This window comes from Ensifer sp. (genome assembly GCF_035999135.1).
Taxonomy (GTDB): Bacteria; Pseudomonadota; Alphaproteobacteria; order Rhizobiales; family Rhizobiaceae; genus Ensifer.
Genome location: NZ_DASYGZ010000070.1, coordinates 1 through 57,292 on the forward strand (window position 1 = coordinate 1; position 57,292 = coordinate 57,292).

Annotated in this window: 48 protein-coding genes and 1 riboswitch (1 of these 49 cut by a window edge); of the genes, 25 read left to right on the forward strand and 23 right to left on the reverse strand. The window is 63.3% G+C overall.

Features of this window, described 5'->3' with window-relative positions; translation table 11 throughout:
- Positions 1-7: 7 nt before the first annotated feature.
- Positions 8-137, reverse strand: a riboswitch (TPP riboswitch).
- Between the two features lie 354 nt (positions 138-491).
- Complete coding sequence (locus tag VGO12_RS07875) at positions 492-671, forward strand: hypothetical protein (RefSeq protein ID WP_327512170.1); 180 nt, start codon at positions 492-494, stop codon at positions 669-671.
- Positions 672-814: 143 nt separating this feature from the next.
- Here VGO12_RS07875 and VGO12_RS07880 read toward each other — a convergent pair whose 3' ends face one another.
- Both VGO12_RS07880 and VGO12_RS07885 read right to left on the reverse strand, forming a co-directional pair.
- Positions 815-2,179 (reverse strand): sigma-54 dependent transcriptional regulator, encoded by a 1,365-nt coding sequence (locus VGO12_RS07880; protein WP_327512171.1) that lies wholly within the window; start codon positions 2,177-2,179, stop codon positions 815-817.
- A 3-nt stretch (positions 2,180-2,182) separates the two neighbouring features.
- The gene (locus VGO12_RS07885; RefSeq protein WP_414650692.1) at positions 2,183-4,051 is read right to left on the reverse strand and encodes a sensor histidine kinase; all 1,869 of its coding nucleotides are present in this window, start codon (positions 4,049-4,051) and stop codon (positions 2,183-2,185) included.
- Positions 4,052-4,279: 228 nt separating this feature from the next.
- On the opposite strand from VGO12_RS07885, the gene VGO12_RS07890 reads away from it, so the two are divergent.
- Positions 4,280-5,605, forward strand: coding sequence for a dicarboxylate/amino acid:cation symporter (locus VGO12_RS07890; protein ID WP_327512172.1), 1,326 nt, complete (start codon positions 4,280-4,282; stop codon positions 5,603-5,605).
- Positions 5,606-5,706: 101 nt separating this feature from the next.
- On the opposite strand, the gene VGO12_RS07895 is transcribed toward VGO12_RS07890, so the two are convergent.
- Positions 5,707-6,426 (reverse strand): YafY family protein, encoded by a 720-nt coding sequence (locus VGO12_RS07895; RefSeq protein ID WP_327512173.1) that lies wholly within the window; start codon positions 6,424-6,426, stop codon positions 5,707-5,709.
- Between the two features lie 99 nt (positions 6,427-6,525).
- Here VGO12_RS07895 and VGO12_RS07900 point away from each other — a divergent pair, with 99 nt between their 5' ends.
- The gene (locus tag VGO12_RS07900) at positions 6,526-7,137 is read left to right on the forward strand and encodes a glutathione S-transferase family protein (RefSeq protein ID WP_327512174.1); all 612 of its coding nucleotides are present in this window, start codon (positions 6,526-6,528) and stop codon (positions 7,135-7,137) included.
- A gap of 81 nt (positions 7,138-7,218) precedes the next feature.
- Here the strand turns inward: VGO12_RS07900 and VGO12_RS07905 are convergent, their stop codons facing one another.
- Entirely contained in the window at positions 7,219-7,716 is a 498-nt protein-coding gene (locus tag VGO12_RS07905; RefSeq protein WP_327512175.1) for a hypothetical protein, read from the reverse strand.
- Between the two features lie 518 nt (positions 7,717-8,234).
- Here VGO12_RS07905 and VGO12_RS07910 point away from each other — a divergent pair.
- Together VGO12_RS07910 and VGO12_RS07915 are read left to right on the forward strand one after the other, a co-directional pair.
- A complete protein-coding gene (locus VGO12_RS07910) occupies positions 8,235-9,137 on the forward strand; it encodes a hypothetical protein (protein ID WP_327512176.1) in 903 nt (300 codons plus the stop codon).
- A 160-nt stretch (positions 9,138-9,297) separates the two neighbouring features.
- Entirely contained in the window at positions 9,298-9,702 is a 405-nt protein-coding gene (locus tag VGO12_RS07915; protein ID WP_327512177.1) for a hypothetical protein, read from the forward strand.
- Between the two features lie 234 nt (positions 9,703-9,936).
- Here the strand turns inward: VGO12_RS07915 and VGO12_RS07920 are convergent, their stop codons facing one another.
- From VGO12_RS07920 to VGO12_RS07945, 6 genes are all read right to left on the reverse strand, one after another.
- Positions 9,937-10,212 (reverse strand): curli assembly protein CsgF, encoded by a 276-nt coding sequence (locus VGO12_RS07920; RefSeq protein WP_327512178.1) that lies wholly within the window; start codon positions 10,210-10,212, stop codon positions 9,937-9,939.
- A 31-nt stretch (positions 10,213-10,243) separates the two neighbouring features.
- Entirely contained in the window at positions 10,244-10,852 is a 609-nt protein-coding gene (locus tag VGO12_RS07925) for a hypothetical protein (protein ID WP_327512179.1), read from the reverse strand.
- 30 nt (positions 10,853-10,882) lie between these two features.
- A complete protein-coding gene (gene csgH / locus VGO12_RS07930) occupies positions 10,883-11,287 on the reverse strand; it encodes a curli-like amyloid fiber formation chaperone CsgH (protein WP_327512180.1) in 405 nt (134 codons plus the stop codon).
- Between the two features lie 63 nt (positions 11,288-11,350).
- On the reverse strand, positions 11,351-15,121 hold the full coding sequence (locus VGO12_RS07935; protein ID WP_327512181.1) for a hypothetical protein: 3,771 nt from the start codon (positions 15,119-15,121) through the stop codon (positions 11,351-11,353).
- 288 nt (positions 15,122-15,409) lie between these two features.
- Positions 15,410-16,255, reverse strand: coding sequence for a CsgG/HfaB family protein (locus VGO12_RS07940; RefSeq protein WP_327512182.1), 846 nt, complete (start codon positions 16,253-16,255; stop codon positions 15,410-15,412).
- A gap of 341 nt (positions 16,256-16,596) precedes the next feature.
- Entirely contained in the window at positions 16,597-16,953 is a 357-nt protein-coding gene (locus VGO12_RS07945; RefSeq protein ID WP_327512183.1) for a hypothetical protein, read from the reverse strand.
- Positions 16,954-17,099: 146 nt separating this feature from the next.
- On the opposite strand from VGO12_RS07945, the gene VGO12_RS07950 reads away from it, so the two are divergent.
- Positions 17,100-17,804 (forward strand): invasion associated locus B family protein, encoded by a 705-nt coding sequence (locus VGO12_RS07950; RefSeq protein WP_327512184.1) that lies wholly within the window; start codon positions 17,100-17,102, stop codon positions 17,802-17,804.
- Positions 17,805-17,828: 24 nt separating this feature from the next.
- On the opposite strand, the gene VGO12_RS07955 is transcribed toward VGO12_RS07950, so the two are convergent.
- The 7 genes from VGO12_RS07955 to VGO12_RS07985 form a co-directional block, all read right to left on the reverse strand.
- Entirely contained in the window at positions 17,829-18,746 is a 918-nt protein-coding gene (locus VGO12_RS07955; protein WP_327512185.1) for a response regulator transcription factor, read from the reverse strand.
- The gene (locus VGO12_RS07960; RefSeq protein ID WP_327512186.1) at positions 18,739-22,119 is read right to left on the reverse strand and encodes a hybrid sensor histidine kinase/response regulator; all 3,381 of its coding nucleotides are present in this window, start codon (positions 22,117-22,119) and stop codon (positions 18,739-18,741) included. Before VGO12_RS07960 ends, VGO12_RS07955 begins: the two co-directional genes overlap by 8 nt.
- Before the next feature lie 192 nt (positions 22,120-22,311).
- Positions 22,312-23,715 (reverse strand): CehA/McbA family metallohydrolase, encoded by a 1,404-nt coding sequence (locus tag VGO12_RS07965; RefSeq protein ID WP_327512187.1) that lies wholly within the window; start codon positions 23,713-23,715, stop codon positions 22,312-22,314.
- A gap of 7 nt (positions 23,716-23,722) precedes the next feature.
- The gene (locus VGO12_RS07970) at positions 23,723-24,826 is read right to left on the reverse strand and encodes an ABC transporter ATP-binding protein (protein WP_327512188.1); all 1,104 of its coding nucleotides are present in this window, start codon (positions 24,824-24,826) and stop codon (positions 23,723-23,725) included.
- A 14-nt stretch (positions 24,827-24,840) separates the two neighbouring features.
- Complete coding sequence (locus VGO12_RS07975; protein WP_327512222.1) at positions 24,841-25,671, reverse strand: carbohydrate ABC transporter permease; 831 nt, start codon at positions 25,669-25,671, stop codon at positions 24,841-24,843.
- The gene (locus VGO12_RS07980; protein ID WP_327512189.1) at positions 25,671-26,579 is read right to left on the reverse strand and encodes a sugar ABC transporter permease; all 909 of its coding nucleotides are present in this window, start codon (positions 26,577-26,579) and stop codon (positions 25,671-25,673) included. The genes VGO12_RS07975 and VGO12_RS07980 overlap by 1 nt, the downstream gene beginning before the upstream one ends.
- A 119-nt stretch (positions 26,580-26,698) precedes the next feature.
- Positions 26,699-28,060, reverse strand: coding sequence for an extracellular solute-binding protein (locus VGO12_RS07985; RefSeq protein ID WP_327512190.1), 1,362 nt, complete (start codon positions 28,058-28,060; stop codon positions 26,699-26,701).
- A 227-nt stretch (positions 28,061-28,287) separates the two neighbouring features.
- Here VGO12_RS07985 and VGO12_RS07990 point away from each other — a divergent pair, with 227 nt between their 5' ends.
- Positions 28,288-29,328 (forward strand): LacI family DNA-binding transcriptional regulator, encoded by a 1,041-nt coding sequence (locus VGO12_RS07990; protein WP_327512191.1) that lies wholly within the window; start codon positions 28,288-28,290, stop codon positions 29,326-29,328.
- Positions 29,329-29,339: 11 nt separating this feature from the next.
- Positions 29,340-31,274 (forward strand): DUF5054 domain-containing protein, encoded by a 1,935-nt coding sequence (locus VGO12_RS07995; protein ID WP_327512192.1) that lies wholly within the window; start codon positions 29,340-29,342, stop codon positions 31,272-31,274.
- Between the two features lie 9 nt (positions 31,275-31,283).
- On the opposite strand, the gene VGO12_RS08000 is transcribed toward VGO12_RS07995, so the two are convergent.
- Both VGO12_RS08000 and VGO12_RS08005 read right to left on the reverse strand, forming a co-directional pair.
- Positions 31,284-32,585 (reverse strand): adenylate/guanylate cyclase domain-containing protein, encoded by a 1,302-nt coding sequence (locus VGO12_RS08000; RefSeq protein WP_327512193.1) that lies wholly within the window; start codon positions 32,583-32,585, stop codon positions 31,284-31,286.
- A 224-nt stretch (positions 32,586-32,809) separates the two neighbouring features.
- Entirely contained in the window at positions 32,810-34,075 is a 1,266-nt protein-coding gene (locus VGO12_RS08005) for an MFS transporter (RefSeq protein WP_327512194.1), read from the reverse strand.
- A gap of 102 nt (positions 34,076-34,177) precedes the next feature.
- On the opposite strand from VGO12_RS08005, the gene VGO12_RS08010 reads away from it, so the two are divergent.
- The 7 genes from VGO12_RS08010 to VGO12_RS08040 all read left to right on the forward strand — a co-directional run bounded on the left by VGO12_RS08010 (position 34,178) and on the right by VGO12_RS08040 (position 41,439).
- On the forward strand, positions 34,178-34,627 hold the full coding sequence (locus VGO12_RS08010; protein WP_327512195.1) for a helix-turn-helix domain-containing protein: 450 nt from the start codon (positions 34,178-34,180) through the stop codon (positions 34,625-34,627).
- 289 nt (positions 34,628-34,916) lie between these two features.
- Positions 34,917-36,209, forward strand: a complete 1,293-nt coding sequence (gene urtA / locus VGO12_RS08015; RefSeq protein ID WP_327512196.1) for an urea ABC transporter substrate-binding protein — start codon at positions 34,917-34,919, stop codon at positions 36,207-36,209.
- A gap of 171 nt (positions 36,210-36,380) precedes the next feature.
- A complete protein-coding gene (gene urtB / locus VGO12_RS08020) occupies positions 36,381-37,997 on the forward strand; it encodes an urea ABC transporter permease subunit UrtB (protein WP_327512197.1) in 1,617 nt (538 codons plus the stop codon).
- On the forward strand, positions 37,994-39,154 hold the full coding sequence (urtC, locus tag VGO12_RS08025) for an urea ABC transporter permease subunit UrtC (RefSeq protein WP_327512198.1): 1,161 nt from the start codon (positions 37,994-37,996) through the stop codon (positions 39,152-39,154). Before urtB ends, urtC begins: the two co-directional genes overlap by 4 nt.
- A gap of 4 nt (positions 39,155-39,158) precedes the next feature.
- Positions 39,159-39,923, forward strand: coding sequence for an urea ABC transporter ATP-binding protein UrtD (urtD, locus tag VGO12_RS08030; RefSeq protein ID WP_327512199.1), 765 nt, complete (start codon positions 39,159-39,161; stop codon positions 39,921-39,923).
- Between the two features lie 35 nt (positions 39,924-39,958).
- Positions 39,959-40,654: an urea ABC transporter ATP-binding subunit UrtE gene (gene urtE / locus VGO12_RS08035; protein WP_327512200.1), complete on the forward strand. Its 696-nt coding sequence runs from the start codon at positions 39,959-39,961 to the stop codon at positions 40,652-40,654.
- 326 nt (positions 40,655-40,980) lie between these two features.
- Positions 40,981-41,439, forward strand: coding sequence for an Rrf2 family transcriptional regulator (locus VGO12_RS08040; protein ID WP_327512201.1), 459 nt, complete (start codon positions 40,981-40,983; stop codon positions 41,437-41,439).
- A gap of 27 nt (positions 41,440-41,466) precedes the next feature.
- On the opposite strand, the gene VGO12_RS08045 is transcribed toward VGO12_RS08040, so the two are convergent.
- Positions 41,467-42,183 (reverse strand): SDR family NAD(P)-dependent oxidoreductase, encoded by a 717-nt coding sequence (locus tag VGO12_RS08045; protein ID WP_327512202.1) that lies wholly within the window; start codon positions 42,181-42,183, stop codon positions 41,467-41,469.
- Between the two features lie 50 nt (positions 42,184-42,233).
- On the opposite strand from VGO12_RS08045, the gene VGO12_RS08050 reads away from it, so the two are divergent.
- From VGO12_RS08050 to VGO12_RS08060, 3 genes are all read left to right on the forward strand, one after another.
- On the forward strand, positions 42,234-42,845 hold the full coding sequence (locus VGO12_RS08050; RefSeq protein ID WP_327512203.1) for a Crp/Fnr family transcriptional regulator: 612 nt from the start codon (positions 42,234-42,236) through the stop codon (positions 42,843-42,845).
- A 67-nt stretch (positions 42,846-42,912) separates the two neighbouring features.
- Entirely contained in the window at positions 42,913-43,515 is a 603-nt protein-coding gene (locus VGO12_RS08055; protein ID WP_327512204.1) for a class I SAM-dependent methyltransferase, read from the forward strand.
- Between the two features lie 132 nt (positions 43,516-43,647).
- Positions 43,648-44,874 (forward strand): acyl-CoA dehydrogenase family protein, encoded by a 1,227-nt coding sequence (locus VGO12_RS08060; RefSeq protein ID WP_327512205.1) that lies wholly within the window; start codon positions 43,648-43,650, stop codon positions 44,872-44,874.
- Positions 44,875-44,958: 84 nt separating this feature from the next.
- Here the strand turns inward: VGO12_RS08060 and VGO12_RS08065 are convergent, their stop codons facing one another.
- Both VGO12_RS08065 and VGO12_RS08070 read right to left on the reverse strand, forming a co-directional pair.
- On the reverse strand, positions 44,959-46,356 hold the full coding sequence (locus VGO12_RS08065) for an LLM class flavin-dependent oxidoreductase (RefSeq protein ID WP_327512207.1): 1,398 nt from the start codon (positions 46,354-46,356) through the stop codon (positions 44,959-44,961).
- Between the two features lie 79 nt (positions 46,357-46,435).
- Positions 46,436-47,653, reverse strand: a complete 1,218-nt coding sequence (locus VGO12_RS08070) for an SfnB family sulfur acquisition oxidoreductase (protein WP_327512208.1) — start codon at positions 47,651-47,653, stop codon at positions 46,436-46,438.
- A 394-nt stretch (positions 47,654-48,047) separates the two neighbouring features.
- Here VGO12_RS08070 and VGO12_RS08075 point away from each other — a divergent pair, with 394 nt between their 5' ends.
- The 3 genes from VGO12_RS08075 (at position 48,048) to VGO12_RS08085 (ending at position 50,297) form a co-directional block, all read left to right on the forward strand.
- Complete coding sequence (locus tag VGO12_RS08075) at positions 48,048-48,434, forward strand: hypothetical protein (protein WP_327512209.1); 387 nt, start codon at positions 48,048-48,050, stop codon at positions 48,432-48,434.
- A gap of 140 nt (positions 48,435-48,574) precedes the next feature.
- Entirely contained in the window at positions 48,575-49,309 is a 735-nt protein-coding gene (locus VGO12_RS08080; protein WP_327512210.1) for a hypothetical protein, read from the forward strand.
- An 85-nt stretch (positions 49,310-49,394) separates the two neighbouring features.
- A complete protein-coding gene (locus VGO12_RS08085; RefSeq protein ID WP_327512211.1) occupies positions 49,395-50,297 on the forward strand; it encodes a LysR family transcriptional regulator in 903 nt (300 codons plus the stop codon).
- A gap of 66 nt (positions 50,298-50,363) precedes the next feature.
- Here the strand turns inward: VGO12_RS08085 and VGO12_RS08090 are convergent, their stop codons facing one another.
- Positions 50,364-51,683, reverse strand: coding sequence for a cytochrome P450 (locus tag VGO12_RS08090; protein WP_327512212.1), 1,320 nt, complete (start codon positions 51,681-51,683; stop codon positions 50,364-50,366).
- A 215-nt stretch (positions 51,684-51,898) separates the two neighbouring features.
- On the opposite strand from VGO12_RS08090, the gene VGO12_RS08095 reads away from it, so the two are divergent.
- The 4 genes from VGO12_RS08095 to VGO12_RS08110 all read left to right on the forward strand — a co-directional run.
- The gene (locus tag VGO12_RS08095; protein WP_327512213.1) at positions 51,899-55,261 is read left to right on the forward strand and encodes an ATP-binding protein; all 3,363 of its coding nucleotides are present in this window, start codon (positions 51,899-51,901) and stop codon (positions 55,259-55,261) included.
- A gap of 179 nt (positions 55,262-55,440) precedes the next feature.
- Positions 55,441-56,385: an ABC transporter permease gene (locus VGO12_RS08100; protein WP_327512214.1), complete on the forward strand. Its 945-nt coding sequence runs from the start codon at positions 55,441-55,443 to the stop codon at positions 56,383-56,385.
- Positions 56,382-57,200, forward strand: coding sequence for an ABC transporter permease (locus tag VGO12_RS08105; RefSeq protein ID WP_327512215.1), 819 nt, complete (start codon positions 56,382-56,384; stop codon positions 57,198-57,200). Before VGO12_RS08100 ends, VGO12_RS08105 begins: the two co-directional genes overlap by 4 nt.
- A protein-coding gene (locus tag VGO12_RS08110) for an ABC transporter ATP-binding protein (protein WP_327512216.1) crosses the window boundary here: on the forward strand, positions 57,197-57,292 show its start. The gene runs 1,533 nt beyond the window's last position; 96 of the gene's 1,629 nt are visible here — the first part of the coding sequence; the start codon lies at positions 57,197-57,199; its stop codon lies off the right edge, out of view. The genes VGO12_RS08105 and VGO12_RS08110 overlap by 4 nt, the downstream gene beginning before the upstream one ends.

Consider the following 57,292-nt stretch of genomic DNA (forward strand, 5'->3'; position numbering starts at 1 on the left):
AGTCCTGGCTTCGATATCTGCACCGTCCCTACGCCAGTATGAACTGGATCAGGTTCAACGGGTCACTGCGCTACAGCCGGCAAGCCGACCATCCAGCAGTATCTCAGCCCCTTGACGGGACCCCCCTGGTGAATGCCTCAAGATAGCCATCGATAGGCCCGGGTCGTCAAGCGCCAATTCGTTCACCGATCAAGATGCAAGCCTAGCGTGCAATTTCCTGGAGGAGCGTCGACCGGGGCCAGTGGGCATTGGCGATCATCCATCGCCATGCGCGCGCCATCCTGGCCTGTCGGCGTCGTGAACGTGACAGCGCCTGGCGGCTTTGCCGATGTGCCGGACTTCATCGATGGCGCCGATGTATTTGAGCTGCGGCGCGGTCGGCCGGGAGGTATTGATGATAGACGATGGCTATCGATGCGATATGAACAATGAATTGGAGCTATCGCTCGGTCTCGTCCATTGTCACGGCAGCAAAAAGAAGGGCTTTGGCAATGGACCAGTTTCTGAAATCTCTGCGCAACCGTAAGGCGATTGTCGACGCGCGCATCGATGCGGAACAGGCGCGGCCAGAGCCGGATCGATTTCGTCTCCACGCGCTGAAGAAGCTCAGGCTGCAGTTTCTGGAGCAGATCGCCTTCGTCGAGCGCACGAACCGCCTGTCTGCGACCTGAACGTCATCAGCAGCAACGGTTTCCGCCGCTGCCAATCCAGGCTAGATCGGTTCATTGTTTCTTCGAAACAGTGAATCGATCTAACTCTTTGAAAGAACGCAATCCCGGACGCAAAACCGTTACACACTTTTCCTGGAACTGCTCTAGCGATCAGACTTGTCCTGGATTCCTCGTTCCGCGTAGTCAGCGCGATTGATGCCGTGACGCTGGAGCTTGTCGTAGAAGGTCTTGCGCGGAATGCCGAGCGCTTCGATCGTCGCCTTGACGTCGCCGCGCTGGGCGCGAAGAACGTCCTTCAGGATTTCCGCTTCGTAACGCTCAAGCCGTTCGGGGAGGGCTTCGGTCTCCTGGCTTGCCAGCATTCGGGGCGTCGCGAGCGATCCCTCCACGCCAAGCGCGACCCGTTCGGCGAAATGGGCAAGCTCGCGCACATTGCCTGGCCAGGCGTGCTCCATCAGATGCCGCTGCACGGCTGGCGAAATCGTCGGCGTGTCACGTCGGAACCGCTCGGCCGCCCGCGTCAGAAAGTGCGAAAAGAGCAGCGGCATATCGTCGCGACGCTCACGCAGCGGCGGGATGGAGAGGGTCACGACATTCAATCGGAAGTAGAGGTCTTCCCGGAAAGCGCCGCGCTCGGCCGGATTGCCGAGGTCGATCTTGGCGGCGGCGATGACGCGGATATCGACGGGACGCACCTGATTGGTGCCGAGCGGCGAGACTTCGCGCGCCTCAAGCACGCGCAGCATCTTGACCTGAGTCGCCGGCGGCATCGCCTCGATTTCGTCGAGGAACAGCGTGCCGCCGCTGGCGTGCTCGATGCGGCCGACGCGCTTCTTCAAGGCGCCGGTGAACGCGCCCGCCTCGTGGCCGAAGAGCTCGCTTTCGATCACCGTTTCTGGCAGCGCGCCGCAGTTCAGCGCGACGAAATTGCCGCTGCGACGGCGGCTCCAGTTGTGCAGAAGGGTCGCCACCACCTCTTTGCCGCTGCCGGTTTCGCCGGCCACCAGCACATCCACATCCGTGTCGGCGATGTGTCTGATCGTCTGACGTAGGCGCTCCATCACCGGCGTCTGCCCGATCAGCGGCAGGCTGTCGCCGGCCGTTTCGGCTGCCCGCTTGAGTGCGCGATTTTCCATGACGAGACGACGTTTTTCCAGCGCGCGGCGAACGCTTTGCACCAGCCGTTCGGCGGCAAAGGGTTTCGGGATGAAGTCGTAGACGCCGTCCTTCAGCGCCTGCACCGCCATCGGGATGTCGCCATGGCCGGTCACGAGGATCACCGGCAGGTCCGGATCGAAGGCGGCAATCCTGCGAAAGAGCGCCAGGCCATCCATGCCCGGCATCCGGATGTCGCTGACGACGATGCCTTCGAATGCCGGTTCCAGCGTTTCGAGCGCTTCGGCAGCACTTGCATGCGCAGTGACGCTCAGGCCCGCGAGCTCCAGCGTCTGCTTCATTGCCCGTCTGAGATCTGCGTCGTCATCGATGAGGGATACCAACGGCTGCATCGCTCAGGCCCTCTTCAGGCGAACCGTGAAGACGGTGCCCTTGTCGCTGGTTTCGACCGTGATCTCGCCGCCGTAATCGGCGACGATCTCCTTGGAGATCGCGAGACCAAGACCAAGCCCCTCGTCCTTGGAGGTGTTGAACGGCGTGAACAGATCCTCCTGGATATGCGCGGGAATGCCGGGGCCGTTGTCGGCGACCACGAGCAGGACGGCGCCGGGCGGACCGTCATGGCAACGCACCTGGATCTTCGCATCGGCGCGTTCGCCGAGCGCTTCAAGCGCGTTTTGCAACAGGTTTATCAGCACCTGCTCGAGCCGGATGCGGCTGCCGTAAGCGCTGAGGCCGTTTTCGGGAAGGTCGATCGCAATTGCATCCATGCGCCCGGCGAAACGGCTGCGCAGCAGCATTAGGGCGCCTTCGATGACCTCGCGCAGCGGCGTCGGTCCGGCGACGAAGCGGCCCTTGCGGGCAAACCTGCGCAATTCGTCGGTGATGGTGCCGACCCGGTCGGTCAGGGCGGCGATGCTTTCGAGGTTTTCCACGGCCGTTTCCGTCTGTCCGCGATCGAGAAAGGTGCGGGCATTGTCGGCATAGGCGCGGATGGTGGCGACCGGCTGGTTGATCTCGTGGGCGACGCCGGCAGCCACCTGGCCGAGGATCGCGAGGCGGTTCGCCTGAACCAGCTCCTGCTGCACCGCCTGCAGCTTCTCGCCGGTGCGCCTGTGGTCGGCGATCTCCGTTTCGAGATGATCGCGCGCAAGGCTCAAGTCCTGGGTGCGTTCCGCCACGCGGCGCTCCAGTTCGTCACGCGCGGCGCGATCCCGGGCGGAAGCGAGCGCCAGTGTCTGTCGCCGACGCAGGAGAAACGCGGCAAGCGCAAGCAGGGGAACGACAGCGGCCAGCGCCAGCAGCCTCGCGCTACGCGTTGCCGCCGAAATCGCCGCATCGAGCGGCGCCAGTTGCTCCAGCCGCCAACTCGTCGTCGGAACCATGGTCTCGACTCTCAGGAACCGCCGCTCGCTGTCGCCGGGTAGAAGCGCGCGCAGTTCGCTCGACCCGTCCGCGGTCGCCTCGATGTCGCGGAAGGGCAGCGGAAGCAGCGAGGCGTCGCCGAATTGCAGGCTGTCGCGGATGGCTGCCAGGCGATCGCGCGGGATCACCCGCGTCGTCATGAAGCGCCAGGACGGGAAACTGGTGATCAGCACGATGCCGCGACGGTCGGTGATGTAGACCGGCTTGCCGGATGCCAGCCACTCCGCCTCCACGTCGTCGAATTCGAGCTTGGCGACGACGACGCCGATCGCGCCATCTGGGCCCTGCACCCGCCGCGAAATGTAAAGGCCCGGCCGCTTGCTGACCGTGCCCATGGCGAAATGCTCGGCCTTGCCGTCGCGCATCGCCATGCGGAAATACTCGCGAAAGGCATAGTCGTTGCCGACGAAACTCGTCGGTTCGCGCCAGTTGCTGGCAGCGACCGCGACGCCGTCGGGGCCGATGACGTAGATGACCGCCGCATCCGTGTTGGCGGCAAGCGCCTGGAGTTTCTCGTTCAGCCGTTGCAGCGCCTCTGTGCCGCGGGTGACCAGTGCCGCCTTCACCTCGACATCGTCGGCGAGCACCAGCGGTGTCGCGCGCTGGCGCTCGAGCACCGCGCGCAGCAGCGAGGCCTTCAGGTTGGCGTCGATCCGGCTCTGGGCACCGACCGCTTCGAGTGCCTGGCTCCGGCCATAGGCGCCGGCAAGCAGCAGCGCCGCAACGATGAGCGCCACGGCGAGACCCGCGAACACCAGCCAGATGCGGCGCATGGATCGGTCGAGATCGGCCAGGTCGAGAGGGGCAGGCGGGGTCTTGAACATGGACTGATTGTGCATGTTTCCGCCCAATCTTCCAGATCATTTGTGCGGAAATCCGCTCAACTCTTCGTGGCGATCGCGCTGTGTGCGGAAAACATGCTTATCGATTCAATGGCTTGGGCATCGCCGCGGCGAACTGGCACGCCCGTTGCAGATGACGTCCTCATGACAGCCCGTGCTGTCGCGCTTCGGAAATTGACCCGGGAGGCCCGGCATGACGCCGGACTGGGTTTAGTGGAGGATATCATGATCATCGACCAATCCGCGGAACCGCGCGGCAAGACACCTTTCTATCGCCATCTCTACGTCCAGGTCTTGGTGGCGATCGCAGCCGGCATCCTGCTCGGCCATTTCTATCCCTCGCTCGGCACGGAACTGAAGCCGCTTGGTGACGCCTTCATCCGCCTCGTCAAGATGATCATCGCCCCGGTCATCTTCCTGACGGTCGCAACCGGCATTGCCGGCATGACGGATCTTGCCAAGGTCGGCCGGGTCGCCGGCAAGGCGATGCTCTATTTCCTGACCTTCTCGACGCTCGCGCTCGTCATCGGCCTGATCGTCGCCAACGTCGTGCAGCCGGGTGCCGGCATGCACATCGATCCCGCCTCGCTCGACGTCAAGGCGGTGACGACCTTTGCCGAAAAGGCGCACGAGCAGACGATCACCGGCTTCCTGATGGGCATCATCCCGACGACGCTGGTCGGCGCATTTGCCGACGGCGACATCCTGCAGGTGCTGTTCATCTCGGTGCTGTTCGGTCTGGCGCTCGCCATGGTCGGCAAGAAGGCCGAGCCGGTCGTCGACTTCCTGCATGCGTTGACGCTGCCGGTGTTCAAGCTCGTCGGCATCCTGATGAAGGCTGCCCCGATCGGCGCTTTCGGCGCCATGGCATTCACCATCGGCAAATACGGCGTCGGCTCGATCGCCAACCTCGCGATGCTGATCGGCACCTTCTACATCACGTCCTTCCTGTTCGTGTTCGTTGTTCTTGGTGCGGTCGCCCGCTACAACGGCTTCTCGATCGTGGCCCTCATCCGCTATATCAAGGAAGAACTGCTGCTGGTTCTCGGCACATCCTCGTCGGAGGCAGCTCTTCCGGGTCTGATGAGCAAGATGGAAAAAGCCGGCTGCAAGCGCTCGGTCGTCGGCCTCGTCATCCCGACCGGCTATTCCTTCAACCTCGACGGCACCAATATCTACATGACGCTCGCCGCTCTCTTCATCGCCCAGGCGATGGACATTCCGCTGTCGCTCGGTGATCAGGTGCTGCTGCTGCTCGTCGCGATGCTGAGCTCGAAGGGCGCTGCCGGCATCACCGGCGCCGGCTTCATCACGCTGGCCGCAACGCTTTCGGTCGTGCCCGCCGTGCCGGTCGCCGGCATGGCGCTGATCCTTGGCATCGACCGGTTCATGTCGGAATGCCGCGCACTCACCAACTTCGTCGGCAATGCGGTCGCGACTATCGTCGTGGCCAAGTGGGAAGGCGAACTGGACGAAGCGCAGATGGCAGCCGTCCTTGGTGGTCGCGCGCCGGAAGCGCTGCCCCAGCCGGCCTTGCAGCCGGCCGAATAAAGTTGCCTCCCAAGGCCTGACTGCACGGGAGCATCCTGAAGGGCGCTCTACCGCAGTCCGGACGCGGCTCGTGGCAACACGGGCCGCGTCGTCGTTTGGGGCTATCGACCGCTCAGCGTCATTTTCGATGTGTCAGTTGCGCCGGCGTTCAGATAGGCGATGAATTCCCTCAGCATCGGCACGCGGCGCGGACGGAAGCTTTCCTCGGTCATGCTGATCTCGGCAATACGGTCGACGCGGAACTTGCGGTAGCCTTCCCGCAGGCAGCACCAGGCCAGAAGCACCAGCATCCGTTCCAGGTACACGATGGCCAGCGGCAACACCTGTCGATCGGTCCGCTGGCCATTGGCATCCACATAACCGATGATCACCGCCCGTTCCCGCCAGGAGGCTTCGCGCAGCAGGGAGACATCGACCGGTGGAGGCTCCCTCCTGTCAAAGCGATAGACCTGCGAGACCGCATGAAGCGCCTGGCGTTGCAACCGATCGGGCAGTGTCGCCGTTATCTTGGAAAGGACGGCGCGGGCCGCCGCTGCAAGATCCGGCTCGCCCATGTGCTGCACTTCCGCAAGGCCGAGGACCAGCGCCTCGATCTCCAGTTGGGAAAAGCTCTGTGGTGGCAGCGCGATGTCTTCGGTCAGCCGGTAGCCGAAGCCGCGCGCGCCATCGATCACCGCGCCGGCGGCGCGCAGGCTGTCGATGTCGCGGTAGAGCGAACGCAGGGAGACGCCCGTCTCTTCGGCAAGGCGCGCGGCCGTGACCGGAGAGGGTAGAGTGCGGAGCGCCTGGAGCAGGCGAAAGAGACGAGCGCTACGAGCCATGATGGTAGATTAGCTGAAGCCTACTGACGAAAACTGGCAGTTGGCCAACTGTATAAGACCCACATTCGCAAACGCAACTGCAACCGAGGACTTCAGACCATGCTGACACTCTTTCACGCTCCGCGCTCGCGCTCGTCGCGCATCATCACACTGCTTCGCGAACTCGACGCGCTCGACAAGGTGGAGATCGAGATCGTCGGCATCACGCGCGGCGACGGCAGCGGCAGCAAGGATCCGAGAAACCCGCATCCGGAAGGCAAGGTGCCGCTGCTCGTGCATGACGGGGTCGTGCTCTGGGAGAGCATCGCGATCATCCAATATCTGACGGATCTTTTCCCGGAAAAGAAGCTTGGGCCGCTTGGCGGAGATCCGCAGCGTGGTCGCTATCTCAGCTGGCTTGCCTGGTATGCAGGAGTGGTCGAGCCGGTGCTGATCGCGCAAGCCGCGGGTCTTTCGCACCCCTATCTCGAGGCCACCTTCCGCGGTCCGACGGAAATGGCCGAGCGTCTGGAAAATGCGTTGAAGGAGAGTCCTTATCTGATGGGCGAGCGCTATACGGCCGCCGACCTGCTCCTGCATTCGCCCTTTGCCTGGTACCCTGCTGCCACCCCCGACAGCGCCGTCATCAAGGCCTGGGTCGAGCGCTGCGGCGCGCGGCCGTCGCTGCAATGGACCGCAGATTTCGACGCCCGCACGGTGACGATCGCCTGATCCTGCTGCCTGATCCTGCTTGAGAAAAGAGGTCGCGCATGGCCAGTCCTGCGCGGCTTCTTCTCGTTCGAGTGTGCGCTGTTACTTGCGCTTGAGATTAATCTCGCTGGTGACGATCCGCTTGCCCGAGGACGGATCGAGGTCGATGGTCCGCAACTGCATCCTGTTGGCGCCGACCTTGCGCAAGATCAGGTCGGCGCTGCGATCGCCGTTCACGTCCTTGGCCCAGCGAATGGTGAGGTTGATCGCATCGCCGCGCCGGCTGCCGTTCAGGCCCGCGCGGCCACCGCGGGGCCCGAGGTAGGAGCCGCTATAGCTTGAGCCGGAGTAGCGCAGTTTGGCGTCTATGGAGCGCGAGATCAGCAGCATGCCGCGGCAGACGCCTTCCATCGACAAGGCAAGGCCGCTCGCCTGGGAGCTGAAATTGCAGGAGATGTTGACCGGCGACATGTAGGTGCGGATCCGCACCGTCCCGGTGCCCGCCCAGTTGCCGCCGAGCGTCTTCAGAAATGCGCCTTCGTCAGCCCAACTGCTCGCGGGCGTCAAAGCGAACGCAATGATCAGCGCCCATCGCCACATGTCCCACACCTCCCGTCTGTGAGTGGATGCTACAACAACCCGTCGTCGCACACGAGCGTCAACGCGGCACTCGGCCGCCCGGTTCCTCGACGGCTGCAGGGTTGCGGCCGTCGTTGCAGTTGATTCGCTCGCCGTCGGTGGCGATCAGGATGGCTTCGTCAATTAAAGGTAGAGCCGTCCATCCTCTTCGGTCAGATTGCGTGTAGTCTCGAGATCAATTTGTCACGTCCTGTTAACTGTGACCCCCAAAATGGTGGCGATTGCCATGGTGATTGCCTGTAGATGCCGGTAAACACTTCGTTAATTGGAAAGTATAGATCTCGATTTTCATGGCCTGTTCGCGGTAGATATTGTCCCTAGGGGTGTGAGGGAATTTTGTTTATGTTTGATGTGAAAATTTTGTTTCTTTTTTTCGATGATCCATGCCGGCAGGTTCGTTCCGTCGCCATTGACAGGCCTGGCGCCGCCGCCGATCTCACCAAGTCATCTCAGGGGGCTGCAGGGTTGGGAGGGCGGCAATGACCGCTCGACTGGAAATTGTCCAACCCGTGGCCGACGAAGCGCCGCCGACTCCTCAACGCTTTGTCTCGGACCCGCTTTTTGCCGAGGCGCTGCGCCAGGCGGCCGTACATCTGGTTGCCATGCACGAGGCCACCCCGCGTATCGTCCGCTACACCGCGAGCTTGAGAAAGTGGCTGCTGACGCAGGCCATACTGACGCTGCATTTCGAGCGCCTGACCGACTCCTCACGCTCCGAGCTGACGGCGGCCAAGCTGGTCGACTTCATCGTTGCGAGCAATGTTGCCAGCAAGAACACGGCGGTCGCGCACCTCGCCGAGATGCGAAATTATCGCCTGCTCGTTGACGCAAAACAGGAGGGCGACAGGCGCAGCCGGCCCCTGGTTGTCGCCGATGTCGCTGAAGATCTGATCCGGCAATGGTTCGACGGTCACCTCGCCTCGCTCGACACGCTAGATCGGGGAACGCGCCTGGCCCAATCGCGGAGCAATCCGGCGCTGATGCACCATGCCTTGCCGCGTGCGACGCGGCGGCTGATCGCCGATCCCGCGTGGTGCGATCCACCCGAGAGCATTGCTACGATCGTCTGGGCGGAGTCTGGCAGCAACATCCTGCATGATCTCGTGGCTCGGCTGCCGAAAGGCGTGCCGACCGAGGAGCGGATCCCGGTCGGACCGCTGAAGCTCAGCGATATCACCAAGCGCTACATCATCTCGCGTAGCCACGCGCAGCGCGTCTTTGCGCGGGCGCGGGACCTTGGGGTTCTCGGTTGGGAGGGGCCCGGCAACCGCGGCCCTCTGTGGATAGCGCGGCGTCTGATCGATGACTATCGCCACTGGCAGGCGGTGAAATTTGCCGCACTCGACGAGGCTTTCGACTGGGCGACGGATAAGGCGGGCTAGGACGACCGGTGCCCGTCGCCGTAAAGTATAGTTTACGGCAACCTAACGACAAGCGTCGATTTTTACTGGGATACTTGCTGGAATATTTCCCAAGTCTATGCGGTCATTGATTAATTCGCCGCGCTTATAACTTGTCTCATCAAGAACGGGGAGACAAGAAATGAAGAACATCGCAATCGTATCCGCAGTATTGTTCAGTTCGCTGGTGTCCGCCTCGGCGGCGATGGCGGGCATGGAATTTTCATCGCCAGCCTTCGTGCAGCAGGCAAGCGGCGGCGCAGGCTTTGCGACGCTTGACACGGCCGCGATTATGAAGCCGGTCATGGATCTGGTCGTCGCAACCCCTCGGGTCGACACCTCCACGCTCGCGGGCAACCTGTCTTTCGTCTATCAGAGCGGCGACTTCAACACCGCCTCGATCCAGCAGAGCGGCACCCGCAATGTCGGCCTGATCCAGCAGATCGGTTTCATGAACTCGGCGGCGATCACGCAGACGGGCGTCGGCCACCAGGCCTTCATTTCCCAGCAGGGCCGCAACAACGTCGCGATCATCAGCCAGCGCTAGAGCAACTCCAGGAAAAGTGTGGAACGGTTTTTCGTCAGGAATTGCGTGGTATCAAAGAGTTAGATCACTGTTTCGATGAAACAATGAACTGTTCTAAAGGGATTTCGGCGCGCCCGGGACAGGCGCGTTCGTCATTCTCGAAACAAAGGAGCCTGCGCTTGCGGGCTCCTTTTTCGTTCCGGGATCATTGCTGCATTTGTCGGAAGTCCGCTCCGCGGATTTCCTGCCGTCGTCTCAAGGCTGATTGTCGTCGACCTCGGGCAGTTCGACCGGGTTCGGATTGGGCTGCGGCACGCCGCCGAAATCCGGAAAGTCGATGCTGAAGCCGGGGCCGCTTGAACTTGCGCCTTCGCCCTGGGCCGTTGCCTGGGACAGGAGCCAGTTGCCGTTCAGCGGATCGCCGCCGAGCGACGGATTGATCGGGCGATAGACCAGCTCCGACGCAAAGCTCGAGCCTGTGGCTGCAAGGGTGAACGTTGCTGCGAGAAGCGCGGAATGAAGCAACTTCATGGGTAGTCTCCTTCTTGGATTTCTTGGCAGGTCAACGTTTCGGCAAAACGTACATCCGGCCGGGAACGACGACAACGGTCTTGTTTTCCAGGCCCCGCAGCCCGGTCGGCATCATGTACCGCCCGCTTTGCGCCGTCTGGATCGCAAGCACCGTCGAATTCTTGGAATCGCGCACATCCAGCACGCCGGCGAGGCTGTTGCCGTCCTGGATATAGGCGATCTGGTTGTTCTCGCCGGATACGCCGACGAGCTGGAAGTTGTTGTCGCCGCGGCTTGCCTGCAGGACCGAGTTGTTGGAGCCACCCTGTGCCAGAAGCAGGGCCGAGCTGTTGCCCTCGATGGCCTGGACGGCACGGTTGTTGGTGCCGGCCTGATGGATCAGCGCGAGGCTGCCTGTTCCTGAAATGCCGGCATTGGCGTTGTTGCCCTGACCGAGCTGGATGATGGCGGTGTTGGAGCCGCTTTCCCCGCCGAGATAGGGCTGGATCGGGGCCATCAGCGCGTTCACCGCGGCCGGGTTGGTGTCGTAGTCCTGGATCAGCAGGTCTTCCGCGGTGGCCGGTGCGGCTGCCAACGCCAATCCGGCGGCGACGACGGCGCCGCGAAGGAGGCTGCGGAGAGGGCGTCTGGCTCTGTTCATCTGGTATCCACCCGTCTTTTGTTTCTGTGTTCAGATGCGTGTCGAAGGCGCTGCAAGCTCGACCGTCGAGCTAAGCCCGCACAGGACCTTGCCCTGGTCGTCCGTGACGGTCAGTTCGAGACGAAGCTGGCCCGGGCGATCGACGATAATCTCGGTCTTGCCGAGCGATCCGGCGGAAAAGCGGTTCCTCTGGCTCGTCATGCTGCTGCCGGAAGCAGACAGTTTGGCGATCCTGAGGGAAAAGCTGCCTTCCAGATCGTCCGCAGCTTCGATGAAGGGCTTCAGCGCTGCCACATCGGCGCCGTCGATCCTGATCCCGCAGCTCTTGACGCGCGGATCGTTGATCTTGCCGTAGAGGGTCTCGCCGTTCATCGAAGTCGCGCTCGCATCGTTGCTGGTTACGAAGGCTGCAATCAGGAGAAGTCGAGCAGCCATCCGCATGGTTCGATTTCCCGCAAGGTGTGGAGCGCGCCCCGAAAGCGCGCCCCGCATTGTCGGTTAGTTCTGGCTGACGAAGGCGACGTTCGAACGTCCGGCCTGCACGACCACAGAGTTCTGGCCGTTGCCGCCCTGGCTGACGATCGCGTAGTTGCGGTCGGCGTCGCTGCTGCCGCTGCCGTACTGCAGCACCACCGAGTTCGAGGCAGAGCCCGACTGGCTGATCCAGGCGTTGGAGTAGGCGCCTGCCTGGACGACCGTGGACGACTGGCCGGAACCGCTCTGGGTGATGCCGGCGATCGAATAGTCGGCGTTCTGGATCAGCAGCGACGAGCTGCCGAGGCCAGTCTGTGCCGTTGCGGCCTGGTTGCCCTTGCCGTTTTGCACCGTCAGTGCCTGCAAGCCGCCGCCGAGCGTCTGGCTCGTCGCCGCCACGTTGCTGCTGCCGTTCTGGACGGTGGCCGCGGCTGCGCCGATGACGCCGGTCTGAACCGTTGCGGCCTTGTTGAGGTCGCCGATCTGCACCGTTGCCGAAAGCGCGCCGACGGAAGCGATCTGCACCGTCGAGGCCGTGTTGTCATTGCCGAACTGGGCAATGCCGGCGACCGAAGCCGCAACCGGACCAGGCAGGTTGACATCGACAAGCACGCCGTCCGAGACCGGAACGGGTCCGCCCTGGATGTTGGTCGCGCTGTTGCGGTTGCCCGACTGGACGATTGCCGCTGCCGAGAGGGTGGCCGGCGAGTTCTGCTTGACGTCGAGGGCCGTGCCCGGGAGGTCGAGTGTCGTCGTCAGCGCGCCCTGGACGTTGGCTGCCGAGTTGTCATCGCCGGTCTGGGCGATGGCGGCGGCGACGCCGGTGCTGCCGTACTGCTGGACGTTGGACGCCGCGTTGCCGTTGCCGCCCTGGAGGATCGTCGCCAGCGCGTCGCTGACGCCGTCCTGATCGTTCAGTGCGACGTTCTCGTTGCCGGCCTGCACCGTCAGGGCCGTTGCCGCATCGGTGCCCGTCTGGAGGTTGCCCGCGACGTTGCCATTGCCGACCGAGACGATTGCCGCCTGCGACCCGGACGTGCCATCCTGGCTGTTCGAGCCGATGTTGCCGTTGCCGAGCTGGGTGACGAGGGCGTCGGAGCCGACGGCAGCCGTCTGGCCGTTTGCCGCGATGTTGCCGTTGCCACCCTGGACGATTGCGGCGTTGGCGCCGATCGTTGCAGTCTGGGTGTTGGCCGCCTTGTTGCCGTCGCCGATCTGCAAGTTGGCGGCGTTCGAGCCCGAAGCGAGCGTCTGCAGGTTGACCGCCTGGTTGCCATCGCCGATCTGGACCGATGCGGCATTGGCGCCCGAGGTCGCGACCTGGGTGTTGCTTGCAAAGTTGCCGTTGCCGAACTGGCCGATTGCGGCATTGGAGTCGATCGTCGGCTTCACGGTGCCGGGACCGTTGTCCTTGGAGGCGACGTCTTCGACCTTCACCCAGTCGTAGTCGTCACGATAGGTTGGGAAACCGAAGATCGAACCGGTCTGGACGCGACCAATCTTCTTCCATTCATACTTCGTGTAGCCCTGGCTTGCTCCGGTACCCGGCGTATACGCGCCGAGCTGCGAGTTGCCGGCGACGTTGCCGTTGCCGATCTGCGCGATGACAGCCTGCGAGTTCACTGCGGGAACCTTGGCGATGCCGCCAGCGAAGCTGTCTGCCTTGTAGACCGTCTTGTAACGGTCGGCAGAGAAGTCGCTCAGCAGCGAATCCCAGACGGGGCCGCCACTGTAGCCGGTGCTGGCCGAAAAGCTGACGCCGTTATAGGCAACGGAATTGCCCTGCGTGTTCGTCGCATTGTTGCCGTTGCCAACCTGGACAATGGCTGCGGCGACGTCGCTGCTCTTGGCCTGCTGGGTGTTGAGTGCCTTGTTGCCGGCGCCGAACTGGCCGACGAAGGCCGATGCGTCGATCACGCCGTTCTGGACGTTGAAGGCGGTGTTGGTGGCGCCGCCGACGCTGCCCTGAAGAATGATCGCCGAGCCGTTGGTGACATCCGTCTGGATGTTGCCGGCCTGGTTGGCGTCGGTGGACGCGCCGAACTGAACGATCGTCGCGTCGGAATCGATGACGTTGTTCTGGTCGTTCCAGCCGAAGTTGCCGGTACCGCCCTGGATCACCAGAGCCGAGGTCGGGTCGACGCCGGCCTGGGTGTTCAGCGCGGTATTGCCGCTGCCGATCTGCAGGATGCCGGCGGTCGCATCGGTGGAAGCGTACTGGCTGTTGGTGCCGACGTTGTCGCTGCCGACCTGCACGATATCCGCTGCGCCGTTTGCCGAGCCGACCACCTGAGCGTTCGAGCCGACGTTGCCGGAGCCGATCTGCAGGATGTTGGCCTCGTTGTTCGTGCTCGCGCCGCCTTGAAGGTTGCCGCCCTCGTTGCCGGTGCCGAACTGCGCAATGTTCGCGGTGTTGTCGGAGCCGGTCGTCTGGACGTTTCCGGCGCGGTTTTCCGTGCCGGCCTGGAGGATGTTGGCGCTGTTGCGGGTGAACGCCTCCGAGCCGATGAGGTCATGCTGCGAATTGCTGGCAACGTTCTTGTCGCCGACCTGCAGGATGGTGGCGTCGTTGCCATCCGTCAGGTTGCCGCCGCGGCTGCGCTCGTTGACGGCGACGTTGTCTGCGCCGAACTGGCCGATGGTCGCGCTGTGGCCTGTGCCGCCCTTGGAGAGGTTGGAGGCCGTGTTGCGCTCGCCGACCTGCAGGATCGTGGAAGACGAATTGCGGCCGTCGTCCTGGCTGCTGATCGCCAGGTTGTCCGCGCCAACTTGGCCGATCGACGTCTCGTTGTCGTTGTTGTAGCCGTTGTTGTGATAGTCGCCGATCTGGCTGCTGAAGGCGCGGTTGCTCTTGCCGATCTGCACCGTGCGGGTAACGTTGTCCTTGCCACCGCCGGCACCGCCTGCTTGCGTATTTGCCGCGACGTTGCCTTCGCCGACCTGCAGGATCGAAGCGTCGAGCCCGCTCGCGGGACCGGCCTGCGTGCCGGGCTTTTGAACGTTGGACGCGAGGTTGTTCTCTCCGCCCTGAACGATCGTCGCCGTGGATGCGCCGACCTTCTCCTGCGTGTTGGCGGCGGCGTTGCCGGTGCCAGCCTGAAGGATGCCGGCCCGGTTGGACTTGCCGAGCGTCTGGCTGTTGACCGCAGCATTGTCGGTGCCGCCCTGGGCGATGACCGCGTTGGACGAGGCTTCGTTCGTCTGGTTATTGACGGCGGCATTGGCCGAGCCGTTCTGCAGGATGCCGGAGAAGTTGCCGCCGCCGGACGCGCCGAGCTGGTTGCTTTCCGCATAGTTGCCGACGTCGTCGCTGTCGTTCAGCTGAATGATGCCGGTATCGTTGCTGCTGGCACCCTTGGCCTGGGTGTTGCGGGCAAGGTTGGCGTTGCCGCCCTGGAAGATCGTGCCGCGGTTGGCGCCGGTCTGGCGGAACGTGTCGACCACGTTGTTCGTGCCGAACTGGGCAACGCCGCCGACGTTCTGGCCGTCCTGGAGGAAGTTGCCGCCAACGACGTTGTCGCTGCCGAGCTGCATGACGCCGAGGCTGTTATGGCCGGTCTGGGCGTCACCCGGTGCGTTGCCCGAAAGTGGCAGGAAGACGTTCCTCTGGCCGTGCTGGTAGATGAAGCCCTGGTTGGCGCCTTCCTGGGACAGGTAGGCGAAATTGCTATCGTCGCGCTGGCCGATATAGCCGGTGTTGCCGTTGGCGCTGGCTTCCTGCGCATGGGCGCCGGCCGTCATCGCCACGAAGGCGACGCCGGTCAGCAGCAAAGTTTTTCGTGCTGAGAATTTCATGGACTTCTCCCTTTTGTTCGGCGCCGGCGTCTTGGTCGCTCCGAAGCGCCGCACTCAATTAGAGCGTTAACAATTCGTTTAATACCATCGCGTCTTGTGTCGGTACAAGGCGCCAATACGGATTGATTAAGTAATAGTTAATCAACAAAATAGAAACAACCAAAATTGGGTCGATTAATTCGTGGGATCTCTCAAATAAAAAATGCGCGACAGTGAATCGTTTCTGATTCATTGCCGCGCATTCTGGAAATAGACTCTATTTAAATCTTACTTGTACTGGTGATTCTGTCATGAAGACGGAAGCGAGATGTTTCCGTACTTCTCGTCGTAATCGCGAATGAACTCCGGCTCGCGTGCAGGATCCTTCAGGTGCCACAGCCCCTGGCGAACGCCATCGACGGTCAAGGAGTAGACGGCCAGTTCGATGCCTTCGCGCACGGCGAGCGAGCCGGGATCGTTGCGCGACTGCCCAAGTTCGATCTCAAGCAGCTCGTCCGCCGTCGCGAACTTGTAGGCGCCCGCCCTGACCTGGACGGAGTAGATCTGTTTGGTCGTCGTCGTGGATGCCAGCACTTCGCCGGTCTGCACGCTGACGGCGCGCAGGTTTACCGTGACGACGTCGGATCGGTACTGCACGTCGCCGCCGATGCCGAGGTAGCGCGCACCGGCGCCGCCCGTCAGTTCATTGGAATCGTAGCCGACGATGCCACCTTCAAGCAGCAGGCCGGCGAAGCGGACGGGAGGCAGGCCGCTGGCGCGGCCGTAGGCGCGCTGGGTGTTTTCAATCAGCGTGCGCTCCTGCACCAGGTTCTTCAGGCCCGAGCGCTCGACGACGCGGAACCACTGGCCGCCGCCGGTCTTCTTCAGGACATCCACCAGGATCGCGGAGCCGCCCTGGGTGACCGCGCGGCTATACTCGGCGAAGCTTTCGTTCGGCTTGGCCTGGCCGGTCAGATCCGGGAAATCGTAGACGGCGACGTCGACGGGGATGGCAGGAAGGGGGATTGCCCGAACCTTTGGCGTTGTCTTCGTCGGCGCCGTCAGGGTCGCCGCCGGTGTGTCGAGTTGTTGTCCGCTTTGACATCCGGCAAGGAGCCCACCCGCGATACAAAGAGCTGCCAGTTTGACCTTCATCGTTCCCCCGTTTGGTCGCGGCCACGTCGTGGCGCAAGCCATAGGTCGTCGTCTTCCGACCGAGGATCGATCGGAAATATAAACGCGCAACCAGCCCCTCTCGGAAACTATAGTTTCCAAGGTAAGGCACTATTGTACTGTCTAAATATCCTCAGAGATCCGCCTGGCCCGACCGTAGCCCCAGCTAGCCCACGCGAATTATTGCACTGCTTCCCTACCACTGAAGTTTTATGGGTTAGCAGTCCCATTTTTGGGTGAATTGGGGAATTTGCCCCAAAAAGATGCGGTTTACGACAAACTGGTTAACGTGATGGTAACCATGCAACAGCGCATGTTGTGGATTATCGGTTGACGGTTCCGCGACCAACGGTCGGCCATTCCAGTTCGCCGGCGCTGAGCGTGACAACGGCCGAGGAGCCGGTGCCCACAGTCGGCACGATGTCCGCGCCTGCCGCCTGCGCGGCGCTCGCTTTTCCCGGCTTTGCGGACCTCGATGATTGGCTGTAAGGTTTTGTTTTATTTGGTGAAGTCTGCTTCTGTGTCGCAGGTTTCGCGCCCGCCGGCATCTGCTCGACATAGGCGCCATTGCCGACGCCGCGGTTGACCTGATCGACATAGGCCTGGGCGGCGGCGCCCGTGTGGACCAGCAACGACAGGCTCAGGAGGGCAGCAATCCGTACGCAGGACGTTGAGGTCATTTTCATCTTTTCCACCAAGGATGAGACTGTCGATTAAACATGATCCATAGGCATTTCTTCATAAAACCACAATGAGGACGCGCAGTTTGACTCGGGTAATGTTCCATGAAAGACAATTCCCGAGAAGATATATTGGAGGCATGCGGATGACGTCGAGGAATGCGAAGCCAGTTCTGTTCGGGCTGACGGCTGTGGCCCTGCTCTCGCTTGCTGCGCCGCTTGCGGCTCAGAACTCGACCGCGCCCCTGTTTTCGACGCCGGCCGAGCGCTCGACGACCGGCGCGCCGATCCTTATCGATCCGACCGCAGACGGCAATGGCGCGATCATCGGTGCGCCGGCCGGACGCGCCAATACGCGCCCGGCAGCCGAGCAGAAGGCCAAGCCCGCCGAGCCGCAGAAGGCCGCGGCCAACCGGTTCAAGCAGTGGGAGCTGCAATGTGTCGAGCTCGACAAGCAGCCGGTGCGTTGCCAGATCTCGTCCAGCACGCTGTCGCCCGACGGCAAGCAGGCCATTCTTGTCCTGAGCCTGGCCTATCGGCCCGACGGCAAGTCGGTCGCGATGCAGATGGCCGTTCCTCTCGGCATTGCGCTCAAGGACGGCGTCAAACTGAAGGTCAAGGACGGTTATGGCGCGACGATGGCGGTCAGCCGCTGCACGCCTCAGGGCTGCCTGATCGAGGGACCGGCCGAACAGGCGCTGATCGATTCGATGGCGGCCAAGGCGGAAGCGACGGTCACCGTTATGACGCCCGAAGGCAAGGCGATCCCGATCGCGCTGTCGCTTTCCGGTTTTGCCGATGCGCAGGCGGCGCTGAGCGCGCGGTTGCCCGCGCCCAAACCGGCAAACTGATCCTTTTTGCAAGCGTGCCGTGGGTCAAAGGCCGTGTAGAACCTGCGTCGCCTTGACGGCGGCCGAGGCGCGGTTCTCGACGCCGAGCTTCACGTAGATCTGCTCCAGGTGTTTCGTCACGGTTCGGGCGCTCAGGCCGAGGATTTCGCCGATATCCCGGTTCGCCTTGCCCTTGGCGATCCAGAGCAGCACTTCGGATTCGCGCTGGGTGAGGGCGAAATGCTGGCGCAGCATCTCGTCATCGGTCAGGCGGTTTTCGGCCGTCAGCCGGAAGAGATATTCGTTCGGGCCGATGGCGCCGAGATAGGATATCTGCAGGCCCGATCCGCCCGGTTGGTCGAGCGCGAAGCTGACGTCGCGCGCCGTCGTCTCGCGTTTGTCCATCCAGCCGGCAATGCGCCGCGTCACCGTCGCCAGACCGTCGTCGCGTCCGGTTGCGGCATTGACCAGCCGGGTCGCCTGCGGCGTCGACCAGCACACGCCGCCATCGGCCCGCACCGCCAGAAGGTGGCGGCCGGCGGCATCGAGCGCGACGCGCGCGCTCTGGGCCGACCGGGCGTTCGAAAGGTGGACGCGGATGCGCGCCCTGAGTTCATCGATGTTGATCGGCTTGGTCAGATAGTCGACGCCGCCAGCCTCGAGCGCCCGCACCACGTGCTCGGTCTCGGTCAGCCCGGTCATGAAGAGCACGGGCGTCTGGCCGACGGCGGCGTTGGCCTTGAGGCGCCGGCAGGTTTCGAAGCCGTCCAGACCCGGCATGACCGCATCCAGAAGAATGACATCCGGCGTGATGCGTTCTGCGATCGAGAGAGCTGCATTGCCGGACGTTGCAATCAGCACGGAGTAGCCGGATTTCTCCAGAGCCTCGGTCAGGAAGCCGAGCGCCTCGGGCGAATCGTCGACGAGCAGGACGATGTCGCGGCGATCGTAGGTCTCAGCCACGGGCGTCTCCTCCCATGTCGTTCCTCAGAAATGCGTCGTAGCCGGCGAGGTCGAAGGCCTGCACGTAGGCGCGCGCCGCCGCGACGAAGGGTTGATGCTCGGATTCGAGGTCGATTTCCGTCAGTTTGGCCTCGATGCCCCTGACATATCCGATCTCGCCGAGGCGGATGAGTTCCTCGAGGTGATGGTCGTCGGGGCGCGTCATCGGTTTGGCCGCCGGCATGACGGGCGCTTGTTTTTCCTCGCCTTCGTGAACCCAGGTCAGGCCCAGATGCAGCGAAAGCTTGTCGGCGAGCTGGCCGATGGCGAAAGGCTTGGCGAGCGTGTCGTCGTGGCGGTGGAAGGCGGCCGTCGCCGAGCCGTCGCCGATATTGGCCGACAGCATGATGATCGGCGCCGTCTGCGCCTTCTCGCGCAGCCGGTCCACAAGTTCCCAGCCGCTCATGCCGGGCATCGAGATGTCGATGAAGAAAAGATCGGGCGCAAGGTCGTCGGTGAGCGTGAGACAGTCGGCGGCGGACGGCACGGCGAGAACGCTGAAATCCATGGGCACGAGAATCTCGCGCATCAGGTCGCGGTGGTCGGCATTGTCGTCGACGACGACAAGCGTGCGCCGCGGGCCAAGATAGGACGTGATGCGTCGGACAGGGGCGGCCGGCGCGGGGCGGTCGACCGCCGACAGCATCAGCCGGACGCGGAAGCTCGTGCCTTCGCCAAGCGTGCTCGTGACAGCGATTTCGCCGCCGAGTGTCTGGGTCAGGAGCCGGGTGATCGTCAGGCCGAGACCGAGGCCGGGCATGCTGCCGAGATGTTCCGCCTCGCCGCGCTGGAAGGGATCGAAGATGCGCGGCAGGTCTTTTTCGCCGATGCCGCGGCCGCTGTCTGAAACCGTGAAGGTCGCGACCTGGCTGCGATAGGCGACGCCGAAACGGATGCCGCCGCGCTCGGTGAACTTCAGCGCGTTGGAGAGCAGGTTGACGAGGATCTGGCGCAGTCGCTTCTCGTCAGTCCGCACATAGCGCGGCAGGCTCGCGGCGCGCTCATGGTCGAAGGAAATGCCCTTGGCCTGTGCTTGCGGCTGGAACATGTCGACGATCTGGTCGAGGAAGTCGTGGATGTTGATCTCGTTGGAATAGACCTGCAACTTGCCGGCCTCGATCTTGGAAATGTCCAGCAGGCCGTCGATCAGGCCGGAGAGGTGGTCGGCGCTGCGCTTGATCACCTTGATGGCACCCTGGCGCGCCGGCGGAATGGTTTCGTCGCGCTCCAGCACCTGGGCGTAGCCGAGCACGGCATTGAGCGGCGTCCTCAGCTCATGGCTGAGGCCGACGACGTAGCGGCTTTTGGCGCGGTTGGCGGCCTCCGCCGTTTCCTTTGCCTGCTGCAGCGCGGCGTCGGTCTTCTTGTGGGCGGCGATTTCCTTCAGCAGCAGCGTGTTCTGGCGCGAGGATTCCTCCTCGGCGACCACGCGGCTGTCGTGGGCGAGCACATAAAACCACGAGACGATGCCGGCGAGTACGGCGAAGACGAAGAAGACCACGGCAATTGTGCGCTCGATGACGCTGGCGGTCTCCGGAGAACTCCCTGAAGTCTGATGCGCGATCATCGCCAGGATCAGGCCGATGCCGGCGATCGAGAGCACAGCCGAGATCGCATAGCGGCCGAGGCGGGTTGCCAGCTTCTCCGTGATCGTGCGCGGCAGCAGGGTGTTGGCGACGCTCGCGACCTGGGCGTTGAAGCGCGCCTTTGGCTTGCACATATCGTGGCAGCGGCTGTCGAGCGAACAGCAGAGCGAACAGATCGGTGCGGCATAGGCCGGGCACCAGGCCATGTCCTCCGGCTCGAACGGGTGCTCGCAGATCGAGCAGGTGATCTCGGTCTGGTTGGCCCAGCTCCTGCGCGGCTTCCGTGCGAGGTAGAATTTGCCGTCGGTCAGCCAGGCGATCGACGGCGAAGCGACGAATGCGACGACGAGGGCGATATAGGGCGCGAGCGAGGCGGCGATTTCGCCGAAGGCGCCGAAATGCGCCGTCAGCGCTACCGTCGCCGAGATCGCCATGGCGCCAAGCCCGACCGGGTTGATGTCGTACAGATGCGCCCGCTTGAACTCGATGCCGGGGGGCGACAGGCCGAGCGGCTTGTTGACGAAGAGGTCGGCCGAGATCGTGCAGAGCCAGGCCATGGCGATGATCGAGAAGACGCCGAGGGTTTCTTCGAGCAGCCGGTAGATCCCGAGCTCCATCAGAAGCAGCGCGATCGCGACGTTGAACACCAGCCAGACGACGCGGCCTGGATGGCTGTGGGTGAGGCGCGAGAAGAAGTTCGACCAGGCAAGCGACCCGGCATACGCGTTCATCACGTTGATCTTCAGCTGCGACACGACCACGAAGGCGACCATCAGCAGCAGCGCTGCCGTCTCCGACGGGATCATGTAGCCGAAGGCGGTGCAATACATCTGCGCCGGATCGGCGGCCCTGGTCGAGGGTACCCCGGCCGAAAGCGCGAGCACCACGAGGAAGGAGCCGGCCAGCAGTTTCGGCGCGCCGACGATCACCCAGCCGGAGCCGGCGAGGAAGACGGCAATGCGATGATGCAATTTGCGCTGCCCGTCCGGAGGCAAAAAACGCAGGAAGTCGACCTGCTCGCCGATCTGCGCCATCAAGGCGAAGATCACGGCCGACGCCGCACCGAATTCGACGAGGTCGAACTGTGCGATCGTGCCCGGCGGCCCGGACGCGTGGTGAATGCCCGAATAGGCAAGCCAGGTGCCGACCTTCTCCCAATCCGCAAAGGCGATGAAGACGAAGGGCAGGATGTTGAGCACGATCCAGAAGGGCTGGGTCACCAGCTGGAATTTGCTGATCAGCCGGACGCCGTGGGTGACGAGCGGAATGACCATGACGGCGCTGATGATATAGCCGATCCACAAGGGGATGCCGAGCGCCAGTTCGAGCGCGCCGGACATGATCGACGCTTCGATCGCAAAGAGGATGAAGGTGAAGCTCGCATAGATCAACGAGGTCAGCGTCGAGCCGATATAGCCGAAGCTGGCGCCGCGGGTCAGCAGGTCGATGTCGACGCCGTGGCGAATGGCATAACGGCTGATCGGCAGACCGACTGCAAGGATCATCAGGCTGGCGACCAGGATCGCGACAATCGCGTTGGTGGTGCCATAGGACATGGTGATGGCGCCGCCGATGGCTTCGAGCGCCAGAAAGGAAATCGCGCCAATGGCTGTCTGGGAGATCCGCTCGGAGGAGAAGCGCCGGGCGCTCTTGGCGGTGAAGCGCAGCGCATAGTCTTCCAGCGTCTGGTTGGCGACCCAGCGATTGTATTCACGCCTGACGGGAATGATGCGCTGGCGTGCCGCCATGGGGTTCCTAACGTGCCTTCAAGGGAGCCTCTGCCTTTTTTCTTAGCACGGAAGTTTTCTGCTTAAAATTGCTGCAATCGATAAAACGTGCATTGCAGCAAAGAAATGTGAGACATCCGGTTTCGGCTATTGCTGCGGGCCAAACCAGCGCGCTCAGTCGGAGGTATCGGACGCTCTTGATCGATGCGGCTCTCAGGTGGGGCGGCAATAGATCGGATTGCTGATCGCGCGCCGGATGATCCGGCTGGTGAGGTCATCTTCGGAAAGCTGCCACGGCAGGTTCTTGCCCGCATGCGCGTCACGGAACGCATCGACGATTGCGTTGCGGCTCTCCACCGCCACGATCTCCGTGCGCAGGAAACGCTCGGGCGCGCCCGAATAGCGGCCGGTCCAGTCGTCTGTCTCGATCGTCTGTTCACTGACAACGCCGGAGGCGTCGAGCCACAGGAGCCTGTCGCCCCTGGCGCCACGAACCAAGGTTTCCCCCGTCACCGGGCCGGTGATCGTCGATCCCATGGGGTGGCCGTTTGCGGTCAGTTCCAGATGCGGCCCGGTCGGGCTTTCCGTCACGTAGCCGCGGCCGGATTTCATCGCGGCGAGCACGGCGTCCTCTGAGAGTTCATCGAGCCACAGCACCGTCGTCGGACGTGCAAGCACCAGCGGTCCCTCGGGCATCAGTCGCGCCGGCTGGTGAAAGTCGCTGCCGCCGATCGCCGAGATCTCGAGGCCGGAAGCCAGCCGCTGCTGGTAGCGCTCCAGCGACACCCAGTTCCACGCCAGCCAGTGGGACTGCCAGACTTCCATGCAGTCGATCTTCGGCAGGTCGTAATCCCAGGGGATGGTCGGCTTGTCGTGGTTGATCGACAGCAGTCCGCCGCGCGCGTGCACAAGGCGTTCGAGCATGTGGGCGTGCTCGGGTTTCGTCATGCGGAAATCGATCCAGTCGTCGACGCCGAAGACGTTGGCGTGCCCGACGGCCGTGGTGATTTCCATCGCGCGGACGAAGACCAGATCGGCGGATGAATGCGGATGGAAATAGCGCCGCTGGGTGACGGTGTTGTGGTCGGCAACCGCGAGGAAGTCGAGCCCTGCCTGCCGCGCGGCGGCGTGCAACAGCTCAGGCGAGCCGGCCGCATCCGAGTGGAACGTGTGGCAGTGCAGGTCGCCTCGGTACCAGCCGGCGCCCTTGCGCACCGGAAACTGGCGAACCGGCTGCGGCGTGATCACGCGCGGGCCGCGGTCGAACGCGACGGTCACCAGCACGTCGGCGCCGTCCGCGGGGATCTTGTAGAGGCCGAGCATGATGCGCCATCGTCCGGATGCAATCTCGCCATGGATATAGCCGGGCGTGGCGTCGTCGGTGGCGATGAAGAACCGGTCACGGGCGCCGCCGCTCCAGCCGCGAAAGCCCTGTTCGGTCGGGTAGTCGGTGGCGCGCGGGTCGAGCGCACCGAGGTCGATGATTGCCTGCTCGGATTTTGGATAGCGGAGCGTCACGTCGATCCGCGTGACCCCCTCGGGCACATCGAATGGCACGTAGAAATAGGGATCGGCGGCCTGATGCGCGCGGGTGATCCGCAGGGCGATTTCCAGCATGTCGGTCTCAGCGCTCGTCGGCGGCTGGAATGCGCGCGCCGCTGTCGTCGAAGAGGGTGATGTGTCTGGCGTCGAAGGCAAGCTGTACGGTGGTCCCGACCTTGATCTCGTCGTCGGTGAAGATGCGCGCCGTGACCCGGCCATTGTCGGCGCGCTCGAGCGTGACGAGGCTTTCCGGCCCCATGTTCTCGTTGGCGAAGAGTTCGCCGGAAAGGACGTTCTCGTCGCCCTGGCCTGCGATGCGCAGGTGCTCCGGGCGCACACCAAGCGTCATCCTGCCTGACTTCGCCGCCCTGGCGATCGCGTCGGTGGGCGCGATCGGCGCCAGCTGCAGGCCGTCGGCCCGCAGATGCAGCGCTCCCTCTCCAATCGCGGCTTCAACGGGGACAAGGTTCATCGGCGGATTGCCGACGAAGTTGGCGACGAAGGTGGTCGCCGGCCGGCGGTAAATTTCGATCGGCGGGGCGAACTGCACGATCCGGCCCTTGTCCATCACGGCGATGCGGGTCGCAAGCGCCATGGCTTCGGCCTGGTCGTGGGTGACGTATACGGCGGTCATGCCCATGTCGCGCTGCAGATGGTTGAGGAAGCCGCGGGCTTCGAGGCGCAGCTTGGCGTCGAGGTTCGAAAGCGGTTCGTCGAACAGGTAGACCTCGCTCGGATAGACCAGCGCGCGCGCCAGCGACGTGCGCTGCTGCTGGCCGCCGGAAATCTGGCTCGGCAACCGCTTCAGGAGATCGCCGATCTTCAGGACATCCGCCACTTCCTTGGCGCGGGCGTGACGTTTGGTCTCCTGTTCGCCGCGCACTTTCAAGGGATAGGCGATGTTGTCGGCGATGTTCATGTGCGGGTAGAGCGCATAGTCCTGGAAGACCATCGAAATCCCGCGATCCTTCGGATGCAGGTAGGTGACGTCGCGGCCGCCGATCATCACCCGGCCGGAGCTTGGCGTTTCAAGGCCGGCAATCATGCGCAGACTGGTTGTCTTGCCGCAGCCCGACGGCCCGAGCAGGCAGATGAACTCGCCATCGGCGATCTGAAAGCTGATGTCGGGCACCGCGACGAAGGCGCCGAAGCTCTTGGAGATGTTCTGGAATTCGACAGAGGCCATGACAGGATTTCCGATTACGACTTGATGCCACCGAAGAACCGGAAACCGAATTTCCAATTCACGAAGAGATAAAGGGCGATGACGGGCAGCGAATAGATCAGCGAATAGGCAGCCAGCAGCGTGACGATCGGCGTGCCCGCTTCCGAGTAGAAGGAGTAGATCGCGACGGATGCCGGCATCAGCTTGTCGCTGCGCAACAGGATGAAGGGGATGAGGAAGCTGCCCCAGATGTTGACGAAGGCCCAGACGACGACCACGACGATGCCTGGCCTGATGACCGGCAGCGCGACATCGAAGAAGGCTTGAAGCGGCGAGGCGCCGGCGACCATGGCGCTTTCCTCGTAGGACCGTGGAATGGCGTCGATGAAATCCCTGAGAATGAACATCGCGGTCGGCAGCAGCCCGCCGGCAAAGACGAGGATGACGGCGAGATGCGTGTCGATCAGGCCTGCCGCCGAGATGATCAGGAAGATCGGCACCATGGCCGCCGAGCCCGAAACGACGGATGAGAACAGCAGCAGGATGTAGGTGACGGCGCCCTTGCCTGGAATGGGCGAGCGCGAGAGCGCATAGGCCGCAAGCGTTGCCGCTCCGCCGACCAGCACCACGCCGCCGGCCGCCTGGATCAGACTGTTGAGCAAGGCCTGCATGGCGAAGGTGTTCTGGAAGACGGTCGCGAAGTTGGACAATGTGAAGGGCGAGGGGATCGCAAGCCCGAGCTCGGCGCGGGCGTTGAAGGGTGCGAAAACGAACCAGACGAGCGGCAGCGCAAAGACCGTGCCGAGGAAGGTGGCGGCGGCCGAGAAGATCGTGCGCCGAACGAAGATGTTGGGAGCCTTTCGCATCATTCCGCCTCCACCGGCTTCTTGTGGGCAAGGCGGAGATAGACGAGCGCGAATGCCAGGTTGATCAGCATGATGACGACGCCGACGGCGGCACCCTTTCCGAACTCGAAGTCCTTGAAAGCGACCCGGTAGGTGTAGATCGACAGGATCTCGGTGCGATAGGACGGCCCGCCATGGGTGAGCAGGAACGGCGTGAAGACGTTGAAGGTCCACATGGTGATGAGAATGAGATCGGTCACCACATGGCCGCGGATCAAGGGCAGCGCGATGTCGCGCAGTTTCTGCCAGGAGGTGGCGCCGGCAACGTCGGCCGCCTGGAAATAGCTCGGCGGGATCGACTGGAAGGCCGAGTTGAACAGCATCATCGAGAAGGCCGCACCCCGCCAGGTGTTGAAGAACACGATCACCCAGAAGGGCTGCTGCAAAAGCCAGTCGCCGGGTGGCAGGCCGAGGCCGCGCAGGATCATGTTGAGCGTGCCGTTGTCGTAATCGAGGAAGGCGAACCAGGCAAAGCCGATCACCACTTCCGGCAGGATCCAGGCGGCGATGACGGCCGTCTGCAGGAAGGATTTGAGCGTCGGCGTCACCGACTGGCTGAGCCAGGCAAGCAGCAGTCCCAAAAGCGCCTGACCGATCAAGGCCGAGAGCAGCACGAACTGGATCGTCAGTATCAGCGAGAAGCCGAACTGGCCGCGGGTGAAGAAGGTCGCCGGATTGAAGAGCGCGACGTAGTTCTGCAGCCCGACAAAGTCCGGATCGACGGCCGTCCGCCCGAGCAGCGTCCGGTTGGTGAAGGAAACGAAGATCACCCAGAAGAAAGGGATGATGACGAACACCCCGACGAGGGCCGAGGCCGGTGCCAGGAAGAGCGCGCCGGCGCGCGTCGAAAGCAGAGAGAATGTCTTCATGCTGATGTCATGGCCCTTATCCTGGATCGGGCACCCGGCAGGCAAACCTGCCGGGTGATCTGGTCGCGGGGTCGGCTGCAGGATGGCGGCGCTTTCGCGGCCGCATCCCGCCGCTTTCCTTAGAGCGTGCTGACGGTGTTTTCCTCGCCGACGATGGCGATGACGGCTGCCTTGTACTGGGCCATCGCATCCTCGGGCGAGAGTTCGCCGGAGACGACGCTTTCGGTCATGCGCTGGATCTCGGTCGAGACCTTGTTGTAGTTGGCGTCGTTCGGACGCGCCGTGGTGATCGGCAGCAGCGTCGTCGCCGTTTCCGTCAGGAACGGCGAGTTCGGGATCGCCACGTCGTCGCGGATGCGGATCGCCGGCTGGATTTCCTGGAACGCGTCGAGCTGTTCCTTGCTGTTCATGAACGAGAGCAGCGCCCAGGATTCGGCAGGCGCGTCCGTATGCGGATTGATGACGAAGCCGGTGCCGCCGGACATCGTGACGAAGTCCTGGCCGCGCAGGCCCTTGCCCGGTGCCGTGGCGGGCATCTTCTTCCAGGTCATGGTGTTGTCGCGATCGGCGACGGCGAATTCGGCGCCCGGTGCGGTCACAGAGCGGTAGAACCAGTCGCCTTCCACCAGCATCGCGGTCTTGCCGTCGCGGAAGTTGGCGAAGGTGCGGTTGCGGCCGTCGGCCAGAAGCTGGGCGCGCTGGTCGCCGAGTTTGTCGTCGACATAGATGGTCTTGTAGAGCTTCAGCGTGTCGAGGATGCCCTGGCTCGAGACGATATATTTGCCGCTGTCGTCGGTGACCTGCTCGCCGGTTCCGAGCAGCGCCATCCAGTAGCCCTGCATGGTCGTCGCCTCGCCCATGGAGACGCCGGCGTTCAGCTGCAGCGGGAAACTGTCAGGTGCTGCCGCCTTGATCTTGCGGGCGGCATCGAGCAGTTCCTCCCAGGATTTCGGCTGCCAGTTGTCGGCATCGAGCCCGGCCGCCTTGAACAGGTCCTTGCGCACGAAGATCATCCGGGCATCCGTGCCGAGCGCAATGCCGTAAGGCTTGCCCTGGTAGCTCATCAGCGCCTTGGTGCCGTCGGAAATATGCTGCCAGCCATCCCACTTGGCAGCGTCGGGGCCGGCTACCTCCTCGAGCGACTTCAGGAGATTGCCCTGCACGAAGCTCGGGATCAGGAAGCCGTCAAAGCCCGAGACGTCCGGGCCGGCGCCGGTCGAAAAGTCGAGCGCGAGTTGCTGCGTCAGTTGCTCGTCCTCGCCGCCGAACTGGGTGAGCTTGACGGTGACGTCCTTGCCTTCGGCCTTCATTTTCTCGGTGAAGGCCGGAATGACCTTGTTCTCGATCCATTCGGCCATGCCGCTGTTCACGCCGCCGATGACGCAGCGGCAGGTGATGTTGAGTTCGGTGGCGCTCACGGGTGCTGCAATGGCAATGGCCGCTGCGGCGCCGAGCAATAGGGAATGAAACCTGGTGCGCATGTTTTCTCCTCCCGGTGGTCCTTTTGAAGACCCGATGTCTGGTGCGACGGTCCGGCCCTCCTCCAGGTCCGGCGTCTCGACGGATCAAGAATGAACACGCTTTCATTTTTGTCAACACGATCCAAGCGTTCTTTTTGCAATATTTGCTGGAACGCTTATTCCGCTTGACGAAATCCCCGCATTGCCCTCATCTGTGAATGAACACGTTTTCATTTTGTGACGGATAGATGAACGATCGCGCCGACAAGAAGACTGCAAGAGCCACCGCGGACCAGGTGGCGCGCGAGGCCAATGTCTCCCGCGTGGCGGTGTCCCGCGCCTTCAATCCGAACGCGTCGTTGAAGCCGGAAAAGCGGGATCGCATTCTCCAGGTGGCGCGCGCGCTGAACTATACGCCCGACATGGCCGCGCGCTCGCTGGTGACAGGCCGCTCGCATCTCGTCGGCATGATCGTGCCAGATGTCTGCAGCCCCTGGGAGAGCCAGGAGATCGATGCGCTGACCACGGCGTTGCAGGCGGAAGGCTTCGCGACGCTGCTTTTCAAGGCCAAGGCCGATTTCAGCATGGACCCACGGCTGCTCACCTACATGCGCGGCTTCAACCCGGATTCGGTGATCGCCTTTACCGAGAACATCCTGCCGGATGTGCTGTGCAGCTTTCTCGATCGCGCCGTGCCGATCTACGTCATCTACGACGACGTCAAGCAGTTCGCAGGTGCTGCCTCCGGCACGCTTTACGACCGGCTGCTCGTCCGGCAGAAGAACGGCATCGAGCAGGCGGTGGCGCTGCTGCAGGGCTATGGCGCGCGCCGGATCGCCTATCTCGGCGGCAAGGCGCAATCGCTTGCCAATGCCGAGCGCGAACGCACGCTCAGGGAGACGCTTAATGAGCGCGGCATGGACCCGCCGGTCGTGCTTGCCGGCGACTACACCTATGACACCGCCTACCAGGCGACGCTCGATCTCTTCCGGATCGGCGAAGGGGCCGACGCGATCTTTGCGGCCAACGACGTCGGCGCCTTTGGCGCGATCGATGCGCTGCGCCACGAACTTGGCCTGTCCGTGCCTGACGACGTCAAGGTCGTCGGCTTTGACGACATCCCGCAGGCGCACTGGAAGAGCTACAACCTCACCACCGTGCGCATCGACCTCGAGGAGCGCGTGCGCGCGCTCGTGCGCCTGATCCTGATGCGGCTTCGCGCACCCGATGCCGCGCCGCTTACCGAAACACTCAATACCCGCTTGATCGTGCGGGGCACCGTCGGCTGAAGGTAGTGACCATGACCGAAAAGCGCATCCACGTCGTCTTCAAGACCCATCTCGATATCGGCTTCACCGATCACGCCGAGAAGATACGGCAGCAATATCACGAGCGCTTCATTCCGCAGGCGATCGACACCGGTGCGCACTTCTACAACGAGAACCCGGAAGAACCGCTGTTCGTCTGGACGACTGGCGCTTGGTTGATCTGGGACCACCTGAATTCACGCTCGAAGGAAGAGGTTGCCCGGCTCGAGCAGGCGATCGAGCGGGGCCTGATCCGCTGGCATGCGCTGCCATTCACCACCCATACGGAACTGATGTCGCCCGACCTCTTCAAGGCGGGGCTTTCCTATGCGCAGGAACTCGATCGCCGCTTCGGCCTGAAGACGATGGCCGCCAAGATGACCGACGTGCCCGGCCATACGCTCGGCATGGTGCCCTTGCTTGCCGAAGCCGGCATTCGCTTCCTGCACATCGGCGTCAACTCGGCCTCGCCGCCGCCGGAAATCCCTGACGTTTTCCGTTGGCGGGCGCCCGGCGGCGAAGAAATCGTCGTCATGTATCAGCGCTCCTACGGCGAGACCTACTTTCCGGAGGGCCTGTCGGACGGGCTGAGCTTCGCCCATACCAGCGACAATATCGGCCCGCAGAGCGTGTCGCAGACGGCGGAAGCCTATCGCGAGATCCTGAAGCATGAGCCGGGCGCGACCGTCCGTGCCGCGACGCTCGAGGATTACGGCGCGCTGATGTGGCACGCGCGCGAACGTTTCCCCGTCGTGGAGAAGGAACTCGGCGACAGCTGGATCCACGGCAGCGGCAGCGACCCGGAAAAGATCGCCCGCTATCTCGCACTGCAGCGGCTTTACGACGGCTTCGCCGAAGAGCGGTTGACGGCAAGCCGGCAGGCGTTCGGACGCAAGCTGGCGCTGGTGGCCGAACACACCTGCGGCGTCGACATCAAATCGTTCCTGCGCGACGAAAGGGCCTGGGCGCGGCCCGCTTTCAAGACCGCGCGCGAAACGGACCAGCGCTTCCAGTACACCGAGGCCTCTTGGGCCGAGCAGCGCGCCTATCTCGACCAGGCCCTGTCCGAGCTCGACGGTGAGGATGCCGTGCGCGCGGCAACGGCGCTGGTCGAGCTTGCCGCGCCGCCGCGTCCCGAGCCCGTGAATTCTGCCGGTCGGCTGCAGGTGGGCGGCTGGATCATCGACCTTGATCCGGCAACAGGCGATGTGATCGCCTTGACCGCGCCGGACGGCCGGACCGTGCGAGGTGCCAACGGCTCGCTGATCGCCTACCGCTACGAAAGCTATGATGCCGGCGACGTGCGGCGTCACATGGACACCTACCTGACGCAATGGATGGACTGGGCTGTGCTTGATCACGACAAGCCCGGTCTTGCCAATGTCGCCGAGGCCCGCTCCCAGACCTATGCTCCGAGGCTTCTCGGAACGACGGCGACATCCATCGTCGCAGAAATGCCGACCGAGGCTGTGGAGCAATTGGGTGCACCGGCCGAAATCGCCATCGACTTTTCCGCCGGCAAGGAAGGCCTCGACATCCGGCTGACGCTCTACGGTAAAAACGCCAACCGCATGCCGGAAGCAAGCTTCCTGTCATTCACGCCGGAGGGTCGGTCCGAGTGGAGCGTGCGCAAGATGGGACTTTGGCACCAGACAGACAATTTCGTTGCCGCCGGCGGCGCCCAGCTCCAGGCGGTCACCGCCGTGCGCGGGCAAACGGAGGATGGCGCAGAACTGACGGTCGCAAACCTCGACACGCCGCTCGTTGCACCGCAGTCATGGCCGTTCATGGCGTTCTGCAAGGATCTGCCCGACTATTCGCAAGGGGTCCGCTTCAACATCCACAACAACAAATGGGGCACGAACTTCCCGATGTGGTGGGGCGGCGACTTCAGCACGCGCTTCAGGCTCGGTCTCGGCGGCCGATGACCAGGGCTCTCAAGCCCCGGAACTGAACGCTATGTCCGGCGCGGCGGCAGACCCGCCTTGTTTCGCTTCCGCTTCGCGGGGCAGATACCAGACATCGACGGGCAGCCTGCGACCGGGCAGCGAGACGTCGTTCTGTGCCTGCCAGTTGGCGGATGGAACGGAAGCGCCGAGGCGCGCCATCAGCGCGGCCGACACCACCAGCGGCGCGTCCAGTGTCTTGGACAGGCTTTCCAGCCGCTGGGCGACGTTGACGGCATCGCCGATGACGGTGAACTCGCTGTGGCAACCGCTGTCGAGCACACCGCCGACCACCTTGCCGTAATGCAGGCCGATGCCGGCGTCGAGCGCCGGATGGCCATTCCGCGCATTGTGGTTCTTCCAGTCGTTGAGGGCATCGACGAGGTCAAGGGCGCAGGCCATCGCCCGGTCGGCGTCGTCGTCCATCGGACGTGGCTGGCCGAACACAGCCATCACGCCGTCGCCGATAAACTTGTCGACCGTGCCGCCGTGCTCGAAGATCGTCTGCGAGACCAGCTGACGATACTCGGCCAGAACGAAGGCGAGTTCGGGGGCGGGCGCGGTCTCGGAAAACCGGGTGAAATCCCGCAGGTCCACGAACATGATCGCCGCATCGCGACGTTCAAGGCCGAGCACGTCGCCCTTTTCCTGCAGGGCCGAGACCACCAGCGGTGAAAAGAACCGGGAGAGGTTCTGGCGTCGTTGATCGGCCTTCAGCGCCTCCTTGCGGGTGCGATCGTGATCGCGCGCAAGAAGATAGATGGCAAAGGCGGTGAAACCGAAGCTGACGGTGAGCCCGAGGTCCTGGTTGAAGAACGACCCGATCAGCGACCACGTTCCGGCAGCCTGGTGCCGCGCGGCGGTTGTCGCGAGCATGGCGACCCAGGCGGTCAGCACAATGCCTGAGAAGATCAGCACCAGCCGCCGCTCGAGTTTCAGTCCGACATGGACGAGCAGGATGAAGGCGACGACGAGGCTTGTGGTCGTCAGATTGTGGTTTTCGGTGACCGGCCCGGCGAGAATGTGCGCCGAAAGCAAAAGCGCGACCAGGAGTGCGTCGAGTACGACGAAGAAGGTCTTCAGCCAGGATCGCCCGGGAAGAAAGCGCGCCGTCGCCACCGAGGCGACACTGATGGCGAGATAGCTGGCGACGACGATCCAGTGCATCTGCTCGGCGCCTTCGTTGCCGCCAAGCAGGAGGTTTGCAAGCAGGATCGAAAAGGCGACGAAACGCAGTACGATCGACCGCATCTCGCGGGCGAAATCCCATTGGGGGTGCAGTGAAGACGTCATGCGTGTCGGCCCTGAGATCTGAAACATCCTGACCCTGACCACCATGACCTTGCTATCGACTGTCTGCGTTGTTGACAGTCGATTCGCGTCTATTCTGTGGCGCTTACGCTTGCGTCTCGCGCGTTGGGCACTCCGGGTTCTAGGGGTTACAACGCTGGTAAGGTCAAGGGGTACGCGTGCCGCCGGCCTCTGCGCGGCAAGGGCGAGGGCGGTACGGTCAGGCGTTATGCGTTGAGTTCGGCGCCTTCCACTGCGCGCGTCGAATCTTCACGCCGTGTCGCCAGCCAGAAGATCAGCGCAACGAGGCTGATCGATGCGCCCATCATACAGACGCCATTCCAGCCCGCATGGGCGTAGGCAATTGTCGAAAACGAGGATCCGGCGGCACTGCCGATCGAGTAGAACAGCATATAGGCGGCGGTCAGCCGGTTCTGCGCCTCGGGGCGGACACGGTAGATTATCGCCTGGTTGGCGACGTGCACGGCCTGAAGCCCGAAGTCGAGGATCAGCACGCCGACGACAAGCCACAGGATCGAGTGCTGCAAGGCGGCAATGGGCAACCATGCGAGCAGCATGAGCACGAGCGCAACGCCCGTCGTCGCCTGGCCAAAGCCGCGGTCGGTCCATTGGCCAGCGCGCGACGCGGCCAGCGCCCCGGCGACGCCGGCAAGGCCGAAGAGGCCGACCTGGCTGTGCGAAAGGGAGAACGGCGGCGCGCTGAGCGGCAGGACGAGCGGCGTCAGCAGCGTCGTGATATCGGCAAAGATCAGCAAGGCGAGCACGCCGCGGACGCGCAGCACCGGCACGTCGAGGATCAGCTTGAACGTGGAAGCGACGAGACGGACATATCCGAGCCTTTCCGTTGTCCTGGCCTGCCGGGGCAGAAGCCTGAAAAGCAGGGCGGCGATCAGGAGCGTGAGCAGGCTCGAAAGGAGATAGACCGATCGCCACCCCCAGAGATCGGTGAGGAAGCCGGCGACGGCCCGCGCGGACAGGATGCCGATGACGATGCCGCTGGTGACGAAGCCGACCACCCGCCCGCGCTCGTTCGGGTGCGACAGGCTGGCCGCATAGGCAACGAAGGCCTGCGTCAGGACGGCGAGCAGTCCGACGGCGGCGATCGAAGCCATCAGGACAGCCGCACTGTTTGAGAACGACACCAAGCCAAGTGCGGCCGCGGAAAGCAGCGACTGGACGAGAATGACGCGACGGCGGTCGAAGAGGTCGCCGAGCGGCACGAGGAGGATCAGGCCGAGCGCATAGCCGATCTGCGTCGCCCCGACGATCAGGCCGGCGCCGGTCCGCGAGAGGCCGAGGTCATCTGCCATGACGTCGAGCAGGGGGTGGGCGAAATAGGCATTGGCGACGGCAAGGCCGGCGGCAAGGGCAAACAGCGTCAGCATCGGGCGCGTCAGCGCGTGGCCGGTGACCTCAGGACGCACGTCATCGTTTGCGGGGCCGCCCGGCGCCGCAGAACCTCTTCCATCCATGGACTTCTTCCTTAGTTTGGTTTTATAATGAAACTAATTTGAAGATTGCCGATTTGGTTTCGTTATGCAACCAAAATTTCGGCTATGAAAAGGAACGCCTGCATGGTGGCGCGCACACGGCTGAAAGGCGACTATTGCCCGAGTGCCCGGTCTCTGGACGCGATCGGGGACTGGTGGTCGCTGCTGATCGTGCGCGACGCGTTCGACGGCGTCTGCCGTTTCAGCGACTTCCAGAAGAGCCTCGGCATCGCCAAGAACATCCTGACGGACCGCCTGAAGACGCTCGTGGAGCGCGGCATCTTCGAAACGGTTCCGGTCGGCGAGGGCAAGGTGCGTGTCGAGTACCAGCTGACGGCGATGGGCCGCGACCTGTTTCCGGTCATGGTCGCGCTGCGCCAATTCGGCGAGCGGCATCTCTTCACGCCGGACGAACAGCATTCCCAACTGGTAGAAAAGCAAACGGGTCTGCCCGTGCGGCTCGACATCCGTACGCAGGACGGCCGGCCGATCGATGCAGCGGAAACGGTTATTCTCAAGGTGGCCGAGGACTGACCTCGCGCGGTCTTAAAGGCCTGCCAGTCCACGCGGATGATCTTCACCACGCCTCAGTGGTCTTGCGCCGTGGGATGACCTGACGATCGGCGAAATCGGCTCCAGATTGCGCGGAACGCGTGGCGTACCAGCATCGATCGTGGTGGCACCCTGTGGAACTTCCTCTTTGCCCCCGGCACCTACGTAGAATGACGTATGTGCAGTGCAGCAAGACTGCCCGATGATCCCTCGAAGCAGCGGCCAAAAGCACGAAGCCGCACTGCTTCAAGAACGAGAGGGGTTCAATCAGATGACTATCAGGGCAAGCATCACCGGCGCATTCCTCGCAGCCGTCCTTTCGACGACGGCATTCAACGGCGCTTTTGCCGCCGACGACACGATCAAGGTCGGCATCCTGCACTCGCTCTCCGGCACCATGGCGATCTCCGAGACGACGCTCAAGGATGCCATGCTGATGCTGATCGACGAGCAGAACAAGAAGGGCGGCCTGCTCGGCAAGAAGCTCGAAGCCGTCGTCGTCGATCCGGCGTCCGACTGGCCGCTCTTTGCCGAAAAGGCCCGCGAGTTGATCTCGGTCGACAAGGTTTCGGCCGTTTTCGGCTGCTGGACGTCGGTCTCGCGCAAGTCGGTGCTGCCGGTGTTCGAGGAGCTGAATTCGATCCTGTTCTATCCCGTCCAGTACGAGGGTGAGGAAAGCCAGCGCAATGTCTTCTACACCGGTGCTGCCCCGAACCAGCAGGCGATCCCGGCCGTCGACTACCTGATGGAGAACGAAAGTGTCGAGCGCTGGGTGCTGGCCGGCACCGACTATGTCTACCCGCGCACGACCAACAAGATCCTCGAAGCCTATCTCATTTCCAAGGGCGTGAAGCCCGAGGACATCATGATCAACTACACGCCGTTCGGTCATTCGGACTGGCAGACGATCGTTTCCGACATCAAGAAGTTCGGCTCGGCCGGCAAGAAGACGGCTGTCGTGTCGACCATCAACGGCGACGCCAACGTCCCCTTCTACAAGGAGCTGGCCAACCAGGGCGTCAAGGCCGAGGATATTCCGGTCGTTGCCTTCTCGGTCGGCGAAGAGGAACTCGCCGGTCTCGATACCACGCCGCTCGTCGGGCACCTGGCCGCCTGGAACTACTTCCAGTCCGTCGACACCCCGGCCAACGCCGAGTTCATCAAGACGTGGAAGGCCTATACCAAGAACGACAAGCGCGTGACCAACGACCCGATGGAGGCGCACTACATCGGCTTCAACATGTGGCTGAAGGCGGTCGAAAAGGCGGGCACCACCGATACGGACAAGGTTCTTGACGCGATGATCGGCGTCTCCGTGCCCAACCTTTCGGGCGGCTACTCGACGATGATGCCGAACCACCACATCACCAAGCCGGTGCTGATCGGCGAAATCCAGGGTGACGGCCAGTTCGAGACCGTCTGGGAAACCCCCGGCCTCGTCGTCGGCGACGAATGGTCCGACTACCTGCCGGACTCCCAGGACCTGATCTCCGATTGGCGCGCGCCGATGTCGTGCGGCAACTTCAACGTCGCCACCGGCAAGTGCGGCGGCAAGGGCTCCTGATTTCAGCACCTAATCTTAAACCGGGCGGGCTCCCCGCCCGGCCAGTGCTTGCATGACGATACCCTAGGCAAGCATGCCCTTCGTTCGGCGGCGCGCACGAGCGAAGGGCACCTGCTTGGGGCCATGACGGGTTTTCCATGCGCGACATGGCAGCACCCGAACGAGGGGCCAATGTACCGAACACTGCAAATCCTGTTTGTTGCCCTCTGCCTGTTGATATCGGGCCATGTGGTCGGGCTCCGTGCGGCGGAAGACCTCGCAGCGCTGGTCGATCAACTCGGCGCCGCGAAGCTCTCCGAGATGGATGATCGCATCGCGGCGCTCGCAAAGACCGGCGATCCGAAGGTCATTCCGGTTCTTGAGGCACTCGGCGAGGGCGAACTCTATCAGCGCAAGTCCGATGGCAAGGTATTTCTCGTCAAATCGGGCGGGGCCGACCTTGAGCTGGTCGACCCTGTGACCGGGGCGGATGCGGGCGCGGCGCCGAAGGCGGCACTGCAGAAGATCAAGGTCAACAACGCGGTGCGCCGCGCGGTGCGAAGCGCGCTTGGCGGCCTGACGCTCTTCAGCGACGACGCCGGGGCCCGCCTGAAGGCGGCGCAATCGATGCTGCAGGCGCCGAATGCCGATGCGCTCGACGCGATCGAGACGGCGCTTGCTTCCGAAAGAGATACGACCGTGCGCCAGGTGCTGGACGAGGCGCGCGCCGTGACGCTTCTTCTGTCCGATCGATCGGACGACGAGAAGCGCCGGGCAATCACTCTTCTGGCCGAGGGCAGCGGGCGCACCGGGCTCGCGGTTCTGACGTCGACGCTGGCGAGCGCCGATGCCTCCCTCAAGGCCGACATCGAGGCGGCGATCGACCGGATCGAACAGCGGGAGGCGTTCTGGAACGCCGGCCAGAACGTCTGGTACGGCATGTCGCTCGGCTCCGTCCTGCTCTTGGCGGCGATCGGGCTTGCGATCACCTTCGGCGTCATGGGCATCATCAACATGGCCCATGGCGAGATGGTCATGCTTGGTGCCTACACCACGTTCCTCGTGCAGGAGGTCATAAGGAGCTCCTATCCCGGCCTGTTCGACTGGTCGCTGGCGATTGCCCTGCCGCTTGCCTTTCTCGTCACCGGCTTCGTCGGCCTTGTGATCGAGCGCGGCGTTATCCGTTTCCTTTACGGCCGTCCCTTGGAAACGCTGCTTGCCACCTGGGGCATCTCGCTGATCCTGCAACAGGCGGTGCGCTCGATCTTCGGGCCGACCAACCGCGAGGTCGGCAACCCGTCGTGGATGTCCGGCGCCTTCGAGTTTGGCGGTCTGACGATCACCTGGAACCGGCTGTGGATCATCGTCTTTGCTCTGGCGGTGTTTGCTGCGCTGCTTTTCCTGCTCAAGAAGACGTCGATGGGCCTTCGCATGCGGGCCGTGACCCAGAACCGGCGCATGGCGTCGTCCATGGGCATTCGCACCCCCTGGGTCGATGCACTGACGTTTGCCCTCGGCTCCGGCATTGCCGGCATAGCCGGCGTGGCGCTGTCGCAGATCGACAACGTTTCCCCCAATCTCGGGCAGGGCTACATCATCGACAGCTTCATGGTCGTGGTCTTCGGAGGCGTCGGCAACCTCTGGGGCACGCTCGTTGGCGCCTTTTCGCTCGGCATCCTCAACAAGTTCCTCGAGCCCTATGCCGGCGCGGTGCTCGGCAAGATCCTGGTCCTGGTGCTGATCATCCTCTTCATCCAGAAGAAACCGCGCGGCCTCTTCGCGCTCAAGGGAAGGGCGGTGGACGCATGATCCTCTCGTTTCTGATGAAGTCGCTGGACCGCAGCATCGTCCTTGTCGTGGCCATCCTCCTTGGACTGGCCGTGCTCGTGCCGGCGCTCAATCTCCTGACATCGCCTGACCATCCGCTGCACGTGCCGACCTATCTGGTGTCGCTGTTCGGCAAATACCTGACCTATGCGCTGCTTGCGCTTGCGCTCGATCTCGTCTGGGGTTTCTGCGGCATCCTTTCGCTCGGGCACGCGGCCTTCTTCGCGCTCGGCGGCTACGCGATGGGCATGTACCTGATGCGCCAGATCGGGGCGCGGGGCTCCTATGGCAATCCGCTGCTGCCGGATTTCATGGTATTCCTCAACTGGAAGGAGCTGCCCTGGTTCTGGCAAGGCTTCGACATGTTCTGGTTTGCGGCCCTGATGGTGGTGCTGGTGCCCGGCCTGCTCGCCCTTGTTTTCGGCTGGTTCGCCTTCCGCTCGCGCGTCAACGGCGTCTACCTCTCGATCATCACCCAGGCGATGACCTATGCGCTGCTGCTCGCCTTCTTCCGCAACGACATGGGCTTCGGCGGCAACAACGGGCTTACGGATTTCAAGGACATCCTCGGCTTCAACATCCAGGCGGACGGAACGCGGGCCAGCCTCTTTGCCGCTTCAGCGCTGATCCTGGCGCTCTGCCTGATCCTGACGTCCGCGATCGTCCGGTCCAAATACGGCAAGGTCCTGGTTGCGGTTCGCGACGCCGAAAGCCGCACGCGCTTCCTCGGCTACCGCGTCGAGCACATCAAGCTCTTCGCTTTCACCGTCTCGGCGATGATGGCGGGCATTGCCGGTGCGCTCTACGTGCCGCAGGTCGGCATCATCAATCCTGGCGAGTTCGAGCCCGGAAATTCGATCGAGGTGGTGATCTGGACCGCGGTCGGCGGCCGCGGCACGCTGATCGGCCCGATCGTCGGCGCCATCCTCGTCAATGGCGGCAAGAGCATCTTCACCGCCGCCTTCCCCGAATTCTGGCTGTTTGCGCTTGGCGGCCTCTTCGTGCTCGTCACCCTGTTCCTGCCGAAGGGGGTTGTCGGGACAGTCGGCGCCTATTTCTCTCGCCGCCGCGCCGGGCGAAAGGCGCGGGCTGACGAAGCCTCGGACAATCTGGCCGCTGAACCCATGGCCGCGGAGTAACGACATGAACCAGGCAATTGGCCAGAGCAAACCGACAAGCCTGCTCTATCTCGATGGCGTCTCCGTCTCCTTCGATGGCTTCAAGGCGCTGAACGCGCTCTCCTTCGTCATCGAACCAGGGGAACTGAGGGCGATCATCGGTCCGAACGGCGCCGGCAAGACGACGATGATGGACATCATCACCGGGAAAACGCGTCCGGACGAAGGACAGGTCTTCTTCAAGGGCGAGATCGACCTGACGAAAAAGGACGAGGCGGAAATCGCTTCGCTCGGCATCGGCCGCAAGTTCCAAAAGCCGACGGTGTTTGAAAGCCATACGGTCTGGGACAATCTCGAACTGGCACTCAACCGCAGGCGCGGCGTGTTTTCGACGCTCTTCTACCGGCTGACCGTCGAGGACAAGGCGCGCATCGAGGAGATCCTTTCGACAATCCGCATGTCGTCGCGCAGCAGCGATCTTGCCGCCAATCTATCGCATGGCCAGAAGCAATGGCTGGAGATCGGCATGCTGCTTGCGCAAGAGCCGGAACTGCTGCTCGTCGACGAGCCCGTGGCGGGCATGACCGATGCGGAAACCGCCGAGACGGCCGTTCTGCTCAAGGAAATCGCCAAAACCCGTTCCGTCGTCGTCGTCGAACACGACATGGGCTTCATCCGCGAGCTCGGCGTCAAGGTCACCTGCCTTGCCGAAGGTTCGGTGCTGGCCGAAGGCTCGATCGACTTCGTCAGCAGCGACCCGAACGTGATCGAGAACTATCTTGGCCGGTGATGGTCGAAGCCGTAAATCTCTGAGGAGGAGCCGCCATGCTCAGCGTCGAAAACGTCAATCTTCACTACGGTGCCGCGCAGGCGCTGCGCAACGTGTCGATCACGGCCGAGATGGGCAAGATCACCTGCGTGCTCGGACGCAACGGCGTCGGCAAATCGAGCCTGCTCAGGGCGATCACCGGCCAGCATCCGGTCAGCGCCGGCGCGATCGGCTTCAACGGCGTCGCACTCGCCGGCATGGCGCCCTATCGTCGGGCAAAAGAAGGTATCGGCTACGTGCCGCAAGGACGTGAGATCTTCCCGCTGCTGACGGTCAGGGAAAATCTCGAGACCGGCTATGCGCCGGTGAAGCGCGGAGACCGCTCGATACCCGAGGACGTCTTCAATCTGTTTCCGGTCCTGCGCTCGATGCTCGGGCGCCGCGGCGGCGACCTCTCCGGCGGCCAGCAGCAGCAACTGGCGATCGGCCGGGCGCTGGTGACACGTCCGAGGATCCTGGTGCTCGACGAGCCGACCGAGGGCATCCAGCCTTCGATCATCAAGGATATCGGCCGGGCAATCCGCTACCTCCGGGATTCGACCGGCATGGCGATCCTGCTCGTCGAGCAATATCTCGATTTCTGCCGCGAGCTGGCAGACCACGTCTACATCCTCGACCGGGGCGCTGTGGTGCACGAAGGCGCGCCGGAAACGCTGGATACGGCCGAGGCCCGCCGGCATCTCACCGTATAGGCGCTGGTGCCGGGCCGCGGATCGTTACCGAAGCTTCGACAATCGCTTGTGTTTGCTCGAAGGTGAGGTCGTTCTCGAAGGCCAAGTCGTTGCGGGCGTCGGGCAAAAAAACGCTCCATGGCCGGAGAAAATCGCCCCGTGCCATAAAAGCGCCTACTAAAATCACTAAATCTATACAGTAACTGACGTAATTTGTTGAGAATGTCGCAGTTTGGGTGTAGGACATCCTAAGCGAAAGAGTGCGGCCGTCACAACCCGTTACCTCCGGTGAATGCCGCAGGAAGCGGAATTGTGGCGGCCTTCCTTGTTCAGGAAAGCGAAGTGAGATGTTGACCAAAAAAGGAAAATACGGGCTCAAGGCCCTTGTCGACCTGGCTCAACTGGAGCCCGGGGAGACCGCCTTCATCACCGAGATCGCCACGCGGAACAATATTCCGAAGAAGTTCCTGGATGCGATCCTGCTCGAATTGCGCAATGCCGGCATCCTGCGCTCGAAGAAGGGACCGGGCGGCGGCTACTCGCTGTCGCGGCCGGCCTCCGACATCCGCATCGGACAGGTGATCCGCACGCTCGACGGTCCGCTGGCGCCGATCCGCTGCGCCAGCCGTACGGCGTTCGAGGCCTGTGACGACTGCGCCGATCCGGTCAACTGTCATGTGCGCAAGTCGATGAGCGACGTGCGCGATGCCATCGCATCGATCCTCGACAACATGACGCTGGCGCAATTTGCCGCCAACGACAACGCGTCGGAAATCGTCGCGCTGCGCGACGTGGAAGCCGGCTGATTTTTCAGGCAACACCGGGGGCGAGGCTCATAAACGCCTGATGATGGCAGCGGCGGCCGGCGGCGCGATGACCTCCAGCAGCCGCAACAATCGCGCCTTTCCGACGTGAATACGGGTCTTGCCGGGCTCGATGGCTGCAAGGATCGCGGTGGCCGCCTCGCTCGCGCCGATCTTGCCGCTGCCCCGGCCTGACGTCATGGGGGTGTCGACGAGCGGCAGGACGATATCGACCACCCTGACTGAGCTCGCCCCACACCGGAGGGCCAACGCGTCCGAGAACATGCGCAGCCCGGCCTTCGTGGCGCTGTAGACCGCGGAGGTTGTCTTCGGGTAGCGCGCGAGCGCCGTGCCGACATTGACGATGACGAACGGGCGCCCGACCCTCTTCGGAAGCAACAGGCGCGACAAGAGCATCGGTGCCAGGAGGTTGGTCTCGACTTCGGACGCGATCTCGTCGATGCCATAGCCCGGGTCGTCGAACCGGACATTATGCTGGATTGCCGCGTTGTTGATAAGGCCGTCTGTCACGTCGTCGTCCGCGAGTTCAGACGCCCATGCGATAAGCGCGGCTCGGTCGCGCAGGTCGAGCGCAAAGGTTTCGATCCGCCGGTCTCTGAGCGCCAGATCCTCTAGCCGCTCCCTGTCGCGACCAACCGCGATGACATCGTATCCCGCAGACGCCAGTTGCAGTGCGATTTCCCGGCCTATCCCGGAACTTGCCCCGGTGACGACATAGCGTGCCATATGATCTATTCCCATTGGTTGCGACTTGAGCGTGCAACGGGAGGACGGCGATGGCATTAACCGAGGTTAAGAGCGGAGCGGCAATTTCGCTGTTCGAGCGCATCGCCGGACATTCGCTTGCGCAGGCAGATCGTCTTGTAGACGCGGTCCAGATCCGCAGCGTGAAACCCGGAGAAACGGTTTTCCATCAGGACGAGCCGCATCCGTTCATCTATGTCATCGACCGAGGCCTGGTGAAATTGACCTATCTTGGCGCCGAAGGGGACGAATGGATCAAATCCTTCGCCGTCGAGGGGCGGCTTTTCGCAAGCCTCTCGGCCCTTGTGCCGGCGGGACGTGCGACCTTCTCGGCGGTGGCGATCGAGAGCAGTCGCCTCGAAAGGATCCCGTTCGCAACGCTCGAAGCACTGGCGGACACCGATCTTGGCTGGTCGCGGATGATCCGCAGTGCGCTGATGATGCTTGCCGAGCGTAAGGAACGCCGCGAGCGCCAGTTCCTGACGCTTGCGCCCGAGGAACGCTACCGGGCGCTGCTTGTCGAGGAGCCGGACGTGGTCGCCCGCGTGCCGCAGAAGGACCTCGCGAGCTATCTCGGCATCACGCCGGTCGGTCTCAGCCGCATCGCCAGCCGCGTTCGAGCCCAGGGCCGGGGCCAGGCTTAACCCGGGTTAATGCGCGCTGCCGGACAACGCGCGATACCAGCCGCCGTTCAGATAACGGAGGCACATCTTGACCGGACAACAGACGACATCCGATTTCATGCTTTTCCTGCGATCCTGGGCGACGCGACCGCTGGAGGTCGCAGCGATTGCACCGTCGAGCACGCGTCTTGCCAGGGCCATGACCACCGAGATCGGCCGTTCCTCCGGCCATGTGCTGGAGCTTGGTCCGGGAACCGGCGCCTTCACGCGTGCTCTGCTGAGAAACGGCGTAACCGAGAACGACCTGATCCTGGTGGAGCGCAATCCGGTCTTCGCCGCGCTCCTGCGCAGGCGCTATCCCGGCGCGACAATGATCGAGGGCGACGCGCAGCACCTGAACCTGCCGGTGGCAGGGTCGGTCGGGGCGGCGATCAGCGGTCTGCCCTTGCTCTCGATGCCCAAGCAGACGGTGCGGGACATTCTTTCGGCTGTCTTCCAACACCTGGCGGACGGCGCCAGCCTGTTCCAGTTCACCTATGGACCGCGATGCCCGATCCCGCCGCAACTGCTTATCGAACTCGACCTGGAAGCGTCGTTCCAGCGCTGGGTGCCGCTCAACTTGCCGCCCGCCAGCGTCTATCGTATCGGCCGGCGGCCAGCGAAACCTGAGATTTCAGGCACTTTGGCATAGACGCCACTGCCCACGCTGTGTCGGGACGCGGGGGTAGGACTTTCTCGTGCGTCCCGACAACGCGCAAATCGTTTGCTGTTATTATCCATAGAATAAGTGCACTATTTTGCTTCAATCCATGGAGAGCGGCGGATGAGCAACGTGCATTTCCTCAGGGAACCGACACCGGCGAACCACGAACATAACGAAAGGCGGCGGGACCTGTTTGCCCGCGCCGAAACGCTGTCGCAGGATCTCGCGCGGCGCGGCGCCGAACTCGACCGGCTCGGGGCGCCGCCGCGCGAACAGATCGAGGCGCTGCGCCAGGCAGGCCTGCTGTCGGCGCTGCATGCGCCTGAAGTCGGCGGTGGCGGCTTGAGCTGGGTCGACGGCCTGCGGCTGGTCCGCATCATCGCGCGGGGCGAAAGTTCGATCGGACAGTTGCTCGGCTATCACTATGTCAACAGCCAGTATGTCTATTGGGCCGCCGCCGATCAGAAGCAGGCCTGGGTGCTCGGCGCTGAAACGGTCGAACGCCAGCTCTACTGGGGGGCGGCGGTCAACCCGCGTGATCCCGGGCTCACGCTGGAGCGGCGCGGTGGCCATTATGTGTTGAACGGCCGCAAGACCTTTTCCACCGGGGCGCACGTCTCCGACCGTATCAACGTCAATGCCGCGATCGACGACAAGATCGCCAACTTCGTCGTGCCGACCGACAGGCCGGGCTACATCGCGAATGACGACTGGAACAATATCGGTCAGCGCCTGTCCGACAGCGGCAGCGTCGAGTTCAGGGACTTCCCGGTCTACGAGCGCGATTTCATCCTGCCGCTCGCTGATCCCGCCGATCCGCCGGCGGTAGAGGCGACGTTCAATACGCCGCTGATCCAGCTCGTCTTCGTCAATTTTTATCTGGGCACGGCCGAAGGCGCCCTGGCGTCTGCGCTCGACTACGTGCGCACGACCACGCGTCCATGGGTCACTTCAGGTGTCAGTAGCGCCAGCGAGGATCCCTATATCCTCGAGCGCATCGGCGATCTGCAGGCCTCGCTGAAGGCCTCGGTGGCGCTTGCCGACACGGCCGCAGCCGCCGTCGAGGCGGCCCTTGCGCAAGGTCGCTCGGTGAGTGCAGAGGCGCGGGGCGCTGCGGCCATCGAGGCCTATGCCGCGAAGGTTCACGCCACGCAGGTCTCGCTCGACGTGACGACCAGGGTCTTCGAGCTGATGGGCGCTCGCGCGACCGCCGCCAACCACGGCTTCGACCGCTACTGGCGCAATGTCCGCACCCACACACTGCACGATCCGGTCGCCTACAAGGCGCGCGAAGTGGGTGACTTCGTCCTCAACGGCCGTATTCCAGAGGTCAGTCTCTACAGCTGAGCCTGACGCCACAGGCCTGATTACAGCCGCAAAGAAAATGCCGCGGGGACGTCGCCCCCGCGGCATTTCCTTGACTTCACAATCCTAGGCGGAAATCGCGGCTTCTTGGCTGTGGTCGGAAAGATTGCGATAGCCGGCACCCGGATGGGGCGCTGCAAGCCTCGGACCTGCCCCGAAGAGCTTCTCGCGCAGCGTGCCCTGGCGATAGTCGGTCTTGTAGACGCCGCGCTTCTGCAACTCCGGTACCAGAAGCTCCACCGCATCCTCGAAGCTTTCCGGCGTCACCGCATAGGCGAGGTTGAAGCCGTCGACATCGGTGTCCTCCATCCATTCCTGCATGAGGTCGGCAACCGTCGACGGCGAACCGACGAAAACGGGACCGAAGCCGCCGATGCCGACCCAGTCGGCCATCTCGCGCACCGTCCAGACCCGATCCGGGTCGATGGTTGTGAAGGTCTCGACCGCCGACTGCACGGCGTTGGTGTGGCGGTGGCGGAGCGGTTCGTCCGGGGCGAACTGACCGAAATCGATGCCCGTCCAGCCGGAGATCAGCGCCAGCGCGCCTTCGTAGGAGACGTGGCTGCGATAGTCGTCGAACTTCCTCTTCGCCTCGGCGTCGGTTTCTCCGAGGATCACGGTTTGCAGATTGAAGGCGAGGATCTCGCGCGGGTTGCGACCGGCGCGCGCGGCCGCCTCGCGCACATTGGCGACGTAGCGCTTGAGCACTGTCTTCGATGGTGCGGCGACGAAAATGCATTCGGCATGCTGCCCTGCAAAATCCTTGCCGCGGCTCGATGAGCCCGCCTGATAGAGCACCGGGCTGCGTTGCGGCGACGGCTCGCTCAGGTGAATGCCTGGCACCGTGAAATGCCGGCCGCGATGGTTGATCGGGTGCACTTTTCCGGGATGGGTGAAGACGCCGGATGCCCGGTCGCGAACGACCGCGCCGTCGTCCCAGCTGCCCTCCCACAGCTTGTAGCAGACCTCCAGATATTCCTCGGCCAGATCATAGCGGTCGTCGTGGCGCGCCTGCTGCGCCTGGCCGACATTGAGCGCGCCGCTGTTCAAATAGGAGGTGACGATGTTCCAGCCGACGCGCCCCTTGGTGAGGTGGTCGAGCGTCGAGATCCGGCGGGCAAAGGTGTAGGGGTGTTCGAAGGAAAGCGAGGCGGTCAGTCCAAAGCCCAGGTGCTCGGTCTCATAGGCCATGGTCGGCACGAGTTGCAGGGGATCGTTGACCGGAACCTGCGCCGCGTGGCGAAGGGCCGCGTCGGCATTTTCGTTGAGGACGTCGTAAACGCCGAGCACGTCGGCGATGAACAGGCCGTCGAACCTGCCGCGCTCGAGGGTCTTGGCCAGATGCACCCAGTAGTCGAGGTCCTTGTAGCGCCAGGACTGGTCGCGCGGATGGGTCCAGAGCCCCGGGGACTGGTGGCCGACGCAATTCATGTCAAAGGCATTCAACCGGATTTCGCGGCCCATTTGGCTCTCCTTCGGGCAAGGCTCGGCCCTGCCCGAAGCGTCGCTCACGCTTCAGGCTGCCGGCGTGGGACGGGTGGGATCAAAGCGCGCCGTTCTTCGGCGGTGCGACACCGTTCAGGTGGTAGTTGCCGACGACGTGGTGCTTCCAGCGCACCGGGTCGTGCAGCGTGTGGGTGCGGGCGTTGCGCCAGTGCCGGTCGAGGTTGAGGCCGATCCGGGTCGAGGCTGTGCCTGCAAGCTCGAACAGCGTGTTGCTCGCCTCGAGCGCGATCTCCGTCGTGAGCACCTTGGCGGCCGCCACCGCCAGCGTTGCGTCGATGACGCTCTGCTCCGTGCCGTTGACCTGCGCGATGTCGACCTTCTTGCCGGCGCGCTCCAGGATCGCGGTCGCCGCTTCGAGCCGGATGGCAAGCTGGCCGACACGGGCGATGGTCAACGGGTCGTCCGCGGCCCTTTCGACAGCGCTGTCCATCCACGGTCGCGCATGATTGCGGACGAATTCGAGGGTTTCGGCGAAGGCGGCCCTCGCGATGCCGAGATCGATACCGGCGTGGATGATCTGGCCGACGGAGCCGATGGTCGTCGGACGTTCGAAGCCGCGGTGATGTCTGACCACCGCGTCGGCCGCAACATAGACATTTTGCAGCACGGTGGTGCCGCTGCCGGTGGTGCGCTGGCCGAAACCGTCCCAGTCGTCGATGATCTGCAAGCCTTCCGCACCCCGCGGCACGAAGGCCATGGTCAGCTTGTCATTCGCATCGAGCGCGAAGACCACCACCCATTCGGCAAACAGCACGCCGGTGGAGTAGTACTTCCGCCCGTTCAGCCGGAAGCCGGGGCCGTCGGGGCTCAGCCGCGTCTCATAGTCGCCGACGGTCTTGGTGCCGCGCTCGGAAAGCGCGTTGCCGAAGCGGTCGCCGGCGAGTGCCCGGCCGAAGAAATAGGCCTTCTGCTCCTCGGTCCCGTCGATGCGCAGGGCTTCGAGAATGTAGAAGTGGTTCTGGGGGATCTGACCTATCGACGAATCGGCTTCAGACAGGATCGCGGTGATTTCGGCAAGCACGGCGTTCGACACATCGATACCGTCATATTCCGGTGGCACGGTAATGGCGAGCAGACCGGATTGGGCAAGCGCATCGAGCTCATCGAAGGGCAGAATGCGGTCCGTGTCGCGTTCGTTGGCGCTTTTTGCAAACTCGGCGGCAAGCTCACGCGCGATCTGCAGCGCTTCCTCTTCGCTCTCGATCCGGTGTGCCGGGGCCCGTGTTTTCTCGGAAAGCCGCGAAATCGTTCCCATGTGACTGCTCCCTGTCGTTGAGGTGCATATCAGTGAAGTATCTGGCGCTGGCGGGTAAGATAGTATATTCTATAGAAATTATCGATTTGAGTATTTCGTTTCTGTCGAATGAAGGCCCGGTGTTTACCTTCGCGGCTGGATCGGTAAGATCGCACTGGGGGAAGACCACTGCATCCAAGCAGGGACAAGGCGCGCAAGGAGGAGGCGTGCCGATTTCTCGCCAGAAATGACTGCGGCTCAGGGAACCATAACCCGCTTTGCGCATTGCGTCTTGGCCTGCAGTTTAACCCAGTCGCGTGGCCCCAGAGTATCGGCCACCCGGCATGAACACAAACACATGCTGACAGAATTGGCCATTCGCGTTTCCCGGCCTTAACCACTGAAGGAGACACAAATGACGAATTTCCTGCCCGCTCTTCATGAAGGGCATGCCTCCATCACATTGCAGAACCTGTTTCGCGATGCTCTGGAGGCCTACGACGACTGGGGCGCCAACATGCCCGAACCTATCGTTGTCTTCGAAGGCAAGCGCGTCCCCATAAGCGATGTCTTCGACTGGATGAAACCCTGCACCGACATCATGCCGGCAAATCTCATCGGCATCGTGACCGACAGGCTGAACAAGCCTTGGAACGGTGAGGGTCCGCTCGACAAAATGACCGTGTCGACCGCTGCGCGTGTCATGTCGGTGCTGACCCGGCGCCAGCTTCGCGATTTCGGCCGCGGCTCGATCGAGGTCTTTGCCGAACGGTTCAACCATCCCCTGCGCGCAGGGGCCTGATCCCTGCTGATTCAATGATCCCTGGAGAGCGCGTACGCGCGCTCTCTGCCCGCACAGGTTGACAGAATCGACCTGTCGGCGGCACTCCTTCTCGGACCGTTTCACACATCGAGCCGGTCTGGCGCAAGAAGGGGACGAGATTGCGTTTTTCAGATATTCAGCCCCGCCACGTGCTCTGCTTCCTCGGTCCTCCTGGGCGCTTCGCGGAGCTTTGCCGCCTGATCCGGTCGGCGATCGACGCTGCCGCCCCGGGCTTCGAGATCGACGAGACCTTCTCGCAATCGTCGCCGGACGATCGCATGCCGATGTCATTCGACGTTTGCCGGGATCGCGTGCATGCAAATGCGTGGACCGAGGCGGACGAGGATGCCGTGCGCGAGCATGGCTGTGTCATCTACGTTCTTGGCCCGCCGATGACGGCTGAGGATGCGGTGGAGATATCCTCAAGGGCGCTTCGACTGGTCGTTCAGGCGTTGGACAGCGGCGTCATCGCGGCAAAGGGGGAAAGCGCAGGCGTGGCGCATGGGACAGACCGCTGGAGGGAGCTTGGCCGTCAGGCGGAAGAGCAGCGCGGTGCGGCCGAGATCGCCCGCATTTCCCGTCTCGCTTTCAGCAAGCGACCCTTGACCGACGGTGATTTTCTCTTCAGCGTCGGCTTCCATCTGATCGGAATCCCCGAGGTTTTCGTGTCGAAGCGCCTGTCTGGGGATGAACGGGCGTTGAGCGCGATCATCGACGCTGTCGCCGAGGAAGTCATCGCTGAAGGCGTGGATGCGGTTCTCGCCCGCCGTGGCGCGACGTTGCAGCCCGTCGACAGCTATGAAGAGGACGACTTCAAGTACAATCCCTATGGTGCGATCCGCGTGAGCCGGTAGGCGACAGCGGCGCTGTTTCTCGCCTCTTTCGTGGCGGATCGCGTTCCCGTAAACAGGGCAAACAGTTCGAGCGGGTGAGGGCGGCGTGAATTTTCGACAACTGGAAGTACTGCGCACTTTGCTTGCGACCGGATCGACGATCGCTGCCGCCAAAACCATGGGGCTCAGCCAGTCAGGCGTCAGCCGGCTGTTGCAGCAGCTCGAGGAAGAGCTGTCGCTGACGCTTTTCGCCCGTGACAAGGGGCGCCTGATCGCGACGCCGGAGGCGATGAAACTCGCCGAGGATGCCGAACATATCCTGCTCGGCATCGATCGCTTCACCAATCTGGCGCAGGACCTGCGCAGCGGCGCCGTCGGACCCGAGGTCGTGCGCATCGGTCTGCCCAACAGCATGTCCGACAGCTTCGCGCCGGCGATGCTCGCCGATTACGCCCGGGATTTTCCGGGCGTGCGCATCGAGACTTTCTTCGACACCACCGTCGCCATCAGCCGTCTGGTGGAGCAGCGCATCATCGATTTCGGTTTCCTGCGCTACGAGGGGCAGCTGAGCGCCGGCATCGAGATGCAGCCGGTCGCAACCGGTGTCAGCGTCTGCGTGATGGAAGAGGGGCATGCGCTCACGGCGCATGAGACCGTCACGCCGAAGGAATTGCGCGGCGTGCCGTTGATCCTGATCGGCCGGAGGCGGCCGACGCGGGTGATGCTCGACGAGATATTCCGCAAGGCCGGCGTGCCGCAGAAGGTCAAGATCGAGACCCACAGCAACAGTTCCGCCTGCGCCTACGCCGCCTACGGCCTCGGTGTCGCGATCATCAGCAGCTTCTTCGCCAATCTCAACCGCCACCTGCCGATCGAGATCCGGCCGTTTTCGCCGCACCTCACCCAGGATTTCGGCGTCGCCACGGCAGCCGGCGTCCCGCTGTCGCTGGCGGCCCAGGCCATGATCGATTGCCTGAAGCGGCAGGTCGCCGCCGCTCACGTGCTGTAGTCGCAGTCGTTTGCGCCTAGCATCTGCCACCGCTTTTGCGGCGGCCCATCCAACTGGCGCTTGCCGCTACCCGCGCCGAACGGTGAAGTCGCGGACCTCAAGCTCGCCCTTCGGTGCCGCAACATTCAGGCTGTACCAGCGCTTGCTCCAAGTGACCGGCTGCAAGATCTTCCACCTGTAACGTGTGACGACGGCGATGCAGAATGCGCGCGCGATCAGGAGTGCTGCATCCTTGCCCGGACAGGTGCGATCGGTGATTTCAGCCGGTCTGTCATGAACGCCCCTCGGCCAGATGAGCCTTGCGCGCGCTTCGGCATCCTGGAAGCGCTCGGGGCTGAAAAGCCCCGGTTCCGGAAACGCCGCCGGATCGCAATGCGCGAAGGGAATGACGCCCATCAGCCGTTCTCCCTTGGCGATTTCAAATGCTCCGCTTGACGATTCCAGCACCACGTCCTCGTCCGCGCGCCCGAAGATGAAAAACACCGGCGGGTGCTGGCGCAGGATCTCCATGATGAAGGCGTCGACAGCGCCGACACCCGGCGATGAGAAGGGGTCGGTCGATCCCTGGAGCTGTCGTGCGAGCTCGTCGTGAATGTCGGGTCGCATGCTGAGCTCGCCGACGATGGACTTGAACAGGCACTGGAGCCCCAGATAGGAGTTCATGCCGGCGAGAAACGCGACCTGCTTTGCGACGAAGGTCCTGTCGGAAAGCCCGAATTGTCCGGCGAGCTTCATGATCGCGGCGAAACCGTTCGCACCCTCGATGGCGCGTACGTACTCATCATAATACCGCAGCGAGCGCGAATACCGCGTCCATGGAAAATGACGCGCGATGCGCCAGGCGCGGTTGGTGAAGATGTTGTTGTAGATCAACCGTACCTTTGCGGTATCGAACTTCAGATCGAGGAGCCACCTGAGCACGAAATCCATGGCGAAGTCCTCGATCTCGTCCCGCCAGCCGAAGCGGCGAAGCTTCGCCCAGCGCAGCTCGTAGTCGCGCAGAACGTCCTCGAAGACGTCGGGCAGGCTTGCTGCCCGGTGGCGAAGAAGGGCAAAATAGAACGCCTTCGGATTGTCGTGCGGCTCGCCGGTTTCAAAGACGCTGGGCACGACATGGCCCACCAGCGGCCTTGGCGGGATCGCAGTGCCGAATCCATAGTCCTGAACAAAGGGTCTGCTGCCGAAGAGGACGGAAATGGCCTTGTGGTCGGTTGCGATCACCGTTTTCTGGAACAAGGGCGTCCGGAAAACCGTGCTGCCGTGGCGCTGCAGACGGCGTTCAAAGAACTTCTCCCAGCCGCTGAGGACCATGAAATCGGCCAGGTCGATCAGCTTGCCGACAAACGGAATGCCATCGGTGCCGGGAGGCTTGCGAGGACTAGCCATTGTCGGCCTCCGTGATCCCGTCGACGGAGACGAACGCGAAGGGCCGAAAGCGGCCCTCGAACTGCCGAGACGTCGTTGTGATGGTCGATAGGCAAGAAATCAGCCAGGCGCGCATTTTAATGCCCCCTTAGACTACCTCTCTGATCGCATGACAATTAAACTATACGGCGTTAAATTAGACAATTCTGCATTGCAGCATGGCGGGAGAAGCTCCGATGAATGTCGCGGACTGGCTTCGCGCGATTGGCATGGTCAATTACGTCGACGCGTTCGAGGCAAACCATATTGCCGTCTCGCAGCTTGCCGAATTGACTGATGCCGACCTGAAGGAAATCGGCGTTTCAGCGCTCGGCGACCGGCGCGCGATCCTGAAGGCGGCGGCTTCGGGAGGTTCGATGGCGGTAGCCACGGTCCTCCAGACGGAATTCGAATCCTATGCGCCCGCTGAACGGCGGCACCTCACCATTCTGTTTCTCGATATCGTCGATTCCACGGTTCTTGCGACCGCGACCGACCCCGAGACGCTGAGCCTCACCATCGCGCAGTTTCACCGCGTCGCCGCGTCGAAAATCCGATGGCTGGAAGGCTATGTCGCCCAGTCCTTCGGCGATGGGCTGATGGCCTATTTCGGGTGGCCCCAGGCGCATGAAGACGATGCGCAACGGGCCGTTCTTGCCGCCGAGGCCGTGCACGAGGCCCTGCGCGAACTGCAGGATCCGATCGGCAAGAACCTGCGCGCCCGGGCAGGCATTGCCACCGGCTGGGTCGTGCTCGGCAACATCGCCGGCGGTTCGAAGATTGAGGTTGTTGGCGAAACGCCGAACCTCGCAGCGCGCCTGCAGACCGTAGCCTCTCCCGGCCATACCGTTGTTTCCTCGTCCGCGGCCGAGTTGCTCGGCGACGATTTCGTGCTCGTCGATCTGGGGCCGCAGTCGCTCAAGGGGTTCGCTTTGCCGCCGCGCGCCTACCAGATCGCCGAAATTCACCAGAAGGCGCGGTTTCAGCCCCGTTCCGCGAGCCATGTGATCCCGCTCGTCGGGCGCGACGCGGAAGCAGCCCTTCTCTGGTCGGCATGGCAGACGGCGCGGGGCGGCCACGGACAGGTGGTCGTGCTCGACGGGGAGGCCGGGATCGGCAAGACCCGGGTGATCCGGGAACTGACCGACCGGATCCACGCGGAACCCCATATCGGCATGCGCTATCACTGTTCGCCCTACTATCAGAACAGTGCTCTCAGGCCTTTGATCGCCCAACTGTCGGATGCCGCCGGGTTCGTGACCTCGGACGATGACGAGACGCGGGCGACGAAGCTGAATTCGCTCCTGAAGGTGACGGACGCCAACAGCGAGGAGGTCGCGCTGATCATGGAGATGCTGGCGCTTCCGATGTCCGGCGCTGCCGCGCCGTCGCCGGCAACGCCTTCGGAGAAACGTGACCGGCTGTTTTCGGCTCTGGCGGAGCAACTGACACGCCTCGCCAGGCGCATTCCCGTTCTTGCGATTGTCGAGGATGCGCACTGGATCGATCCGACGACGGCGGACTATCTCGATCTCATCGCCAACCTGGTCGCCCACGAACCGGTGCTCCTGATCATTACCGGCCGGCCCGATTATGTGCCTCCACAGGCATGGTGGCAGTTGGCTCACGTTCGCCATTGCACCCTTCGCGGGCTGGACGAGCGCGAAGCAAGGGAACTGGCGGACCGGGTGGCCGGTGGAACCCTGCCCGCCATCGTCTCGAACGAGATCGTCTTGCGAACGGACGGCGTGCCGCTTTTCGTGGAAGAGCTTGCCAAAACCCTGGTGGAAAGCGGCTGCGTGCGGCTTGTCGGAACGCGATATGAGACGGTCGGTGCGCTTCCCGAAGCGGGAATACCAGCCAGCCTGCAAGACAGTCTCACCGCGCGCCTCGACAGGTTGCCCGAGGCCAAGGCAGTCGCGCAGATCGCCGCAGCGCTTGGCCGGGAGTTCCGGTCGGACCACCTGTCGCTCGTGTCGATGCTGCCGCCGCGCCTGGTGCGCCGGGCGCTCTACCAGCTCGAAACCGCTGGCCTGGTTCTCGAGTGCGACCCGGCCGAAGACCAGAAGTACAGTTTCAAGCATTCGCTCATACAGAAGGCCGCCTATGAAAGCATGTTGCTGGCGGCACGGCGCCAGCTTCACGGCCGGATTGCCGAAGTGGTGATTTCCAAGTTTCCCGAGCAGGTCGCAACCGAGCCCGAAGTTGTCGCCGCACATCTGGCGATGTCGGACCGGCCGCAGGCATCGGCTGAGTACTGGCTGGCGGCGGGCCGCAATTCACTGCGAAGATCCGCCTATCCCGAGGCTGTCAGTCAGTTGCGTGAAGGCAAGAAGTGGATGTCCCTGAGCGAAGCCGGGCCGGAAACGCAGCGGCTCGAATTCGAACTTTGCCTGTGCCTCGGCCAGGCGTCCTATGTGGCAAGCGGGCCGGCGGCAACCGACACGATCAGCGCCTATTCGCGCGCGCTGGAGCTGATCGACACGGTCGGCGCGCGCCAGCAGCGCTTCGACCTGACCTACGGCATCTTCTCCGGCTATCACTTCGCCTCGAAATTCGGGCTGGCGCGGGAACCGGCGGAAAAGATGATGGAGATGGCGACCAAGGACGCCGACGCAGGCCACATGTGCCAGGCCCACAGGATGCTCGGCTACCTCAGCTTTTTTGGCGGGGACCTCGCGGATGCGCTCAGGCATTTCGAGGCGCTGGACGGCATGTACGACCCGGACCGGGATGGACAGATGGCGACACGCTACGGCGCTGACTGCCTTGTCGCCTCGCGCGCGTTTCGCTCCGTTGCGGTCGGCGCTCAGGGGAACGTCAGATTTGCGTCCAGTCTGACCGAAAAGAACCTTGCCTATGGCCGGCGGCTCAATCATCCGCCAACACTCGGCTGGGCCTATGCCGCCGCATGCTTCCTGAACTACTTTCTTGGCGATCCCGAGCGCACGCTCGATCTGGCGAGCGAGGGAAGGGAGTATTGCACCGAGCATGCGGTTCCCGTCTGGGGGCTTCACTGCGGCATATTCGAAGCCTGGGCTACGGCTGTGCTCAGGGGCGCGGCGCTCGTCAACGTCGACGACCTGCATGAAACCGTCGCGAACGCACGCTCGCGCACGTCTCTCGGCTTGCCCCTGTTTCGCTCGATCTTAGCGGAGGTGCGCGCACTCAACGGCGAGGCGGAGGCGGCGCTCGAGGAAAGCGGTGGGGCCCTGAGGGACCTCGTTTCCACCGCCCAGCATTTTTTCGCGCCGTCCGTTCATCTCGTTCGCGCCACATGCCTGCGCCAGCTCGGTCAGCGTTATCAGCAGGAGTGCGAAACCCATTTCGGCCTCTCGGTCGAAACGGCGCGAAGGATGGACGCACGCCTTCTGGAGCTTCGCGCCCATGCGGCTCTTGCCGCTGTCGGAGGCACGGCCTCGGCCACAACTGTGCGAGAGCTTTGCCGTCAAATTCCCGACAGGGCCGAACTCGATCGACTGAGGACCGCCTGGAGCCTGCTTCTGGAGGCTCAGGGCCGATCTCGCCCACGCTCGTCCTTCACAAGGCATCCGGAATAAAGCTTTCCGCGTGGCGTTGCCGCCTGCCCGGATGGCGTGTCATGTCCTTGTCATAGAGATATGACGTTTACTCATAATATTGCGCGATTTTTTCCAATCGATCATAGTTTCCCCAACAAGAGCCGACGGGCTGGAGAATCGCGGTAACGCGGTGCGGCCAGCCTCAGTACGGGGAACCCATGATCAAGTTCATTCTCAATCGTCTCGTGATGGCGATACCGACGATCGTCATCGTCTCGGTGGCCGTCTTCACGCTCATCCGCCTCATTCCTGGCGATCCGGCAGCGCTGATGCTCGGCGACATGGCCGAGCCGCAGCAGATCGCCGAGATGCGCACGACCCTCGGTCTCGACCGCAGCATACCGGAACAATTCGTCGTCTGGGCCGGCAACATCCTGTCGGGCGATTTCGGCACGTCGATCGTGACCGGCGAGCCGGTGCTGCATCTCGTGCTCACCCGCTTCATGGTGAGCGCCGAGATCGTCGTCATCGCCGTGTTTCTCGCAAGCCTCATTGCGGTGCCGGCCGGCGTCATCGCCGCCTGGCGGCAGAACAGCCTGACCGACCTTGCTCTGGTCGGCACGGCGACCGTGCTTCTGTCGATCCCGACCTTCTGGCTCGGCCTCCTGCTGCTGCTCGCCTTCGGCCTCAAGCTCGGCTGGCTGCCGGTGCTCGGCTACGTGCCGATCACCGAGAACTGGAAGGCCGGCCTTCTCTATCTGGTGCTGCCGGTCATGACGCTGGTCATCCACGAAATGGGCGTGATCATCCGCATGGCGCGCGCCTCCACCCTCGAAGTGCTGAGGCTAGACTACATCACCCATGCCCGCGCCAAGGGGCTCTCGGAAAGCGCCGTTCTCTGGCGCCATGCCTTCAAGAACGCCTTCGGCCCGACCTGGACGATGATCGGCCTGATCCTCGGCAACCTGCTTGGCGGCATCGCCGTCATCGAGACGGTGTTCACCATCCCCGGCCTGGGACGGCTGATGGTCGACGCGATCTTCCAGCGCGACTACCCGGTGATCCAGGGCTGCCTGCTGCTCGTCGCCTTCTCCTACGTCGTCGTCAACCTTGTGGTCGACCTTCTCTATCCTCTCTTCGATCCGCGGGTGGTGGCAGAATGAGAAAGCTCACCTTCAACGGCGTCATTGGCGGCGGCCTGATCGGCCTGCTCGTTCTCGTCGCCCTCATCGGTCTCCTGTGGACGCCCTATGACCCGATGGCGCTCGGTTTCACGTCGCGGCTCGCCGCTCCGGGTGCCGCCCATTGGCTCGGTACCGACGAGTTCGGTCGTGATGTCGCAAGCCGCCTGATGGTGGGCGCGCGCGCCAGCGTCTGGATCGGCTGCCTCACCGTCGCCTTCGCCGTCGTCTGCGGCACCTTCATCGGCATTGTCAGCGGCTATTCACGCGGCTGGGTCGATGGCGTGATCATGGCGATCAACAACGCGCTGCTCGCCTTTCCCGGCATCCTCCTGGCGCTCGGCCTGCTCGCCGTCTTCGGCGCAAACCAGTACGGCATCATCTTCGCGCTCGGCATCGCCTATACCCCGTCGATGGCCCGCGTGGTGCGCGGCGCCGTGCTGTCGCTGCGCGAACGCGAATTCATCGAGGCCTCTCGGGTGATGGGCAATGGCGAGATCTATACGATGCTGCGCCATATCCTGCCGAACTGCGTGGCGCCGATCACGGTGCTTGCGACCTCGATGTTCGGCTGGGCGATCCTGTCTGAAAGCGCTCTTTCCTTCCTCGGTCTCGGCGTGCCGCCACCGGCGCCCACCTGGGGCAACATGCTGGCTGCCGGCCGCCCCTTCATCGAACAGGCCGTCTGGCTCGGTTTCTTCCCGGGTCTCTGCATCGCGCTCACGCTTCTTGGCATCAATCTTCTGGGTGACGCGCTGCGCGACCGCCTCGACCCCCGCATGCGAGGCCTGAAATGACCGGCACCACTCTTCTCAGCGTTCATGGTCTTTCGCTTGCCGTGACCCATTCCGGCAACCAGGTGGTGAGGAACGTCAGCTTCGACGTCGCG

What these genes read in the sequence shown, in the direction of transcription:
- VGO12_RS07900 (WP_327512174.1), top strand. Translation starts at nt 6,526, where the DNA reads ATGCTGACACTCTTTCACGCTCCGCGCTCGCGCTCGTCGCGCATCATC.
- VGO12_RS08045 (WP_327512202.1), bottom strand. Translation starts at nt 42,183, where the DNA reads ATGGCACGCTATGTCGTCACCGGGGCAAGTTCCGGGATAGGCCGGGAA.
- urtD (WP_327512199.1), top strand. Translation starts at nt 39,159, where the DNA reads ATGAACCAGGCAATTGGCCAGAGCAAACCGACAAGCCTGCTCTATCTC.
- VGO12_RS07915 (WP_327512177.1), top strand. Translation starts at nt 9,298, where the DNA reads ATGAAGAACATCGCAATCGTATCCGCAGTATTGTTCAGTTCGCTGGTG.
- VGO12_RS07910 (WP_327512176.1), top strand. Translation starts at nt 8,235, where the DNA reads ATGACCGCTCGACTGGAAATTGTCCAACCCGTGGCCGACGAAGCGCCG.
- VGO12_RS08075 (WP_327512209.1), top strand. Translation starts at nt 48,048, where the DNA reads ATGACGAATTTCCTGCCCGCTCTTCATGAAGGGCATGCCTCCATCACA.
- VGO12_RS07925 (WP_327512179.1), bottom strand. Translation starts at nt 10,852, where the DNA reads ATGAACAGAGCCAGACGCCCTCTCCGCAGCCTCCTTCGCGGCGCCGTC.
- VGO12_RS08065 (WP_327512207.1), bottom strand. Translation starts at nt 46,356, where the DNA reads ATGGGCCGCGAAATCCGGTTGAATGCCTTTGACATGAATTGCGTCGGC.
- VGO12_RS08000 (WP_327512193.1), bottom strand. Translation starts at nt 32,585, where the DNA reads ATGACGTCTTCACTGCACCCCCAATGGGATTTCGCCCGCGAGATGCGG.
- VGO12_RS07895 (WP_327512173.1), bottom strand. Translation starts at nt 6,426, where the DNA reads ATGGCTCGTAGCGCTCGTCTCTTTCGCCTGCTCCAGGCGCTCCGCACT.
- urtB (WP_327512197.1), top strand. Translation starts at nt 36,381, where the DNA reads ATGTACCGAACACTGCAAATCCTGTTTGTTGCCCTCTGCCTGTTGATA.
- VGO12_RS07985 (WP_327512190.1), bottom strand. Translation starts at nt 28,060, where the DNA reads ATGCGCACCAGGTTTCATTCCCTATTGCTCGGCGCCGCAGCGGCCATT.
- VGO12_RS07950 (WP_327512184.1), top strand. Translation starts at nt 17,100, where the DNA reads ATGACGTCGAGGAATGCGAAGCCAGTTCTGTTCGGGCTGACGGCTGTG.
- VGO12_RS07995 (WP_327512192.1), top strand. Translation starts at nt 29,340, where the DNA reads ATGACCGAAAAGCGCATCCACGTCGTCTTCAAGACCCATCTCGATATC.
- VGO12_RS07935 (WP_327512181.1), bottom strand. Translation starts at nt 15,121, where the DNA reads ATGAAATTCTCAGCACGAAAAACTTTGCTGCTGACCGGCGTCGCCTTC.
- VGO12_RS08090 (WP_327512212.1), bottom strand. Translation starts at nt 51,683, where the DNA reads ATGGCTAGTCCTCGCAAGCCTCCCGGCACCGATGGCATTCCGTTTGTC.
- VGO12_RS08100 (WP_327512214.1), top strand. Translation starts at nt 55,441, where the DNA reads ATGATCAAGTTCATTCTCAATCGTCTCGTGATGGCGATACCGACGATC.
- urtC (WP_327512198.1), top strand. Translation starts at nt 37,994, where the DNA reads ATGATCCTCTCGTTTCTGATGAAGTCGCTGGACCGCAGCATCGTCCTT.
- csgH (WP_327512180.1), bottom strand. Translation starts at nt 11,287, where the DNA reads ATGGCTGCTCGACTTCTCCTGATTGCAGCCTTCGTAACCAGCAACGAT.
- VGO12_RS08095 (WP_327512213.1), top strand. Translation starts at nt 51,899, where the DNA reads ATGAATGTCGCGGACTGGCTTCGCGCGATTGGCATGGTCAATTACGTC.
- VGO12_RS07960 (WP_327512186.1), bottom strand. Translation starts at nt 22,119, where the DNA reads ATGGCGGCACGCCAGCGCATCATTCCCGTCAGGCGTGAATACAATCGC.
- VGO12_RS08070 (WP_327512208.1), bottom strand. Translation starts at nt 47,653, where the DNA reads ATGGGAACGATTTCGCGGCTTTCCGAGAAAACACGGGCCCCGGCACAC.
- VGO12_RS07890 (WP_327512172.1), top strand. Translation starts at nt 4,280, where the DNA reads ATGATCATCGACCAATCCGCGGAACCGCGCGGCAAGACACCTTTCTAT.
- VGO12_RS07970 (WP_327512188.1), bottom strand. Translation starts at nt 24,826, where the DNA reads ATGGCCTCTGTCGAATTCCAGAACATCTCCAAGAGCTTCGGCGCCTTC.
- VGO12_RS07990 (WP_327512191.1), top strand. Translation starts at nt 28,288, where the DNA reads ATGAACGATCGCGCCGACAAGAAGACTGCAAGAGCCACCGCGGACCAG.
- VGO12_RS07905 (WP_327512175.1), bottom strand. Translation starts at nt 7,716, where the DNA reads ATGTGGCGATGGGCGCTGATCATTGCGTTCGCTTTGACGCCCGCGAGC.
- VGO12_RS08040 (WP_327512201.1), top strand. Translation starts at nt 40,981, where the DNA reads ATGTTGACCAAAAAAGGAAAATACGGGCTCAAGGCCCTTGTCGACCTG.
- VGO12_RS07920 (WP_327512178.1), bottom strand. Translation starts at nt 10,212, where the DNA reads ATGAAGTTGCTTCATTCCGCGCTTCTCGCAGCAACGTTCACCCTTGCA.
- VGO12_RS07875 (WP_327512170.1), top strand. Translation starts at nt 492, where the DNA reads ATGGACCAGTTTCTGAAATCTCTGCGCAACCGTAAGGCGATTGTCGAC.
- VGO12_RS07965 (WP_327512187.1), bottom strand. Translation starts at nt 23,715, where the DNA reads ATGCTGGAAATCGCCCTGCGGATCACCCGCGCGCATCAGGCCGCCGAT.
- VGO12_RS07940 (WP_327512182.1), bottom strand. Translation starts at nt 16,255, where the DNA reads ATGAAGGTCAAACTGGCAGCTCTTTGTATCGCGGGTGGGCTCCTTGCC.
- urtA (WP_327512196.1), top strand. Translation starts at nt 34,917, where the DNA reads ATGACTATCAGGGCAAGCATCACCGGCGCATTCCTCGCAGCCGTCCTT.
- urtE (WP_327512200.1), top strand. Translation starts at nt 39,959, where the DNA reads ATGCTCAGCGTCGAAAACGTCAATCTTCACTACGGTGCCGCGCAGGCG.
- VGO12_RS07945 (WP_327512183.1), bottom strand. Translation starts at nt 16,953, where the DNA reads ATGACCTCAACGTCCTGCGTACGGATTGCTGCCCTCCTGAGCCTGTCG.
- VGO12_RS08060 (WP_327512205.1), top strand. Translation starts at nt 43,648, where the DNA reads ATGAGCAACGTGCATTTCCTCAGGGAACCGACACCGGCGAACCACGAA.
- VGO12_RS08050 (WP_327512203.1), top strand. Translation starts at nt 42,234, where the DNA reads ATGGCATTAACCGAGGTTAAGAGCGGAGCGGCAATTTCGCTGTTCGAG.
- VGO12_RS07975 (WP_327512222.1), bottom strand. Translation starts at nt 25,671, where the DNA reads ATGCGAAAGGCTCCCAACATCTTCGTTCGGCGCACGATCTTCTCGGCC.
- VGO12_RS08010 (WP_327512195.1), top strand. Translation starts at nt 34,178, where the DNA reads ATGGTGGCGCGCACACGGCTGAAAGGCGACTATTGCCCGAGTGCCCGG.
- VGO12_RS08105 (WP_327512215.1), top strand. Translation starts at nt 56,382, where the DNA reads ATGAGAAAGCTCACCTTCAACGGCGTCATTGGCGGCGGCCTGATCGGC.
- VGO12_RS08005 (WP_327512194.1), bottom strand. Translation starts at nt 34,075, where the DNA reads ATGGATGGAAGAGGTTCTGCGGCGCCGGGCGGCCCCGCAAACGATGAC.
- VGO12_RS07880 (WP_327512171.1), bottom strand. Translation starts at nt 2,179, where the DNA reads ATGCAGCCGTTGGTATCCCTCATCGATGACGACGCAGATCTCAGACGG.
- VGO12_RS07885 (WP_414650692.1), bottom strand. Translation starts at nt 4,051, where the DNA reads ATGCACAATCAGTCCATGTTCAAGACCCCGCCTGCCCCTCTCGACCTG.
- VGO12_RS07980 (WP_327512189.1), bottom strand. Translation starts at nt 26,579, where the DNA reads ATGAAGACATTCTCTCTGCTTTCGACGCGCGCCGGCGCGCTCTTCCTG.